This is a genomic window from Acinetobacter sp. FY731, assembly GCF_059515905.1.
The window spans coordinates 1-57,671 of record NZ_JCAKNB010000006.1 but is presented as its reverse complement, the minus strand read 5'-3'; the positions used below and the strand labels follow the sequence as shown (position 1 = coordinate 57,671).

Sequence of the window (57,671 nt, the reverse complement as noted above, 5' to 3'; positions counted from 1 at the left end):
CAGCACCACGGCTATTATCAACACGAGCTTCAATTACAACACCTTGTGCAGCACCTTCTTCAGAAGCTTTAAGCTCAAGAAGTTCAGCTTGAATTGAAATCAAGTCAAGAAGTTCATCGATACCTGCACCTGAGTGTGCTGAAACCATAGCAACTGGAACATCACCGCCCCATTGTTCAGGTACGATTTCTTTCGTTGTTAATTCGTTCAATACGCGATCTGGATCTGCAGATTCTTTGTCCATTTTGTTGATAGCAACAATAATTGGCGTACCTGCAGCACGAGCATGATCAATTGCTTCAGCAGTTTGTGGCATTACACCATCATCAGCCGCTACAACCAATACTACGATATCTGTCGCTTTAGCACCACGTGAACGCATTGCAGTAAATGCTGCGTGTCCCGGAGTATCTAGGAAAGTGATGATACCTTTATCAGTTGTAACATGGTAAGCACCGATATGCTGTGTAATACCGCCCGCTTCGCCTTGAGCAACTTTTGCACGACGAATACGGTCAAGAAGCGATGTTTTACCATGGTCAACGTGACCCATGATTGTAACAACAGGTGCACGCGTTGTTTGCGCACCACGTGCTTCTTCAGCTTTCTCAAGTAAGTTATCTTCAGCTTGAGTATCAGATACACGAACTGGGTTATGACCCATTTCTTCTACGACAAGTGCAGCAATTTCTTGGTCAATTGCTTGGTTTTGAGTAACAAGCTCACCCATTTTCATAAGTGATTTAATTACTTCACGAACCTTAACTGCCATTTTTGCAGCTAAGTCTGCAACAACAATCGTTTCACCAATTTCAACATCGTAAACTTGTTTTTTAACAGGTTTTTCAAAGCCGTGTTTGCCCGCTTGGCTTGTTTTCAAACCACGTTTAGGCTGCTTGCTAAAGCTTTGCTCTTCCTGACCACGACGACCACCTTTTTTCGGTGCACGTGCAGTTGGAGTATTCGTACCACGTTTAATTTCGCGGTCTTCTTTCGCAAATGAATCTTCATATGCTTGACCAACAAGACCAGCAGCAAGTGGAGAGTCGTCTACAACACGAATTGTTGCAGTTGTATCTTCTGAAGAATACTTAGACGCCATTTGACGCATTTGCTCAAGTGTACGTTGTTGTGCTTCTTCAGCCGATTTACGACGTGCTGCTTCTTCAACTGCTTTTAATTTAGCAGCTTCAGCTTCACGTGCGCGTTTTTGCTCAGGTGTTTCTACTTGTTTAACTTGGGCTTTAACCACAGGTTTGTTTGTAGATTTACGCTTAACAACAACAGCAGCTTTAGGTACTTCTTGTTTAGCAGTTTCTTGCTTAGCAGCAGCGCGCATAGCTTCTAAAGCTTGTTTTGCTTTAGATGCGCCTTGAGCTGGTGCTTCAGTTTTAGCTGCTGGTTTTTCAGCAACATTTTGAACTGATTGTTTTGCTTGTTCATCAGCTTGAGCTTTCGCTAAAGCTTCTGCTTTAATTTGCTCAGGATCTGGCTTAACAAATGTATGCTTCTTACGAACTTCTACATTAATTGTTTTTGCTTTACCTGATGTACTTGCCACTTTAGCAGTACTCGTAGTTTTACGTTTCAACGTGATTTGTCCTGCATTGCCTGTGTCTTGACCATGAATTTTCTTCAAATGGTTTACTAGGGCATCTTGTTGTTCAGTGGAAATAATATCGTCAGCTTTACGTTGCGGTAAGCCAGCATCACGAACCTGTTCCAGGAGCTTTTCAACGCTACGATTCACGCTGATAGCCAACTCTTTAATCGACTTGTCCGTCATATATTACCTCCTAGTTAAACCATGATTCGCGCGCTTTCATAATGAGTTGACCTGCTTTTTCAGCACCTAAACCGTCAATATCTTCGATATCATCAGTTGCCTGATCAGCAAGATCATCAATTGTTACCACACCACGAGCAGCAAGCGCATAGGCGATCTCTTGTGTCATCCCTTCCATTGCTAGAAGTTCATCACTAGGATCTTGAATATTCTCTTGTTGTTTCAATGCATCAGCTAAAGTTACTTCCTTAGCACGACTTTGTAGCATTTCTACAACTTCAGAATCTAATTCGATCTCATCAAATGTTTCAGCTGGTACATAAGCAATCTCTTCTAATGAAGTGAAGCCCATTTCAACTAATGCCATTGCAAGATCTTCAGCAATCTCAAGACGACCAACAAACATATCTAAATACTGTTGAGCTTCATTTTGCTGACGAGCACGATATTCTTCTTCAAGCATCATATTTAACTTGTAGCCAGTCAACTCTGAAGCCAAACGAACGTTTTGACCTTGAGAACCGATTGCACGAGCTAGTTGATCGCTTGTTGCAAAAATAATATCTGCTGTACGTTCTTCTTCATCAATCACAATACCCGATACATCAGCAGGCTCTAAAGCACTTGCAATATATTGAGCTGGATCATCAGACCATACAACTACATCAATACGCTCACCATTTAGCTCTGACTGAACTGCTTGAATACGCGTACCACGCATACCAATACAAGCACCCACAGGATCAATACGGTGATCGTTTGTTTTAACAGCAATTTTAGCACGAACACCCGGCTGACGCGCAGCCGCTTTAATTTCAATAATTTCTTCAGAAATTTCAGGAATTTCTTTTGTCATTAATGAAATAAGCATTTCTGGCTTAGAGCGTGATAACAACAATTGTGCACCACGACCTTCACGGTTCACGCTATATAAAATTGCATTTACACGTTGCTTAGGACGAAGAATTTCTTTTGCAATCATTTCTTCACGTGCAAGATATGCTTCAGCATTTTCGCCTAAGTCAATAATGAAACCATCTTTGGTTTGTTTTTTAACTTCACCGTAGATCAGCTCACCAACTTTAGCTTCATAAGCATCAGCAATTAAAGCACGCTCAGCTTCACGAATTTTTTGAACAATAACTTGTTTTGCAATCTGTGCAGCAATACGTCCGAAGTCGATAGACTCAACTTCTAATTCACGAATATCACCAATTGACCATTTTGCAGGATCTACATCAGAAATCGCATCTTGGCATGCAGGCATTTCATGATCTTCATCGGCTACAACTTCCCACTGACGGAAAGTACTATAGTCGCCTGTTTTACGGTCAATCTCTACACGTAAACGTGCTTCTTCAGAGTGAGTACCTTCATAAAATTTCTTTTTAGTTGCTGCAACTAGAGCCTGTTCAAGCGCTTCAAAAATTGCATCACGAGGTACACCCTTTTCATTACTAACTGTTTCTACTACAGTAAGAATTTCGCGTGCCATGAGTCACCTATTTCGTTAGATTCTTATTTATTCAATTAATCTTGGTAGATCAAATTCGCTTTATCAATATTGTGACTATCAATGTCCAATACTTGTTGCTTTTCAACCTCAACCTGAATCATTTCATTTTCAAGATCAACTGCAATGAGTTTTGCTTGAAATTTACGACGGTTTTCGACTGCACTAATCAAACGCAAGGCAACCTGCTGACCAATATACGCTGACATTTGCTCTAGTTGAAAGAACGGTCGATCCCAACCTGGAGATGACACTTCAAGTGCATACTCGCCAGAAATTGGATCATGTACGTCAAGCATTGCGCCTACTTGTTGTGTAACACGCACACAGTCTTGAACGCCAATACCGCGACCTTGCTCTTCATCACCATCTTCATTAGCGATAATTACGCTTTCATCAACTGGTTTGTCAATAAAAATACGTAGTAATGAACGTTTACCTTGAGGTGTAAATTCAATACCCCAAAGGTCTACATTACATGCTTGTACTGCTGGAGCAATAAGATCCTGAAGTACTTGAGTTTTATTTGATAGCTTCATTTACTCTCGTCAAATTTGTGAAATTAAATGGTCAAATGGCTACTACAAGCCAACATAAAACTATTGTAGTAGTGAAACATGACGATTTGACCAAAAAATTGTCGACACTACACGATAGATAATAAAAAAGGGCGTAATCGCCCCATTATGACACAGAAAACTAAAGTCCACTGTGCAAAAAGGCCCACTTTGTTGTGAGCCTCTCTTTAGAAACTTGGTAGCGGGAGCTGGATTTGAACCAACGACCTTCGGGTTATGAGCCCGACGAGCTACCAGACTGCTCCATCCCGCATCAACGTGCAAAAATTATATACAAAACACTGATCATTTTCAATCAAACTTTCAGTTTTTGCCCAATTAAGTCGCACCTTAATTGGAAGTGGTAGCGGGAGCTGGATTTGAACCAACGACCTTCGGGTTATGAGCCCGACGAGCTACCAGACTGCTCCATCCCGCAACAACGTACGTTTTAATTTCAACTAAAAATATTTTTAATTGCTTTTTAAGTTCGCTTCTTAAAAAGATTGGTAGCGGGAGCTGGATTTGAACCAACGACCTTCGGGTTATGAGCCCGACGAGCTACCAGACTGCTCCATCCCGCAACAACATGCATTTTTATTTCAATTAAATTTCTTTAATTGCTTTTCTAAGTTTGCATCTTAAAAAAGATTGGTAGCGGGAGCTGGATTTGAACCAACGACCTTCGGGTTATGAGCCCGACGAGCTACCAGACTGCTCCATCCCGCATCAACAAATTTGCCGCTTACACCAACTTAATTTCTGGATTAAAGTTGGTGCGGAAGGGGGGACTTGAACCCCCACGCCCGAAAGCACTACCACCTCAAGGTAGCGTGTCTACCAATTCCACCACCACCGCAGCAGTGTGGCATTCTAGTCGCATCACACAAAAAAAGAAAGGCTTAAATTAGATTATTCGCCAGTTTTTGTTGTGTTTGATGAAGTTTCAGGCAATGTTGCTGGAGCAGAGGTGGTTGTATTTACTGTTTTCAAACTATAAGAGTCTGTTGTTTGTTTCTTCGCAAAAACTGCAAGCGTAAGACTTGTAACGAAAAATAGTGCTGTCAATATCGCTGTTAAACGAGTTAAGAAATTACCTGAACCAGATGCACCAAAAACAGTTGCAGCTCCACCGCCACCAAAAGAAGCGCCTGCATCTGCACCTTTACCATGTTGAACTAAAATCAAGCCAATCATTAAAACAGCTAAGATAATATGTACTACCAGCACAAAAGTATGCATGCTGAACTCCTAATTATTTTGTATTTGCAAATGCTAGAGCAATTTTATGAAATGACTCTGCATTTAATGATGCACCACCAACAAGCGCACCATTAATATCTGGACAGGTCGCTAACTCTACTGCATTTTCAGCCTTAACACTACCGCCATATAAGATAGCCATGTTTGTCCCGTAAGTGGTAATTTGGCTTAATCCTTGGCGAATTTGTGCATGCATCGTTTGAGCATCGGATGGGGACGCTGTTTTGCCTGTGCCAATTGCCCAAATAGGCTCATAAGCAATAACTATATTTTGCCACTGCTCTGCTTCTACTACTGTAGCAATATCACAAATTTGCTGTAAAACAATTTGTTCAGCTTGCCCACTTTCACGTTGCTCTAAGCTTTCACCCACGCAATAAATTACAGTTAAACCTGCATTTAATGCATTTTTAATTTTTTCATTTAAGATTTGCGCAGTTTCGCCAAAAATTTCACGACGCTCAGAATGCCCAACTAAAACATAACCAATTTGACTATCTTTTAATAATTCAGCACTTACTTCACCTGTATATGCACCCATTCCCGCAATGCGAGAAACATCTTGTGCAACAGTATAAATCTCTCGATTTGAATCACTTAACTCTGACTGTACTGTACTAAGTGCCAACATAACAGGTGAAATACCTATATGACATTTAGAAGATTCTATTGGATTAGTCGTCAATAAATCTTTGAAATTTTGAATAAGTTGCTGGGCATCGGCCTGCATTGGATTCATTTTCCAATTACCAACTACCCACGGCGTAATCGTTGAACCCGACATACAATAACCTGCAAAAAACTATTTTTAAAAACGAGCACATTCTACACGTAAAAATTATTTGTGCTTAAAAATTTATTCAACTTTCAAGCCGTGTATTTATTATTTATTTTGTAATTACCAATGTATCAGCCTACAATTTTAGCATTTTTTCACAATTACTTCACATTTATAGATAGGAGTTATTAAAGGATATTCATTTTAGCTGTGGTATTTTTATATAACGAAAGTATAATTTTAGAATACAAATTATAAACACTATTTTTTAAGGACTTTGGGGATGTCAGTAACACAATCTACACCGAAACTTACCGGTTTTATTCGACGCCTTGTTGAAGATGAGGTTGTTGATGCTGCTGCTATGCAAAATGCAATGGTGTGTGCTAAAAAAGCCAATCAAGATATTGTTCCTTATTTAATTCAAAACCTTAAAATTTCTCCTCTTGTTGTTGCTGAAACCATTGCTCTAGAGTTTGGCGAGCCTATTTTTGACTTATCTGTATACAACACAGATATGCTTGCTAAAGATGGTATTGATGAAAAAATCATTACTAAACATCGTGTATTACCTATCTTTAACCGTGGCAACCTTCTCTATGTTGCAACAGCCAATCCAACCAATATAGATGCGATGGATGCAATTCGCTTTAACAGTAAAATGAATGTTGAAGCGGTTATTGTTGAATTTGATAAGTTAGACAAACTTATTGAAAATCTATTTGCAGATACAGGTAATTTTGAATTTGGTGATGATGACTTTGACTTAGATGTTGAAGAAGTTGATACCAATGATGAGAATCATAAAGATGATGATCCTACAAGCGATGAGTCCCCTATTGTCAAATACATCAATAAACTTTTGGTGGATGCAATTCGTATGGGAGCCTCGGACTTACACTTCGAGCCGTACGAAAAATCATATCGCGTACGTTATCGTGTAGATGGTGTTTTACGTCAAATTGCAACACCACCACTGCAACTAGCAAATCGTTTAGCTTCTCGTTTAAAAGTGATGTCTCAAATGGACATTTCAGAAAAACGTATTCCGCAAGATGGCCGTATCAAGTTAAAAATATCAAAAACCAAAGCCATCGACTTCCGTGTAAACTCTTTACCTACCCTATTTGGTGAAAAACTCGTACTACGTATTTTAGATCCATCAAGTGCAATGTTAGGTATTGATGCTCTTGGTTATGAACCAGACCAAAAAGAATTATTCATGGACGCGCTAGATAAACCTCAAGGAATGTTATTGATTACAGGTCCTACGGGTTCTGGTAAAACGGTATCATTATATACAGGTTTAAATATTTTAAACCGCGAAGACACAAACATTTCTACAGCCGAAGATCCTGTTGAAATTAACTTGGAAGGTATTAACCAAGTTAACGTAAATAATAAAATTGGCTTAACATTTTCTGCGGCCTTAAAGTCTTTCCTTCGTCAAGATCCTGATATTGTAATGGTCGGAGAGATTCGTGACCTTGAAACTGCTGAAATTGCTATCAAAGCAGCTCAAACAGGTCACATGGTAATGTCTACGCTGCATACAAACAGTGCGCCCGAAACACTTACCCGCTTAAGAAATATGGGCGTACAATCTTTTAATATTGCAACATCGGTAAACCTTGTAATTGCACAGCGTCTGGCACGTCGCTTATGCTCACACTGCAAAGTGCCCGCAGATATTCCAGAACAAAGTTTATTAGAAATGGGCTTTACACCAGAAGATTTAGCTAATCCTGAAACTAAAGTTTATCAACCTGTAGGTTGTGCTGAATGTCGTGAGGGATATAAAGGTCGTGTTGGTATTTACGAGGTAATGAAAGTTACACCTGAAATTTCAAAAATTATTATGGAAGATGGTAATGCACTTCAAATTGCAGAAGCTTCCGAAAAAGCTGGCTATAACAATTTACGCCGCTCAGGTTTATTAAAAGTCATGCAAGGGGTAACTTCTTTACAAGAAGTAAATCGTGTGACGAGTGAATAAAGATTTAAAATAAGGATAACGACGCATGGCTGTCAAAAAAGCACAGATGATGCCCACCTTCACATATGAAGGAGTTGACCGCAAAGGGGCTAAACTTAAAGGGGAAATTCCAGCTCGTAACATGGCTTTGGCTAAAGTCACTTTACGAAAACAAGGAATTACCATTAAATCCATTCGAGAGAAGAAAAAGAATATTCTTGAAAGTGTATTTAAAAAGAAAGTTTCCACTTTAGACATCACTATTTTCACTCGTCAGCTTGCTACGATGATGAAAGCTGGTGTTCCTTTAGTTCAAAGCTTTGAAATTGTGGCTGAAGGCTTAGACAATCCAGCTATGCGTGAAGTTGTTATTGGTATTAAAGGTGAAGTAGAAGGTGGTAACACCTTTGCGGGTGCTTTAAAAAAATATCCTCAATATTTCGATAAGCTTTTTTGCTCACTGGTTGAATCGGGTGAACAATCAGGTGCGCTCGAGACCATGCTTGACCGTGTTGCCATATATAAAGAGAAAAGTGAGCTTTTAAAGCAAAAAATTAAAAAAGCCATGAAGTATCCAATTACTGTTGTCGTTGTAGCGATTATTGTGACCATTATCTTGATGGTCAAAGTTGTCCCCGTTTTTGAAGAACTCTTTACCTCTTTTGGTGCAGATCTCCCTGCCTTCACCAAAATGGTTGTTAACATGTCTCAATGGATGCAAGCATATTGGTACATTCTAATTGCCGGCATTATCGGAACCGTCATTGCTTTTATAGAAACGAAAAAGCGTAGCAAGCCATTTCGAGACTTTTTGGATAAAGCAGCGCTTAAAGCCCCTATTTTTGGTGATCTTGTTTATAAAGCAATTATTGCTCGCTACAGTCGTACATTAGCGACAACATTTGCTGCGGGTGTACCTCTTATTGATGCTTTAGAGTCTACAGCAGGCGCCACAAATAATGTGGTTTATGAAGAAGCTGTAATGAAAATCCGTGACGATGTTTCTACAGGTCAACAATTGCAATTTGCTATGCGTGCAACCAATGTTTTTCCATCAATGGCTATTCAAATGGTTGCAATTGGTGAAGAATCGGGTGCACTTGATTCAATGCTAGAAAAAGTAGCAACTCACTATGAAAATGAAGTAGATAATGCGGTTGATGGCTTAACATCTATGATGGAACCTCTCATTATGGCTGTTCTTGGTGTACTTGTAGGTGGTCTTGTTATTGCCATGTATCTTCCAATTTTCCAAATGGGTTCTGTTGTTTAATGCAAGAATTAATCTCTTATTTTATTTCAAACCCAACTGCACTTTATATTGCAGTTGGGCTTTTTAGTTTATGTATTGGCAGTTTTTTAAATGTGGTGATTTACCGCACGCCAAAAATGATGGAGCAAGAATGGCGTACAGATTGCCAAATGCTTTTGCATCCTGATCAAGCCATTATTGATGAAACCAAAATTACATTAAGCAAACCTGATTCAACCTGTCCCAAATGCCAATCTCCTATCCGTTGGTATCAAAATATTCCTGTAATCAGTTGGTTAATTCTGAAAGGAAAATGTGGAAGTTGCCAAAATCCAATTAGCATTCGTTATCCTTTCATTGAACTACTGACAGCAATTGCCTCTCTCACTGTGGTTGCTGTATTTGGAGCTACGCTTCAAATGCTTTTTGGCTTAGTTTTCACATGGGTCTTAATCACGCTTACTTTTATAGACTTTGATACGCAACTTCTACCTGATCGATATACGCTCACCCTAGCTGCATTTGGTTTAGCAATTAATAGCTTTGGCTTTTTTACTACGCCAATTTCTGCCATTTGGGGTTATGTTATCGGCTTTCTCTGCCTTTGGATTGTGTACTACATCTTTAAGTTAGTCACAGGTAAAGAAGGTATGGGGTATGGCGACTTTAAATTACTTGCAGCCTTAGGTGCTTGGATGGGACCTCTTATGCTCCCACTCATTGTTCTACTTTCATCACTAGTAGGTGCTATTATTGGTATTATTTTGATGAAAGTCCGTAAAGAAAATCAGCCTTTTGCTTTTGGTCCTTATATTGCTATTGCAGGTTGGATTGCTTTTCTTTGGGGTGAACAAATCATGCAACTATATTTAGGTCAACTAGGTTAAGTATGTCTTTTATTTTGGGTTTAACAGGTGGTATTGGAAGTGGAAAATCGGCTGCAAGTCAGTGGTTTGAATCTCAAAATATTATCGTTGTAGATGCAGACATTGTAGCTCGTGAAGTTGTTATGCCTGGGCAATCTACGCTAACCCAAATTCAACAAACATTTGGAGATTGGGTTTTACTTGAAAATGGTGAACTCAATCGACGTGCGTTACGTGAACATATTTTTAAAGAACCAACTGCACGAAAAGCTTTAGAAAATATTACCCACCCTGCTATTCGTAACAGAATTATTACCCAATTAAATGCAGCTAAAAGCCCTTATGTTATTTTAGTTTCACCCTTATTATTTGAAACCAATCAACATGAATTAACAGACCATAATTTGCTTATAGATGCTTCTGAAGAATTACAAATTCAACGTGCATCACAACGTGATGGGCAAAATATCGAGCAAATTAAAAATATTATTAAAGTACAAATGCCACGCACAGAAAAACAAAAACATGCCAATGATATTGTGCTCAATAATGGTCATTTAGAGCATTTGTATCAACAACTTATTCCCTTGCATGAAAAATATTTAGCACGATCAAAAAAGCAGTCTTAATTAGACTGCTTTTTTTGTTGTTCAAGCTGAGCTTCCAAACTATCTTTCCGACCAAACCATCGCCAAGGCTGTAGAGCTCCAATTGCCATACCAATTAACCCACAAATAATGGCTAAGCTTAACGGCTCACCCAATACTGGAACAGCAATCACCGCAGCAATAAAAGGCGCTAGTGTCACTATACTTCCTGTTTTAAACGCACCTAAGCGTTTAATTGCTTCAACATACGCAAGTGTTGCAATCATCACCACACATATACCATGAAACAAGGTTTGCAAAATAATATGGATAGGCTCTGGTTCCGATAGATGTTTCGGTAAAAACAAAAGATAGATGGGTAAATAAATAATTGCCGACCAAATTGCCACACCGGACATTGCATGCCATGCAGATAGTTTCCATTGACGCAAAAGAATAGAGAAAACACCCCACCACATTGCACTTAGCACAAAGAGTAAGTCGCCTAAGCCAAAAGCAACGCCCGTTTCTCTATACATGAGCAAACTCATGATACTAATGGAAGCAATCATAATAATGACACTAAGCCATGTATGTTTATCGAAAGCTTGTTTAAAAATGACGAATCCTGCAAGTGCGGTACACAAAGGAATAAAGCCATTTAAAAATATTGCAGCATGCGCCGCTGGCACATAATGAAATGCTGAATACGATGTTAAGCAATACCCCACACCACCAATCATTGCGAGAATAAAAGGCTCTTTTTTCCATAAAAAAGCTAAATCTTTTTTATAAATTAAAATGGGGACCAAAATCACAAAGGCTAAGGCAAAACGTAGTGCAGTAATGTCCCATGCCTCAATCCCCCATTTCACATTTAATCGAGATGTTAAAGTAAATCCACCCCAAATCACCATGCAAATGAGGACATATAAATAGCCTTGTGTTCTTGGTGTCATTTATTTTCAGCTTTTATAAACTAGACGTTACGTTGGCGACAAGCTTCATACAAAGCCATACCTGTTGCAACGCTCACATTCAAACTTTGTAAATTTCCCGCCATAGGAATATAAACTGTTTGATCACATTGAGACTGTGTAATTGGGCGTAAACCTGTATCTTCTGCACCCATTACAATACAAATGCCCGTACCTGTGAAATCAAATTTTTGAACAGGTAACGCTTTTTCATCAAGCATTGTGCCAACAACACGCACATTAAAATCATCTTTCATTTGACCCAAAGTACGCGCCAAATTTGTCACTTGAATGAACTTCACTTTGTCTGCACCACCTGCAGCAACTTTACGTGCTGTTGGTGTTAATGTTGCAGAACGATCACGCGGAGCAATCACCGCTTCCACACCCATTGCAGCAGCAGTACGAATACATGCACCAAGATTATGCGGGTCTGTAATATGATCTAATGCCAATAAAAGTGCCTGAGGCTTTTCATTTAAAAGCGCTTCAAGATCTTTTTCATTTAAAGTTGGATGAGCACGAACAGCGGCAACAATACCTTGATGAAATGGTTGACCTGCAAGCTTTTCCAATTTATCTCGGCTTGCTTGCTGAACACTAATACCAAAAGGTTCTGCCAACTCTAAAACACGTTTTAAACGCTGATCATCACGCCCTTTTAAAGCGAATAACGTTAAAACTCGCTCTGGCTCAAGCTCTAACAATGACTCCACCGAGTGAACGCCATAAAAATATTCAGTTTTTGCCATGAACGACCTCTAACATTTGACTGAGAATACAAAAAGAAAAAATCCCGCAAAGCAGACTTTACAGGATTTATGCTGAAGCAATAGTTTAACCGATTTAGGTTAAAATTTCTTTGCTTGATTTTGGATTTAGTAATTAGCCACCCAAGTGGCAAACATAATCTACAACTTCATCTGCTTCAATTTTAAAACGGCTATTGCCAGGCACATAAAATGATTGTCCTGCGCGGAATAATTCACTTTCTTCGCTATCTGCAATGCGAACGCGGCATTCGCCTGAAACGATTTCCATACGTTCAGGTACATGCGTTTCGAAGGTTAATTCTTGCTTACTTGGCAAAAGCACACCCAACGTTTTTTTTGTGCCATCTTCAAATTGAACGGTATGACTTACGCATAAACCATCAAAATAAACATTCGATTTTTTTACTACAGATACATGATCAAACTGAGCTGACATGCGTATTCTCCAAAAAACGCGTTTTATATTTTGAATTGATTTTATTAATTCAAATCAATCTCTTTTTTAGGTAAACCAATGTACTTCAAACTTAAGCTTAATTTATGCTTTTGTTTGCGCTCGTTCACCCCAATTTCATAAAATTTTAAATCAACTACACCATAAGTACAAATCACTTTTTGCACAATATCCACTAAAGTTTCAAATACCTTCTGTAGTAAAACAAGCAAAGTAATCACTATTCCACGTTTAAATTCTCTATTATGTATTTTGTTCAAATTTTCAAAAATAGATAAGACTGTGAAATTTATAATATCTTTACACAGAGATGTTTAAATCCTGTGAAAAAATATAATTTAAACAAACGATATAGCGTATATTCTAGTAATTCTCTTTTATTTTTAAAGATCTATATTCGTTCTAAGAAGTATTATTTTTAGTAGTATTTTAAGATAGAATTAATATGATCTTGTGACAAAAACAAAACTTGACGACTTTTTACTAAAACTTTCCGCAGCTTGGATGCGTTTATGCTGACACATTTAACTCTGATTAATTTTGCCTTAGCCGAACACTTAGCCATTGATATTGAAGAAGGTTTCAACGTCCTGACAGGTGAAACAGGTGCGGGTAAGTCATTATTGCTCGATGCTCTTTCGGCATGCCTTGGCGAAAGAACAGATACCAATTATGTGCGTTATGGTGCAGAAAAAGCAGATGTAACCGCAACATTCAGCTATAAAGACGGCAGTGCAGAAGCACTTTGGTTAAAAGAACAAGAGCTAGATGATGAATCAGGTGAAATACTTTTACGTCGTGTTATTTTTGCCACAGGTCGAAGTAAAGCATGGATTAATGGTCGACCAAGTAGCTTGTCTGAATTAAAAGAAGTAGGTCGATTATTAGTACAACTTTATAGCCAACATAGCCAGCAACAACTTTTAGAGCCACCGTATCCTAAGCATTGGTTAGACCGTTATAGTAATTTTTACGCCCCTGCTCAAGCTGTGCGAGATGCCTATAGCAAGTGGCAAAAAGATATACGTCAACATCAAGCAGCACTCGATGCTCAAGCAACACGCAAACAACGCATTGAAACTCTTGACCTTCAAATTGAAGAACTCGAAGAACTTGTTCAAGTGGATTACATCGAAATTGAACAAGAATTCGATCGTTTAAGTCACCATGAACACATCATGCAGGATTGTGGTTATGGTTTAACCGCGTTAGATGATGCTGAACAAAATATTAATCAAGAAATTGCATCTATTTTACGACGTTTAGAATCGCATTCAGGGCGCAGTGATAAATTATCAGAAATATATACATCTCTTTTAAATGCACAAAGTGAATTAGAAGATGCGACATCAAACCTACGCCATTTTATCGACAAACAAAGTTTCGATCCTGAGCGTATGGAAGAGCTCAACTCTAAACTTGAAGTTTTCCATCGTTTAGCACGTAAATATAGAACGCAGCCTGAAACACTAAAAGAAGAATATGATGCGTGGCAAACTGAATTAGAACAGCTTCATCAACTCGAAGATCCTGAAACTTTAGCCGAACAAGTTGAAGCATCGCATCAAGACTTTTTAGCTAAAGCACAACATTTAGATGATATTCGTCGTGAAGCATCACTTCCTTTAGCGAAACATTTAACCGAACAAGTTAAACAACTTGCACTTCCTGAAGCACATTTCGAATTTAAATTTGAGCCTTTAGAACAGGTTTCAAGCGAAGGTTTAAGTTTTATTCAATTGCTCTTTACCGCTAATAAAGGCATACCTCCTCAGCCTTTAGCTCGGGTTGCATCAGGTGGTGAATTGTCACGTATTGCTCTTGTTATGCAAGTCATGAATGCTGAAAAAACAGAGTCTGAAGTGTTAGTATTCGATGAAATTGATGTCGGTATTAGTGGTGGTACAGCTGAAATTGTTGGACGTTTACTTGCAGGTTTAGCACAACACGTGCAAATTTTATGTATTACACATCAAGCACAAGTTGCAGCACAATCTGATCAGCATTTACTTGTGAAGAAACGACAAACCGACCCAGCAAGCAGCACCATTCTAGACTTAGAAGAAAATGATCGAATTCTAGAGCTCGCTCGTATGACAGGTGGAATCGAAATTAATGAAACGACTTTGCAACATGCAAAACAGCTTCGTCAATTAAAGTTTCAATCTGCTTAATTCCGTTTCAATATCTTAAAAAAAGATTTGTTGAAACATAAAAGCTCTTGTAACGTGTAAGTTAAATGAGTTTAAACAATAAAATAAGGAGAGCAACCTAGGTGCCGAAACAATATTTGATGCATCGCTGTCTTATTGCTCCACCCGATATGGATGATGAATTCTTTGCAAATACCGTCATCTATTTAGCTCGTCATGATGAAGAAGGTGCTCAAGGCATTATCATCAATCGCCCTTCAGGGCTTCAAATTAAAGAACTTTTAAATGATCTTGATATTGAAGCCGATAATGTAAATCCACACGAAGTTTTACAAGGGGGGCCTTTGCGCCCCGAAGCTGGCTTTGTTTTACATACAGGTCAACCGACTTGGCATTCTTCTATTGCCATTGGTGAAAATGTTTGTATTACCACTTCTAAAGATATTTTAGATGCAATTGCACACAATGAAGGTGTTGGTCGTTACCAAGTTGCGTTAGGCTATGCAAGTTGGGACAAAAACCAGTTAGAGCAAGAAATTGCACGTGGCGATTGGCTCATTTGCGACTCCGATATGGATTTAATTTTTAACTTACCTTATGACGACCGTTGGGATGCTGCCTACAAAAAAATGGGCGTAGACCGTACATGGTTATCTTCCGAGATTGGTCATGCCTGATTTATCTGCGCCACACATGATTATGGCGTTCGACTTTGGTACTCAAAAAATGGGAATGGCCGTTGGTCAATCTCTTATTGAAAGTGCTAACCCCCTTGCTTTATTTCCAATGAAAGATGGTATTCCAAATTGGGATGAGCTTTTAAAAATTGTGAAACAGTATCAACCAACTCTCTTTTTAGTTGGCCTACCTTTGAATATGGATGATACTGAATCTGAACTTTCAACACGCGCACGTAAATTTGCACGTCGTTTACGCCATCAAACCAATATTGAAACATTAATGGTCGATGAGCGTTTAACAACACGTGAAGCACGTGATGAACTCGATCATTATCAAGCACAAGGTCGTGGTAAAAAACTCTCTGCAGATAGTATCGCCGCTGCTTTATTTATTGAAAGTTGGTATCGCAATCCTGAAGGTTTAACACCTTAATATTAAATTTCATTCATAAAAAAAGCATCGTTATCGGATGCTTTTTTTATATCTTACATAGATATTTGAAATGAACGCTTTTTATTTCTTATCTTCTAAAATATGAACCGTCACGGTACGACCAGCAACAAATGCCAATTCATTTTTAGGAGTCTCATCTAAAACAATTTTCACAGGAACACGCTGTGCTAAACGTACCCAACTAAAAGTTGGATTCACATTTGCCAATAAACCTGTTGTTGAAGTTCTTTCTCTATCTTCAATACCTGAAGCTATTCCTTGAACATGTCCTTTTAAGGTATGAGAATCGCCCATTAATTGAATCGATGCTGGTGCACCCACATAAATTTTGTTCAATTTAGTTTCTTCAAAATAACCGACTACATACAATTCTTCACGATCAAGCAAAGCTGCAACCGCTTGCCCTACTTTCACATAATTGCCTGCTTTTAACTCAAAGTTAGATAATGTTCCGTCAGCAGGTGCTATAACTTCTGAGCGCTTCAAGTTTAATTGTGCTAAATGCAAATTACTTGTTGCCACTTCAATTAATGCTTTTTGTTGAACAATATTTGCTTTAGCTTGCTCAATAGATGCCTGCATTTGTTCATGTTCTGCATGAGATTGATCTCTTTGAGCAAACATTTGGTCTTGTTCTTGTTTTGAGATTGCACCATCCATTAAGTTTGCATAACGACTTGCATTTTTATCTGCTAAATTTCTATTGGCTTCAGATTTTACAACATTGGCTTTGGCTTGCAGTAACTCAGCTTCTGCCGATGCTAGACTCGCGTTAGCCTTTGCCAAATCAGATTTTGCTTGCTCAACATCAAGAGATTGGCGTGCAACATCTATTTTAAAAAGAACTTGCCCTTTTTTCACTGTTTGGTTGTCTTGCACTAAGACTTCAGTAATTAAACCCGAAACATCCGAAGATACTTGAATAACATCACCTCGAATACGTCCATCACGTGTCCATGGTTCTGCATTGTAATAATTCCAAATATGTGTAATTGCCAATATTGCAAAAATTGCAACAATCAACAAACCCACTGGTCGTATGATTTTACGCAAATCAAAAGATGCCATTTTCATTGTACCTCGTTCATTTCAAATATTGGTGTGCTTAAACAGAACACAGGATGAAACCCCAATGGATTAGCCATAGCAAAATGACGTAAAGACATAAATAAAAAACACTAGGTAAAGGTATCCAGCCTTTTGCTATTAAGGGGTCTATACCTAACATTGCTAAGCGCAGAATGCCGTAAGCAAACACGCTTTGAATTAAAAGTATGGGTACATAAACGCCATATATATTGAGTTCACCCATATTTATGCTCCAACCAAATGTGCTTGTTCAGTTTCATCAAAAGTGGCATGACATAAACTGCTTTTAATATTGTTGAGTGAAATTTGTAACCGCTGAGAAATGTCCTTATTTTCTATATTTACAGCTTCACATTTTAATTTTTGAATGCTGTTTAATATTTCGTTTCTATAGTCATCTTCTGGTTGATGTAATTCTTTGGTACGGAAGTAATCATCTAAATTAGACTGCAATTCTGCCAAACTTCGGCAAATTTCAGGCTCTGCATTCATCTTATTCATGAGCTCTTGAATACGCGTCAAATCAATCACAGCACTGGATTCAATCAATGCTAAATTAATATTTTTCTTTAATAAGTCTGATTGCACTACTTTGGTATTTAGAATACCAATACGATCTAACATTCCTCGTAAATGAATTCGGAAATCCACACCATAAGGAATATATAAAGCCTGCCTAATATCTTTGTAATGCAATGCCAAAATACGTTGTGCCGTAATATCTGGCGACATAGCCCGAACCAAATGAATCACATAAACAGAAATAATTGGACCAAGTACCGTACCAATGGAAGCATCAAAAAAGAAAATCTGATCTAAAACATAACGATTTTGCAGATTAAGCCCCATAATCGTTCCCATCAAAACAGGTAAAGCCAAGCCTGTTAATGGTGGATGCGGAAACATCATTAAGCAATAAATCACAAATGGAGCAAGAACCAGACCTAATTGCCAAAATTCTGTTACGTGCGGAAAAATACCGTAGGCATAAATAAAAACAAAAACACCTGCATAAATATTGCCACGAATAAACATTTTTAAGGCCGGTACAGGATTATCCATGGATGTCAAAATACATGCGCTAATCGCTGCCATTTCAGCAAGCATAAATGCTGCCTTCCAACCACTAATAATCCAAAAACCTGTAGCAATAAGGACAATTAAAAATGCTGAAATACCACCTCGAACCGCCATACCATGATCTCGATGTAGGCTTGGATAGTTTGTGGTAAGTGGTACAACACTTTCGGGTAAAGATGCATCCCCTTTTTGTATACGTTGCCAAATTAATTTAATTGCACGGACATTTTGAATAAAATGGCGAATATCCATTTTAAAACTTTGAATAACCACTTGTTGGGATAATGTTGCAACAGCCGATATATTTGCAAAATCTTGCTCAAAGCTTGCAGGTAAGGTGTTTAACTCACTCTCTGGAAAATCGACACTCGCTTCCAAAAAATCAACTATATGCTTTCTCGCAAGCTCTAACTGTGGTCTATAACTTGTATCAATTTCATCTAATTGTTTAATTCGTTCTGCCATTGCAACTAAGTTACTCACCAACATACTAAGCTGATGCAATAACTCTTGTAAGGGTTTAGTCATTCCCTTTAATGTCGATTTTTCATACGTCAAATGCACCGCCATAACATGAATATCGGCAATATCACGTGCAATATGGCTCAGCGCTGTACTGTAATTTTCTAATTCTTTTTCATCTATTAATATTTTTTCAAAAAGTTGTTTTGTATCTAAAAGCGCTTTCGACACACGAGTTTTTACAGCAGGTCCAATATGCATTGGAAAAATAGTCGTTGTCACAATCGCACTACATACTACACCAACGGTAATCTCTAAGAACCGCCCCACAGCCATATCAAATACAGAACTGGTATCGATGTTATAAATAATATTGTAGCTAATAATAACAGTCGTATAGCCTGCCAACATACATACATAGCTACGTGGGGTTCGATCTAACAGTGAAATATAGAGACAAAAACCAACCCAAAAGGCTAAAAAGAAAGTAAATAACCACGGAGTATTAATTAGAATAGGCGTAACAACAACTGCAACAACAGCACCTAATAAAGTACCTAAAACACGATAAAGACTTTTAGAGGAAGTCATACCCGAATATGGATTGGCAATAACAAATACCGTACCAATAGCCCAAATGGGATATGCCAAATTCAAAGAAAATGCCACGTAAAGTGAAAGCATGCCTGCTAAAAACGTTTTTATCGCAAAAATCCAGTCCATCTTATTTGGACGAAATGCGATTAACTGTTTTGTAAGCAACATAGATTTTCTCTAAACATAGTGGGAATTGCTTCTTTAGAGATCACTTCAACGCACCATATATAAATACATAGTGTTCAAGCATCTTGGTAAAACCAAAGGCTTTAAAATTATTTGAAGATAAGAAGCAACTAAATCACATTAAAAATTGAATTAGAACTAAATAGAATTTATTAAATCAAAACAATCTGATTATTTATTCATCATTAGATATTTTCGTTTGAATTTTTTCAAATATAAGTATTTTTGTCAAGATAAATATCTTATTGCGATAATATGTACTATTTTCTACTTTATTTTATCTTATAAATTGAAATGATTTCTTATACTTGAATTTATTTCAAATAACTAAATTTGTTCAACTTATAAAAGCAATACTTGTTCACTATATTTTTGTTATATAGTAACCCTTGTTCAGATAACCTCTTATTTCAACCAAGCAGGCAACTATGGCGCTTTCTAGTTTCGGTAAAATTCTTACAGTTTTAGATCTATTTTCATTATCTCGCCCTATCATTAATGTAGATATCATTAGTGAAGAACTGGGCTTATCTAAACCAACAAGTTATCGTTACTTAAAAGAACTCGTATCTACAGAATTATTGCAAAGACTCAGTGGTACATCGGGCGACTACACCTTAGGTTCAAAGATTGCCGTACTTGACTATATTTCTCGTACTACAGATCCCTTAATACAAATTAGCATGCCTTTTATGCGGGAAATTGTAGAAAGAACTGAATTTTCATGCTTATTAACACATCTCAACCATGACTCATGTATCGATTTACATGATGAAATTTTTAAAAATACGATGTTTTTATCTTATGGTCGTGGCTGTCCTCGCCCTGTTTATATGGGTTCCTCTGCAAAAGTGATGATTGCACATTTACCTAAACAAGCAATTTTAGATTACTACCAACGCTTTTCTAAAGAACTAGCTCAGGTTGATTTTGCACATGATCAAGAAAGCTTTTTAAATAAGATGAAAAAAATTAAGAAACAAGGTTACTACTTCTCAAACGGTGAAGTTGACCCCAACATTTCAGGTGTTTCTGTTCCTGTTAAATTTTCAAGTAAAGAGCCGCCTCTTGCTTTGACATTATTAGCTTCAAAAAATCGTTTTGAGTTTGTGAATATTGAAAAACTTATTACAATTTTGCAGGAAAATGCAGCGTTAATTGAAAAAAAATTCGCAAGCTTGACCAATACATCTGAAACTCAAAGACTATAAATAAATGATTTAAACTTTAAAAAAGCCCACATTTAAGTGGGCTTTTTGATGACATCTATTTTTTAGGATAAAAATATCGAAAAGTTAAATTAACTCTAGGTTCTAAAATTCTAGTCGACTTAATTAGAGCATGTTTCCAGTAATGTTGCGTTTGCCCACGCATCACAATAAGTTGCCCACTCTGTAACAACATATCTGCTTTATGCTCTTTAAATTTATGCTTAAAACTAAACTTACGTGTTGCTCCAAAACTCAAAGATGCAATAACTGTTTCTTCTGCTGTTTTAGGTGATAAAGACTCTTCATTATCACTATGCCAACTCATACCTTGCATACCATTTTCATATAAATTTGCCAAACAAGAATTAAAAGAATGCCCGACCAGTGTTTCAATATGTTGTTTCAACCGAAATAATCCAGCATTCCAAATCAATGCTTGTTTTAAAGTCCCCGAATAATGATATTGGAAATCTTCATCTCCATACCAAGCAACTTTACGATCTGTCTTGAAATATTGATCATGCAAATAAACTTCATCATGTTCCCAAGCTAAATGCTGTAAAAAATATTGTAGATATTTTTCACTTTGCTCCGTATTTAAAACCAAACCAAAATCTCTCACCACGCCATCGCAAGGTAAAATATTATCTTGTTGTTCAGGTTCAAATAATTCAAAGTTCATAATTATGTTATTTCAAATTGTTTTTATTGAGCTTAACTTATCCATTCTTCATAAATCAAAATATCATCGTAATTTGTTGAAAATCTCATTTATCAATAAATACAACAATAAAAAAGCTCCCATAATCGGAGCTTTTTTTGTATATAACATAGCAATTAAGGTTGTTTCAAATACGGCCATGCAGCTTTTAAATAAATAAACATTGACCATAAAGTTAATACTACAGCAGTATATAACAAGGCATAAGCTAACATTTCTAAAGGCGGCCAGTTCAGTAGAAATACTGAAATTGCGATCATTTGAAATGCAGTTTTATATTTACCAACAGTAGATACCGCAACATTTGTACGTGCACCTAATTCTGCCATCCATTCACGTAATGCAGATACTGTAATTTCACGTGAAATAATCACAATTGCAGCAAATGCCATAGAAATAGACGGTTGCCATTGCACAAGAACAATTAAAGCAGCTGCCACCATTAATTTATCTGCAACAGGATCTAAAAAACGACCAAATGCAGAAGTCTGATTTAAGGTTCTCGCTAAATAGCCATCAAACCAATCAGTTACCGCAGCAACAACAAAAATAGCAGTAAGAATTAAGTGACGAGTCATACCACCGACATGCTCATTTACACCTATTGCAGGTGGCCAATACGCCACCAATAAAAATACAGGTATTAGAGCAATACGCGCTAAAGTTAATATATTTGGAATATTTAGGATTCGACCTGTGGTCATAGATACCGCCAATTTTTCCTCTTTATATGAATTTTCATTCACATAAATGTTAAGGTTTTATCCATTGTTAATAGCGCTCACTTTATACGAAATCACCAACAGTGTCACGAAGAAAACTTTTGCAAGCCGCCTCCGTTTAATGCTCTACTCATGCAAAATTTTATAAATTGTGCGTGCCATACCCCCCCCTAACCCTGGGACTAAAGTCAGCTCTTTTTCTGATGCTTTCAACACCCCTTGAATTCCGCCAAAATGCGTAAGTAAGTCACGACGGCGCTTTGGTCCAAGCCCTGGAATTACTTCAAGTATAGATGAACCACGTTTTTTATCTCGTTTGGCTCTGTGCTTAGTAATTGCAAAACGATGGGCTTCATCTCGAACTTGTTGAATTAAATGAAGTGCCTTGTGATCTTCAGGCAATTGAATTTTTTCACCATCAATAAAGTGTAAAGTTTCCAACCCAGGTTTACGCCCTTCTCCCTTAGACACACCCACCATAAATGCATCTAAGCCTAAGTCCTGCATCACTTCCATTGCCATATGCAACTGCCCTTTACCACCATCAATCAGTAGTAAATCAGGCAACATCGCCTTTTTATAACGGCGTGTTAAAGCTTGCCGCATTGCTGCATAGTCATCGCCTTCGGTAATATCATTAATTGAAAATTGACGATAATCTCGTTTTCGAGCACCACCACTATCGAATACCACACAAGATGCAATTGTCGCTTCACCCATCGTATGTGAAATATCAAAGCATTCTATGCTGTCGATAGGTCTACCTAGCACTTGTTCAAGCTGATGAAAACGTTCATTTAGTTCAAAATGATTCGCAAGTTTTCCTTTAATTGCGTGCTGCACATTCATTTCCGCAAGCTCAAGCCACTCCGCACGTGTTTCACGTACATTGTGCTTAATATGAACTTTCTTTTCGAAATGTTGATGAAATGCATCTTCAAGTTCTTTTCTATCTGGAACTTCGGTATTTACAATAAGTTCAGCAGGAACTTCATCCGCAACTTGGAAATAAAAGTTCGCTAAAAAGTCAGAGAGCATTTGCCCTAAATCATCACCTTGCATATCTGGGAAATAGCTTTTTCCACCCAGCATTTTACCATTACGTACATGCATGATTTGCACACACGTTACCCCTGCATGATAAGCAATGGCAATAATATCTGCCTCGCCCTTTACTTTATAAATGGCTTGTTGTGCCTGTACATCACGAAGTAGCGCCATACGATCACGGTAAAAAACAGCTTTTTCAAACTCCAATGCTTCTGCTGCGACTTCCATTTTTGTAATGAGTTCTTGGTTTAACTCTTTAGTATCACCTTGTAAAAAGCGAATCGAATTATTGATATCATCTTGATAAGCTTCTGGAGAAACAAGTCCCACACACGGCGCAGAACAACGCTTAATTTGATACTGCAAACATGGTCGTTTACGCTGTGAAAAATAGCTATTTTCACATTGGCGAACATTAAATAGTTTTTGTAAAACAACCAATGTATCTCGTGCATTATAAGCACTCGGATAAGGTCCAAAAAACTTTCCAACTTGATGCTTGCCCTTCCCTCGACCACTTGCAATTCTTGGATATGGCTTATCTGCCGAAACAAAAATATAGACGTATGACTTATCATCTCGCAACATAATATTGTATGGCGGACGATGTAGTTTAATAAGGTTTTGTTCAAGCAATAAGGCTTCAGTTTCAGAGCGAACTATCAGCGTTTCAATATCATAAATACGAGCGACTAAGGCTTGAGTTTTCGGATGCTCTATTGTTTTGACAAAATAACTTGCTACACGATTTTTTAAATTCTTGGCTTTTCCGACATATAGCAACTCGCCATCTTTACCGAGCATACGGTAAACACCAGGCAAACTTGTCATATTCGCTAGAATTTTTTCAATATTTTCTCGTGCGTTTTCGTTCACTCTGCGCCTTAATTTCTATCTAATTTTCGACAATATGATGTGATGATTTTCATCTATTTTTCAAGTAACATCTTTTTAATACAAATATAAGTATCTTAAACAATAAAAAAGAGACCTATAAAATCTCTTTTTTAATATGAAACATCAAATGACATAAATTAACTTTGTAGACTTAAACCTAAAGCTGTTAAAAATGCTGTTTTGGCTTTAGGAGATACCAATACAAATTTTGATTTCCCATCTTTTATATAATCGACTTTCAAGCGATCTAATGATAATGCAGGTGATGCAACCGAATTATTTGTTGCCGAAATACCCTGAATATCTGATTTTTTAATTTTCCATTTTAAAAACATACTATGAATAATTAAATATTCTTCATCTACAACATAGCGTGTATTGAATATTGGCCACCATAAAATAACTACAGTTAGCATATAAGTGACCGCATGAACTGGATAAGCCGAAATATTTCCTTTGGCATACATAGTAACTAATAACTGAACAATTAAACCAGTCATACAAATAACAAAAGCCAATACCCACCATTCTTTTTTTGATCTAAATTTTTGCATATATTTTCCCCTAATTACATTTCATTCTAATGCAAATTCAGGATTTAAACACACCCACCTATATACTTAATCGTAAACAATATTCAGTAATGCTTTTGCTTCTACATTTCCCGCTGTAACTTGATTGGCTGTTCGTGCGTAATTTACTTTTAGCTGATGTGAAATAACTTGGCTCGCTCCAATATTCGAAAATGTCCATTTATTCAATGCTTTTGATTCATTTGGGTCTAAATTAATGATATTGCCCACCGTATTTCTTAAACGTACACCAACACCAGTTGCAAAACCTACACCTTCTTTATTTCTTAAAATACTGGTTGAGTTTATTGAGTATAAACCATCTGTAATATAAGCTTTAATTTCTCGGTTTTTTCCATCTTGTAAATAAGGGCAATCAATTGTTAAATCTAAATTTTTTGGAGTTAGAGTTGAATCTTGACCCACAGCGGGTAAATAACGCATAGAAACATTTTCTAATGCAACAGAATATGTACTAGACCTTAAACTGCACGTGTGTTCAACAAGAGTAATTCTGGCAGAATTCACAGAATAAAATATCGTAAAGTGGCCAACATCTAAATCAACACCTGCTCGATTTGTTAAATACAACTCAGCCACAGGCTGTAAATTTTCTGTTATATAACTAGGTGAGTAGCCTTTTTTAAAAAAGGTAGTCACTTCAATTCTAATACCATTAGTCGCTCCCGAGTAATTTGTCACGATATAAGGTGTTGTGTTAAGAGCATTAAACGCTCCATTTGTATCGGCTACTCGCACAACAACAGCCAAATTAGAATTATTTGGTAATTGATAAGCATTTTGACCAGTAGGAACACTTACTGCTGTAGATAAAAGCATTCTAGCTCTTAAACTTCGCTGATCATTCGCACAACTATAAATAATTGGATAATTATAAGTTGCTTGATCTAATATCTCAAAACTACCAACACCCCCAACATAATCACCACCATCATATTTGTTATAATTGATCGTTTTAGGCAATAGTGAACCTGTACTCAACACCATGTCCACATTTCCTTTTACACATGCACCATAAACACAACTAAACATTAAAGATGCAAATAAACCCAATATTATTCTATACATAGTATTTTTCCTTATTATTTGCATGTAACACTTAGATTTAAAAAAGGCAAAGAAGTGGACAATAAATCCTGTTCTTCTATAGAAAAATTACAGTGTTGCTGCTCCCACTGAACCTTATAATTTGTAGCTTGAACATCCTCTAAATATATTTGTTGTCCCTGACCCACTACCCCTACCAAAAGCTCCTTCTCATTGAAAACTTGTGCTCCCAATGGAATACTCACATTTTCATTAACTAAATCAATCAATGCCTTTTGCGATGAATTTGTATTAAATGTAATGAGTGAACTTGTATAATTTTTAGGAAGTACTTGTTTACTTGTCGAATCAATATCAACATTTAGAGGCAATGTTTGTGAGTCAACTTGAATATTATTATATTGATAAGGAATTAAATGAGGAACTATTGCATTTCCCCAGTAATCAACTTTTGAATTTAAACCATTTTTTAAATGTACACCTTCAAGACCTTTAGCTCGAACAATGCCGTATGTATTTCCTATTTCATTGCTGAGTGTTACCCCATATTTATGTGCGACAATCGCTCCTTGAGCTTGAATAGAATATTGTTGGCTATCTTTAAAATTTGATGAATACGTTGTAGATAGTAAAACAGGGCTAGAACGATAATTTAAAGAGGTGCTAATACTTTCTTGATTTGAATTTTGATTAAGATTTATTCCATATCCAATTTGATCATATTCACCTAATGTACTTGCTATACCTAGCTTATGCGTATTGAAATTCTCTGCATGAGGAGCATAAGAACCACTATATGATAATGTTGCTCTTTTCTTAGCAATATCCAGAGGCATATTCAAACTTACAACAACCTGTGTATCCGAATCATTATTTAAGCGATTAACAGATTGTAAATGTTGAACACCAATTGAATAATTTATAAGTCTATTCAGCTGATTTGAATAAGTTAATTGATATGAAATCTGACTCGGTCGAAACCAATACTGGCTTTCCGAATAGTTTGCACTTAATGTGCCAAAGTTACGCCCAAAATAATGAGAAATTGAAGTATAAAAAGATGCTTTTTCTCTTTGATTACTATCGTATAGATTAAATAAACTATCATCTGTATTTAAATAATGAATATTCATGACATCATTAAATGAATAGTATTGATCATCCAGATAGCGTGTATATCCAAAGGCTAAATTTGTTTTCTGATTAAATAATGTATTGTATTTAAAACCAATATAATCACTATCTTGAAACTCATTATTCAAATTTGCATTCATATAATTATAAAACAGTGAAACACCACCTAAATACGTATTAAAGTTCCCACCAACCGTTGTTCCAAGATAATTATCACTCAATAATAATGAAGTATATAAAGTGATTATATTATTTAAGCCATACTCCCCACTTAAGCTTAAAACTTTTTCATTATAAACATCATTATTTTGCCTATACTGTCCCAAAGCCAAATTATAACGATATTGCCCTGGTCTTAAGACCCGAATAAAAGAGTTATAGGGGATACTAAAAGACTTAATCTTCCCATTTGCCTCAATAATTTCAACAAAAATAGGTCCACTTGAAACAGGACTATACATATCACCAATACTAAAACTTCCACTTGGTACAGCTTTTTCAAACAAAATCTGATTATCTTGCTTAACTCGTACAAGTGCATTCGTATTTGCATAACCCGTAATAACAGGTGCAAATGACCTTACAGAAGAAGGTAGCATTTGCTCGTCAGTTGAAAACTGTAATCCTCTTAATGACACTGTAGAATTTACATCACCACCTTGTCCATAAGAATAAAAATCCCCTAGCACTAACTGAGCTGTATACTCAGGAAATGCTTTTATGAGCTTAGTTTCATTTGTGGTGTATTTCTTTTCTTGCGCTAAAAAACTAGTGTTTCCTGAATGACGTAATTGCCATGACCCTAAATTAATGCCCGCATCTAAATTTAAAAAATCATACTTACTCGTTTTTTGATTATTATAACTAAATTCATAAAAATTATAGTTATAGCGAATAAATCCACTCGATATCCCATCTTCCCATAATATAGGATCTATATAATCTCGGGGTCGTTTATTAATGAATGATTGTGGGCTAGAAATATCTAATCGATGACGATCTAAATCCGTTTTCCAATGTATCTGTGTATCAATATAAGAACTCTCTATACAATCTTTAGAAGTATCAATATGTTTAACAACATCTTCTTTAAAATCAATTGCTTTAAATGATGTAAAAGGGATACAAACATTTTGATTTGTCAGAGCTTCATTATTCTTAAATACATAAACTTTAGAACGCGTGATATATCTATTATTTAGATATACCTCTAAGTAATACTCCCCTTCTTGAGTAAATTTCCCACCTAGAACATCATCAAAAGTTATGTTTTGATGGGGAACACCATGCAACAGATTATAATCAAAATTTAATGCATATACTGTTGAATTTAATACAATAAATGAACAACACAAAGATATTTTTTCTTATTAATTTTTGTGAAATTCTCACTATAAATCCCCCCTAAAACTAGAAAGACTTACTAATTTGATATGCTGTTCCAAAATCATTAATTACGTACATTTCTAGTTTATCGAAAACCCCATTATTTATTGGCTTTATTATTTTTGTTTCAAATGGTTCTAAATATCGAACACCCACCAAATCATCAGAGCGTCCATCTTTCAAAAATAATTTCTTCTTACCAAAATTGATATAATAAGGTGTAGGATTTTCAAATATAACGCTTCCATCTTGGGCTTTAACATTGATTTTATTAAAAGTATCTTCTTTTGGTTCTTTTAATGAACTCGGTCTATAAATCAATTTTAATTTGCTTTTTACTGCAAATTGAATATAACTATCTAAATGCTCTGGTTTAGGTGGTATTTCCAACACATTTAACCAAAATAATGTTTCTCTATCTTCTGAAAGCTTTTGTTTCTTATTAAAAATTATTCTTAATGACTGTCCCATTTTAGCATTTAAAGCTTTTAAGGGTGGGCTTACAACAAATGGGGCTTTTGACTGACTCAAATCAGTCACTTCATTTTCTGTATCAACCCATGCTTGTACTAATAATGTTTGACTTCCAGTATTTTCAATATCGACTGAAACAAAGTTTTCCGAACTCGGATAAATGAACCTAGTCCCTGCAATAACTATACCGGCATGTGCAAATTGAACTTGCAACAATATCATAAATATAAGCACTTTATATTTATTCATCCGACATTTACTCCATGCCAGTTATAATTTTTATAATAATTTTATTTAGTCATAAACAATATTATAAGTAACTGATGTCGACACAGGACCTGCTGTCACTGGATGAACTGCAGCATAATATCTCGCCTTTAATGCAAATGTATGAGTATTCGTTGTATCTGATGATGAACTAAATGTTAATGGCGTATTACTTTGATCTGAAAGCGTTGTACCTTTTAAATTAATATATGTAGCCCCATTCACCAATTCAACTTGAGCATTAGAGCCACCATTTCCAGAGAGAATCGTATTACTTAAACGCCCCGTAGTTGTTACATTTGCATTACTTGATTCAAAAAATGTACTAATACTGGCTGGCCATGGGCAATTTGTTAATGCAATTTGAAAATCTTTCTCACCAGCTGTTGTATTAATTGCTGTGAATGCACTTTTAATCACTGTTGGTAATGCAACTGTATAATTACCTGGACTAGTACCACCAATCGTACAAGTATTGTCTAAAACTTTACCAGTAATCGTAATTGTTCCATCTGCTGCATAAGCTAGTGATGGTGCCACAACCATTCCAATTAAAATTAATTTTATGATTTTCATGATTTTTCTCCGATTTTTATTTTTTGTTTAGTATTTGACCAATGATACCGAAAAAATAGCATTTTTCAACAGTTTTATTGACGTATTTAACAAAAAAATGGGATAGTGCTAAGCACCACCCCATTATTTATAAAAATAAATGATTAAAATCAACGATTAAAAAATATACGGTCTAACAAAAATTAAGAAGAAAATTCCTAACATTAAAAACCATTTTAAAAAGTAATAAAGCGCTCTATTTGTTTGCTTCAATGCTTTCGCTTTAATACGAATTTGATAAATATAACCGAATGCCTTATTTAGCCCACCCGTTTTATCATTCGACTCATTTGGAGAACTAGCAGCAGTCATCACATTTTTTCCAAACCAATGATTAAAACGCTCCATAAGTTTTGATTTTAATGGTCGCTCAACATCAGCAAAGAAAATAATGCGGTTTTGATCTGTTGTATTTTCAGCATAGTGGATATAGGTTTCATCAAAAACAACGCTTTCCCCATCACGCCAAGAATAACGCTCACCATCTACATCAATAAAACAACGATCATCATTCGGTGTTATTAAACCTAAGTGATAACGCAATGAACCTGCGTATGGATCACGATGTCTAACCAAACGACTATCGGGTGCAAGTTCAGTAAACATTGCAGCCTTAATCGTTGGTAGTGTTTTTAATAATGCTGTTGTTTTTGGGCATAATTCAGCAGCAGATGGATGTGCAGAGTCATACCATTTTAAGTAAAAACGCTTCCACCCCGTTTTAAAGAAAGAGTTAAAACCTAAATCATCATACTTTTCAGAAGCTTTAATTCCACCTTGCTCGTACAGTGCTTTTGCTTCATCACGAATCATTTCCCAGTTTTCATCTAACACTTTTAAATCTTTAAAATGCTGTGTATCGATATAAGGCTGATTAGGCACTTTCGAGAACTTGTACATGAGAAAATTAATTGGGGCAAGAATCGTTGAATGGTCAAAAAATTGACGATAAAACGTATGGCGAACTTTCCCTCGGCGCTGAATATACAAAGCAGAGGCAACAAAAATCGCCAAAATAATCCACTTAATCATAAAACCACCTAAAAATATTTTTAATTTGTCTTACATCATTAAAGACATTCATAATTGCAGAAATTATAACAAATTTTGCACACAATACCCGCTATTGCCATCTAAATGCTGTTTTCTATTTTTCATAGTAAATGCAGCTACGCTTAATTAATTGACTTTTTTGACAAAAAATATGCTCAAATGAAACTTGAAATTTCATACTAATTTCCAATATAGAATATTACGAAACTATTAAAAAATTGAATTGAAACAATCATTTCATAATATCTATTCATAGTGAGCTAAAGTTGTAAAAAATCTATGTAAGTAAAGGTCGGATATAAATTCATGACCCTTGCGTCACGGCTTGATACAACTTGTTATGTTCTTTTTAGATATAGTTATCGTAAGATTAGTGAAGTATACCTGCGCGGGAAAGCGCATACACTTCAAAACATCAACTTAAGAAGTCCTCCAAAATAAAGGAGATCAGGCATGATCCACGCTGGCAATGCCATTACCGTCCAAATGCTTTCGGACGGAATTGCAGAATTCCGCTTTGACTTACAAGGTGAGTCGGTCAATAAATTTAACCGTGCAACAATTGAAGATTTTAAAGCTGCAATTGAAGCGGTTAAGGCAAATAACGATGTTAAAGGCTTAATTGTAACTTCGGGCAAATCTACGTTCATCGTAGGTGCAGACATTACTGAATTCGGTGATAACTTTGCACAAGGTGAACAATCGATTGTAGATTGGGCATTGCCTGTTCATAACATTTTTAATTCTTTCGAAGATTTAGACATTCCTAAAGTAGCCGCTATTAACGGTATGGCTTTAGGTGGCGGTTTCGAAATGTGTCTTGTTTGTGACTATCGTGTCATGTCTGAACAAGCACAAGTTGGCTTACCTGAAATCAAATTAGGGATTTTCCCTGGCTTTGGTGGTACGGTTCGTTTAAGCCGTGTCATTGGTATCGACAATGCAGTTGAATGGATGGCTATGGCTAATCCTAAAAAACCTGCTGCTGCACTTAAAGATGGTGCTGTTGATGCTGTTGTTGCTGCTGAAAAACTTAACGATGCTGCTATTGACCTTGTTAAACAAGCGATTTCAGGTCGTTTAGACTGGAAAGCAAAACGTCAAGAAAAATTAGATCCTGTTAAATTAAGCCCTATCGAACAAATGATGGCATTTAACTCATCTAAAGGTGCGGTACTTTCTAAAGCAAATCCTGCACAATATCCTGCACCAAAGCTTCTTTTAGATTCTTTGCAAGCAGGTGCAAGCCTTCCACGTGATGAAGCTTTAAAAATTGAAGCACAAGGTTTTGCTAAAGCTGCGGTAACACCTCAAGCTGGCGCGTTGATTGGTTTATTCATCAACGACCAAATTGTGAAAAAAACATCTAAGCGTTATGAAAAAGGCGCTCATCCTGTAAACCAAGCTGCTGTTTTAGGTGCTGGTATTATGGGTGGTGGTATTGCTTATCAAGCGGCAAGCAAAGGTACACCAATTATCATGAAAGATATTGGTAATCCGCAACTTGCTTTAGGTATGAAAGAAGCAAATGGTTTACTAACCAAACAAGTTGAACGTAAGAAAATGACCCCTGCAAAAATGGGTGAAACACTTGCGCGCATTCGTCCATCATTAAGTTATGACGAATTTAAAGACGTTGATATTGTTATTGAAGCTGTAACTGAAAACCCGAAAGTGAAAGGCATTGTATTGTCTGAAACTGAGAAGAAAGTTCGCGAAAATACAATCATTGCATCGAACACATCTACAATTTCAATCACTCGCTTGGCTGAAAATTTAGAGCGTCCTGAAAACTTTGTAGGTATGCATTTCTTCAACCCAGTTCACATGATGCCTTTGGTTGAAGTAATCCGTGGTGAGAAGACTTCTGCAGAAGCAATTGCAACAACTGTTGTACTTGCTCAAAAAATGGGTAAAACACCAATCGTTGTAAATGACTGCCCGGGCTTCTTAGTAAACCGTGTATTGTTCCCTTACTTTGGTGCGTTCGACCTTCTTCTTAAAGATGGTGCAGACTTCCAGCAAATCGATAAAGTAATGGAAAAATTCGGCTGGCCTATGGGTCCTGCTTACTTAATGGACGTTGTAGGTATTGATACTGGCGTTCACGGTGCCGAAGTAATGGCTGAAGGTTTCCCTGACCGTATGAAGCCAGACTTCAAAGGTTCAATCCAAACTATGTACGAAGCAAACCGTTTGGGTCAAAAGAACGATGTTGGTTTCTACAAGTACGAACTTGACCGTAAAGGTAAAAAAGCCAAAGTGGTTGATCCAATTGCATACGAGCTTGTTGCTTCTGTTGCAACTGCAGAAAAACGTGAATTTGATGCTCAAGAAATCATTGATCGTATGATGCTTGCTTTCTGTAATGAAACTGTTCGTTGCTTAGAAGACAATATTGTTGCGACTGCTTCTGAAGCAGATATGGCGATGATTATGGGTGTAGGTTTCCCTCCATTCCGTGGCGGTCCTGCACGTTACATCGACCAAACAGGTGTTGCTGAATACGTTGCGCTTTGCGACAAATATGCTCACTTAGGTAAAGCTTATGAAGCGCCACAAATGTTGCGTGACATGGCTGCTAACAACAAAAAATTCTACGGTTAAGGAGCAACGTGAATGGCTACTTTAAATCCACGTGACGTTGTCATCGTTGATGGTGTACGTTCAGCAATGGGTAAAACCAAAAATGGTATGTTCCGTAATGTTCGTGCTGACAGCTTATCTGCTGAATTAGTACGTGCATTGGTTGCTCGTAACCAGTTTGATACTAACGAAGTTGAAGATGTAATCTGGGGTTGTGTTAACCAAACTCTAGAACAAGGCATGAACATTGGTCGTAACATTGCGTTATTGGCTGATCTTCCAAAAACTGTTGCAGGTCAAACTGTTAACCGTCTTTGTGGTTCTTCTATGCAAGCAATTCACACGGCGGCAGGTCAAATTGCGACGAACCAAGGTGATATCTTCATTATTGGTGGTGTAGAGCATATGGGTCACGTAGGGATGATGCACGGCATTGACCTTAACCCTGAAGCATCTAAACATTATGCGAAAGCGTCTAACATGATGGGCTTAACAGCTGAAATGTTAGGCCGTATGAATGGTATTTCTCGTGAAGAGCAAGATCGTTTTGGTGTGGAATCACATGTACGTGCTTGGACTGCAACACAAGAAGGTCGTTTCAAAAACGAGATTGTAGGCATTGAAGGTCACGATGCGAATGGCTTTAAACAGCTTTGCGATATCGATGAAGTTATTCGTCCTGATGCAAATCTTGAAGCATTTGCTGCGTTACGTCCTGTCTTTGACCCGAAAGGTGGTTCTGTAACTGCGGCAACATCATCAGCTTTGTCTGATGGTGCTTCTGCGATGTTATTGATGTCTGCTGAACGTGCTCAAGCTTTAGGTTTAAAACCTCGTGCTGTAATTCGCTCTATGGCGGTTGCAGGTTGTGATGCTGCAATTATGGGTTATGGCCCTGTTCCTGCAACTCAAAAAGCGCTTAAACGTGCTGGTTTAAGCATGGCAGATATTCAAACGATTGAGTTGAATGAAGCGTTTGCTGCTCAAGGTTTATCTGTTCTTAAAGGTTTAGGTCTTTATGAGAAGCAAGATATGGTGAACTTGAATGGTGGTGCTATTGCGCTTGGTCATCCATTGGGTTGTTCTGGTGCTCGTATTACCACTACGCTTCTAAACGTAATGGAACAACAAGATACGCAAATTGGTCTTGCGACTATGTGTATTGGTCTTGGTCAAGGTATTGCGACCATTATTGAACGTGTTTAATTTTTAAATACTAAGATAAAAAGAAACCCCGCTTATTGCGGGGTTTCTTTTAGATATAGAAAAAAGATTGTGGTGGCAGTTTTTTATTACAAAAATCTTCAATACTTACAAAGAATACACCTGCATCCTTTTTAAAATTTCCAACCCTACCAACTCACTTCTACCTCTTTTTAAATTTTTACTAAAAACTCTTTTTAGAACAACACTATGAATATTTATAACATTGTTATCACTTTGTAACTTTAGTTCACTAAACACCCAATAAAATCATATACATCAAAATCTTATAACTTAAGTGAGTATTATCAATCTCTCTATTTAAATTTTCCTTTGGGGTTCCGCATGAACATGCTTAAAACTATCCTTACAACTGCAATTATTGCATCTTCAGCAACTGCTATGGCAGCTGAAACAACAGCACCAACAATTACTCCAGTAGTAGATGCAAAAAAAGCAATTAAAGATGTAAAAAAAGAAGCATCTGCTGAAAAGAAAGAACTTCGTGCTGAAAAATATGAAGCGCTAAAATCAATCGATCAACAAAAGAAAGAAAGCAAAACTGCTGTAAAAGAATTAAGCAAAAATATTAATCAAGCTGTAAATGCAGATAGCAAAGCAATTAAAGATGTAAACAAAGCAGTAACAGCTGACCTTACAAACTCAATCGATGCTCAAGCAAAAGAAAATAAAGCAGCTGTAAAAGCAGAAGCTAAAGAAATCAAACAAATGATTGATCAAAAAGCTGAAGCTAAACAAGATAAAATGAAAAAAGACTGCTCTAAAAAAGCAGAATGTGATCAGAAAAAAGCGAAAGCTGCTGAAACAACAGAGAAAAAAGGCATTTTCTCTTGGTTCAAAAAATCTGCTTAATTTATAATTCGTAGATTAAAAAAGGATGCAAATGCATCCTTTTTTTACATCTTAAACCCTACAAACTTGCTTCTATCGCTTTCTGATTTTTCTGACTTACCTTCTTCATTTGCTTATCTAGCTCAAGCATTTCCTTATAAATTTTATTAAACTGTTTCACGTGATCATCCCCCTGAAACAGAAACATATTATTCTTCGCTTGCCACTTACTCTCTTTTAAAATGGCAAATAAAGCCTGCGCCTTTGCAAAACTTTGCTGTTCAAGTTCAAATAACTCTTGCCCGTTATTTTGTTTCACTACTTCTTTCATCGACTCTGTTAAATAACGACGAAAACGCGGATTTACTTTTAAATGTTTCGCCTCGTTTAATGCCAATTCATCACGTCGTTCCATACTTTCTTGATAACGAGTCATGACCTCTTTTACAGCAATAAACATAATTTCCGTTTCTTCATATTTATTTTTTTTATCTTTTTCTAAACGATTTACATCTAAAAACTTATCCCACTTTAACGCTTTTAATTCACGTAAATACGTATTTCGAGCTTCCGCGCTTTGCACCATAAAATTCAGCACAAAGTCCGCCATAATTTTATAATCGCCTTCTAAATCTGTTGTGTTTAAATCTACTGAAATTGGTTTTTGCCACTTTTGCGCTGACTCAAAAATCAATTCACCTTTATCTTGTATAACCGATTGATAAATTTTTAATTGTGCCAATTCATTTTGTTGTACTTTGTATTGATAAATTAAATATCCAAAAATACTCAATGTTGTAGCAGCAATGACTAAAACCACGCGTTTCATTGTTTTCTCCTATACAAAAGTATAGTCAATTTGAACATTATAATTGCATGTTTTTTATACAAAATGCAATCTCCAACCGTAACAACACTTTATTTTTAAAGGTTTTATAAAATTAGAAAAAACGGTATAAACAGGTTAATTTCTTATGACATTTTGTACGTTTAACACCAAATTATGAATTTCATGCTTTAATTTATTCAAACTATCCCCACTTTAAAAACAAGTAATGAAAAAAAGAGAATTCTCATGCGTGTAGATATTTGGTCAGATGTAGTTTGCCCATTTTGTTATATTGGTAAAAAAAGATTAGAAAAAGCGGCAACTGAAGCAGGTGTAGAACTAGAAGTTCATTGGCACAGCTATCAATTAGATTCAGATGCACCTGTACGCCAAGAAATTTCAAACTCTGAGCGTTTGGCACAAAAGTATGGTCGTACGCTCGAAGAAGTTGAAGAAATGCAGCGCAATATTGCGGCTATGGCAAAAGAAGAAGGAATTGAATTTAACTGGGAAGGTGCAAACTCAGGCAATACATTCAATGCGCATCGCTTAATTCACCTTGCTCAAAGTAAAGGTTTAGGTTCAGAAGCCAAAGAAGCATTATTTTTTAGTTATATGACACAAGGCTTACCAATTGGTGAGCGCGAAACGCTTGAAGATGTTGCATCTCGTATTGGTTTAAACCCTGTCGAAGTTGATGATTTACTCGATTCTGAAGAATATGCAGATTTCGTTAAATTTGATGAAGATGTGGCACGTGATCAGTTACAAGTAACAGGTGTTCCATTCTTTGTATTTGACCAGCGTGTTGCTTTAGCGGGTGCCCAACCAACTGAAGTATTTAAACAAGTTATGGAAAAAGCGCTTGAAACTCCTGCTGCAGCTGAAACAAATGCAGAAAATGCACCTACATGTGCAGATGATCAATGTGAAGTTCCGCACAAATAAAATCGTTTATTTGTTGAAAAAGCCATCTAAATAGATGGCTTTTTTCTTTGCATTTTCAATTCGATTGATTATTATTCAAAGAAGTAACGAAGTTGTTGATTCAATATATTGTTTATGTTGCTCAATTCACTGCACATAAACCACAATCACACCTAAATCTTCGAGTTCATTATGCATTTACCTCTCTTGCAAGCACTCATACGAAATGAAGTCTCTCCTCAAGCAATCAATGTTCAACATTTAATTGAAATGGCAGAGAAATATCAAAATCCGCATTCTTCAGAATATAAACTCGTTGAATTAGCACTAAATATTGTTTTAGGTAGCTACTTAAAAAAGGTGAACAAGCTCATTTGAGCCACTAAAAATGAACAATATTGAAAAAGTTAAATACATTGTAGAACTTAAAGCACTAACAGCAAGCTTAGAGCATGGTTCTCTTTCACTTTTCGAAACGGCTCAAACAAAAAAGCGCCTTCAGGATATTTGTGCTTTATTTGATGAACCTATTTTTCAACAATATCTTCCAAAAGGTTTTGTTAAAAACGAGGTCAAAATCGTTGCATCTCATTTGGCTCAACTGGGTGTTATAAACCCTAAAATATCGACACAAAAAGCAGATCCACTTCCACAAACAACGCAAAAGAATACACAAAATGTGATTGTGGAAGAGTCTCAAACTAAACATAACCCCACATTAAAAAATGATTTAGCAGAAAATAAAGTCAATCATTCGGTCAATTTAAACGTAGAAGAACCCGTTTTATTGGAAGCCCCAATACAACAAACCACTCCAAAACTCCAACATGTTCGCCTAAATGACATAGACTTTCCTGTAACACCTATTCGCATTAATGATGCTGAATCTTCGCTATATTGTCTGCCTACTCAAGAAAATTCACGCAGTATTATTCTTATTAATGCATTAAATATTGGAAATTTGATTGATCGTCCAATTTTCATGGCAGAAGAAACAACATCTATCGGGAACTTCACCCAATATATTATATATATGGGAGCTGAAGATGAGATAGAAGCGATACATTCGCTGAAATTATACAGCCAAAATTTATCTCGTGAATTTTCAGCAATTCGGCAACTTAAATGGCAAGACTTAAAAGACGCATTGAATAGTGATGAATCACTTTTTAAAACCTATACTTCTTCCAACATCATTGTGTGGCAAAAAGACTCATACTTTCCCTTTATTCCACAAAGTTTAGTGTCAAACCGAAAATTTATTCTCTTTGAAGAAGATGAAGCACATACTGAAACCCCGTTATTATTTTTAGAAGAACGTGGGAAAATTCGTTTAATTTGTGGCAAAAATCGTTTAATACTTAATAAACAGGAACTTGCTTATCCTTACGTTACATTTACCCGCCAACAAGGCTTAAATTGGCAAAAAATCCAAGAAATCATCGCATCGTTAACACAGCCTATAGCCACGCTAGATTTACTGAATGCCTTAAACTCTCATATTAAAAATGCATAAATTTAAGCCCATCTTTAGATGGGCTTTTTACAACAACAGTTATACAACTGATTTATATTTCATAACACGACCTTCACGAACAAAGCGTTTCTTTTTAGCCATTTTTGAATCAATTTGGGACTTTTCAACTTCAGCTTTTGCTAAACGTTGTTGATCTACAAATGGATTAATTTCTACATGACTTAGTTCTTTACTTACAGAAACTTTTGACTGATGACTACCTGTCTTTTCCGAAATATGTGCAACGGCTACTTGCATAGAACCCAATGAAACACTGATAACAGCAACGAGAGATAGAAACAATTTCATAAATTTAACTCCAAAACTTAAGGTTAAAACCAAACATCGTTATTATAGATCATAATTTATATTTTAATTTGTTTTTTAGATTCAAAGATGGACGTATTTTCTTATTATTTACATTGGTAAATTGAATGATATATAAGCAATTTCATCCTTCAGAAATTATGTATAAAAAAACCTCCCGAAGGAGGCTTTTTTTATATTCAATACAATCTAATCATTACTTCAATAATAAGCTATTAATACGCTTAATATATTCAGCAGGATCATCTGGTAAACCACCTTCTGCAATTAATGCCTGATCAAAAATCACATTGGCTAAGTCATCAAACTGTTCTGTGTTTTCTAACTTTTTAACCAAAGGATGTTCAGGATTAATTTCTAAAATTGGCTTAATTTCAGGTACAGGTTGCCCTGCTTGTTTTAACATGCGTAATAGCTGTGGAGATAAATCACCATCACTTGTTACCAAACATGCAGGAGAATCGACTAGACGAGTCGTTACACGTACTTCTTTGGTCTTTTGATTCAGTGAAGCAGATAGCTTTTCTACAACAGGTTTAAATTGCTCAGCTGCTTCTTCTAATGCCTTTTTCTCTTCTGCATCTTGAAGATCACCCAAATCAACCGCACCTTTTGCTACGTTTTGCATAGATGTGCCATCAAACTCATGAACAAATTCCATTGCCCACTCATCTACACGTTCAGACATTAACAATACTTCAATGCCTTTTTTCTTAAACAATTCTAGTTGAGGAGAATTTTTTGCAGCATTTAGGCTATCGGCAGTGACGTAGTAAATTGCATTTTGCCCTTCTTTCATGCGTGCTTTGTAATCTGCCAAAGACGTTGAAACTTCATCATTAGTTGATGTTGCAAAACGAAGCAGTTTTAAAATGCGTTCATGATTTGTTGTATCTTGCCCCAATCCTTCTTTTAGGACAGAACCAAATTCTGCATAGAACGTTTTAAATTTCTCTTGGTCTTTTTCATCTTCCGATTTAGACAAGCCATCTAGCATGGTAAGAATACGGCGTGTATTACCTTCTCGAATAGTTTTTACATCACGGCTTTCTTGAAGTAGTTCACGGCTTACGTTTAAAGGTAAATCTGCACTATCCACCACGCCCTGAACAAAGCGTAAATAATTTGGAATTAAATTTTCTGCTTCATCCATAATAAATACACGTTTCACGTACAGCTTAATGCCTGGTTTCGATTCACGCGTGAAAATATTACTTTGTGCTTTGCTTGGAATATAAAGCAGTTGCGTATATTCCGTGCTCCCCTCAACACGGTTATGTGACCATGCAAGTGGTGCTTCAAAATCATGACTTAAATTTTTATAAAATTCTACGTATTGCTCTTCCGTAATTTCAGACTTATTACGTGTCCATAAAGCACTTGCAGAGTTAATTGCTTCCCACTCATCACTCTTAACGTATTGACCGCCTTTAGGCTCTTCACCTTCAGCAACTTCTTCTTGTTGCCAAACTTCTTTTTGCATTTCAATTGGCAAGCTAATGTGATCTGAATATTTATTAATAATATTCTTCACTTTGTAGCTTTCTAAGTACTCAAGTGCATCATCACGTAAATGCAGAATGATATCTGTACCACGGCTTTCTTTTTCAATTTGTGTAACTTCAAAATCGCCTGTTCCACCACTTACCCAGCGAACACCCTCATTAGTAGGTGTACCCGCACGACGTGATTCAACCGTAATTTTTTCAGCAACAATAAAACCCGAATAGAAGCCAACACCAAACTGACCAATTAATTGTGCATCTGACTTTTGATCGCCAGAAAGCTTAGACATAAAGTCTTTCGTACCCGATTTTGCAATCGTACCTAAGTTATCAATCGCTTCTTGTTGAGTTAAACCAATTCCATTATCTGAAATTGTAATTGTCTTATTGTCTTTATCTAGGCTTACACGAACATGTAATTCAGGATCATTTTCATAATATTCAGGATGATTAATTCCTTCAAAACGCAATTTATCACATGCATCCGATGCATTCGAAATCAATTCACGTAGAAAAATTTCTGGGTTTGAATATAGAGAATGCGTCACTAAATGTAATAGCTGAGCCACTTCAGCTTGGAAACTATGTTTTTGTGCGCTTTGCTCGCTCATTCATTACTCCTTAAATTCAATACATTGTTTTGGATATAGTATGAATTGGAGCATAGTCGATATTTTTCAATAGCAAATTCAAAAAATTCTATTATCAAATTTCAATCACAAAAAAGCCCCATCATTTGATGAGGCTTCTTATATTCTACATTTCTAAATAATTAGAACTTGTAGCTATAACCTAATGTATAAACTACAGGATCAATATCCAACTTAAATTCTGTATCATTAGCTAAACGAACTTTCGGTGAAAGATCTGCATAGCGTACGTCAGCAAACACACCCCAGTTTTTCGCATCTGCAGGTTTAAAGTTCACACCTAATTGACCTGCTACACCAGCTGTATTTTTAACTTTAGCAACCTCACCTTTTTCGCTAAATGCAAAGAAACCTGTCGCACCTAAACCTACATATGGTGTGAATTGTGAATCATTCACAAAGTTATATTTAAAAGTTAATGTTGGCGGAAGCTGCTTGATACTAGTACCATCTAAATCAGAACCATTAAGTTTAATATTATGTTTAATTGGATTTGCTAATAATAATTCTGCAGAAAAAGCATCATTGAAAAAATATTCTACAGATGGTGTGAATGCATATTGATAGTCTGCTTCAACCTTTCCAAGACCTGCAACATTAGTGCTTCCCGTTGGTGAAACTAATGAACCACCTACTTTCACTTGCCACTGACCAGCCATAGCTGTAGACGCAACTGTACCCATTAATACAATAAGAGCTACTTGTTTTAGCATTTTAACAACACCTTTGTTATGAATAATATTATAATAAACATGAGTATGAAAATTATGCAATACATATTATTTCATTAATATTTTATTTATTTTTAAGTTATTGTTTTTTATTGTTATTTATTTTTAATTGACCAATAAGGTTGGTTTTAAATCCAACCTTATTAATTCAATTAATATTGTTTTAATCCTACTAAAATTATCAGAAATAAATATATTAACTTCCAATATTTTTATAAAATCAAAACTATAAAATCATTGCTGCAATCCAACCAAAAATCATCAACGGAATGTTGTAATGAATAAAAGTTGGAACCACACTATCTCTCATATGGTCATGTTGACCATCCATATTTAAGCCTGATGTTGGACCTAATGTTGAATCTGAAGCAGGTGAACCAGCATCACCTAGAGCTGCTGCTGTACCAATAAGTGCAATTGTTGCAGCAGGACTAAAGCCAAACTGTAAGCACAACGGAACATAAATAATAGCTAGAATTGGAACAGTCGAGAAAGATGAACCAATACCTAATGTAATAAGCAAACCAATAAGTAGCATCCAGAATGCTGCTAAACCTTGACTATCGCCAATCCACTGAACAGATGCTTGAACCAATGCAGGAACTTGATTTGTTGCCTCAATAACAGCTGCAAAACCTTGTGCTGAAATCATAATGAAACCAACCAATGCCATCATGCGCATACCGCTCACAATAACATCATCTGCTTCTTTCCACTTAAAGATGCCAGCACAACTTAAAATAGCAACACCAACAAGTCCTGCCAAAATCATTGAATCTGATATAACCTGAACAAATAGCGTCATCACTACGGCAATAGCAGCCATAATTAATGTAAATTTAGCTACGATTGGTTTACCATTTTCATCACATTTCACACTACTAGAAATAGAATGTTGTGAAGATTTAACATTTAAATCTGCATATTCTCTAGGTTTTCGGTAACTAAAAAATATTGCTATTAATAATCCAATAAACATTCCAAATACAGGGATCGCCATTGCATGTGGAATTTGGTCATATGAAATACTCAATCCATACGGCTTACCAAATGTATTAATGTTTTGTCCTAAAATATCATTTAGGAAAATTGCACCAAACCCGAAAGGCACCAACATATATGTTCCCACAAGACCAAATGTAAGCACACAAGCAATTAAACGACGGTCTAATTTCAAGTGATTAAATACACTAAGTAATGGAGGAATAAGAACTGGAATAAAAGCAATGTGGACAGGAATTACGTTCTGAGAACAAATTGCAGCAAGTCCAATAGTACCAAAGATCATGTATTTAACACGATTTTGTGCCTTTATATCACTATCCCCTTTCAGAGTAGTAATCAGTTTATAAGCAAGTAAATCTGGTAAACCTGAACGAGCCAAAGCCAAAGCAAAAGCACCCAACACACCATAAGCTAGTGCAATTTGCGCACCATTACCTAATCCACTATTAAAAGCTTCGATGGTTCCATGGACACCAAGTCCAGCCAAAAGGCCACCTGTAACAGCACCAATAATGAGTGCGAATACTACAGGAACACGAGCCAATGACAGTCCAAACATAACTGTAATGGCAGCAAGAATTGCAAACATAGGAAGTAGTATTTGTTAAAAACTATATTTTATCAGAGTTTTTTATTAAATTTACTCCAGTTATCAGCTAGATATTTTCTTTCTTATTATTTTATACAATTAAGTCACTTTTCAAATTAAGCCTAAATAATGTTCATTTTCAATATAAAGCCACAATTACAGCTCCCCTAAAAGCTGAGTACAAATAAAAAAGTGCAATATTTTGCACTTTTTTTATTTTAAATGAATGAGATATTATTTCTTTTGCTCGAGTGCAGCACCTGCACCACCACCTAGTGCACCACCAATAGCAGCACCAGTATTTCCACCAATAATCTCTTTACCTAAAATTGCACCCACTGCGCCACCTACACCACTGTAAGCCGCATTACGGTTTGAACCATTTTGAGTTTTACTGCCTACTGCAGAGCCTGCACCAGCACCAACAATAGCACCAGCACTTCCGCCCACTTTACTACCAACACCACCACCAACAGCACCACCAATGGCTGCTGCGCCAATTCGTTGTTGATCTGCATTCATTGTTTCACAGCCAGCTAACATAAATGTAGAAACAGCTAAAGCACCCGTCATCAGTAAAACTTTTTTCATGTTATTTCTCCTATTTGTTTAATTTCATATTAGCCATTTTTTAAACAATTTTTAATGGATTTATGTAAATTAAACTTTGAACTTGTAAACCTAAACTATTCGATTAAACATACTCTTATATACTACTTTTTGCATTACTGATTATCATCAATAATTAAAAGATCGCGTGTTTTTTCACCATCTTTAGTCGTTACAACATGAGATACCTTTTTAGTTGTATCAACACCTTTTGTTTCATTTAATTTTAGCGTACGTTTTATAGGTTCAACTTGACTCTTTTTGAACTCAACACCTTCAGCATCAATTACTTTATTTTGTGAAAGTACTTGCCCATCTTGGGTCACAGTTGTAATGAGTTCAATTTTTGATGTTGGTACTATTACACCACCTTCTTTTAAAACCGGAATAGATAATTTCTTATCTGAAAACTGCTGCTGATCATCATCAAATTCTACTTCTCGAGCAACAACATCCTTTCCTTTATTCGTTACCTCAAAAATTGTTGCTTCTACGTGTCGTGTTGCATCTTGACCATCTGCTTTACGAATAACTTCCTTCTTAAGAACAGGTACAACAGCTTTATCTTCTACCGTAATTGTATAAGGCATAGGTTTAGCCAATGCAAATGTAGACATACCCAAAGCTGCTAATGTTAAAAATGTTTTTGTAAATTTCATATCAGTGTTATTCCTTGTTTTTCATCTTAATATTAATCATTAAATATATGAAATTTACAATATTTTTGAAAGTACTCATTCCTTTTCTTTTAGTAATAAAAAAGGCGCCCTAAGGCGCCTTTTCTGCAATCAAGTAACGATAAATTAGAATTCTTCGTTAAATGCTTGGCTTAATGCTTGGTCTACATCAGAGAAATCATTTACAAGCTCAAATTCTGCAGCTTCTGATTCTTGACGACGACGCTCTAAGTGGTAAGCAAGACCTGTACCCGCTGGGATCAAACGACCCACAACAACGTTTTCTTTCAAGCCACGTAAATCATCTTCTTTACCTGTTACAGCAGCTTCAGTTAACACACGAGTTGTTTCCTGGAACGATGCAGCAGAAATAAATGAGTCAGTAGAAAGCGATGCTTTTGTAATACCCATTAATTGACGTTCAAACTTCGCTGGGAACTTGTTCTGAGCAAGTACAGCTTGGTTTTCGCCAACAACACGGATGTATTCCACTTGTTCGCCTTTGATGAAGCTTGTATCACCACCGTCAGTGATTTCAACTTTACGCAACATTTGACGTACGATGACTTCAATGTGCTTATCGTTGATTTTTACACCTTGGAGACGGTATACGTCTTGAACTTCGTTCACGATGTAGTTTGTAAGCGCAACTTCACCTTTCAAGCGTAAGATGTCATGTGGATTTTGTGGACCGTCAGAAACAGTTTCACCACGGTTTACATGTTCGCCTTCGAACACGTTAATCGTACGCCATTTCGGAATTAACTCTTCATAAATTTCAGAGCCATCATCCGGAGTAATCACAAGACGGTTCTTACCTTTAGTTTCTTTACCAAAGCTCACAACACCAGAAATCTCAGCAAGAATTGCATGCTCTTTCGGTTTACGTGCTTCGAATAAATCGGCTACGCGTGGAAGACCACCGGTAATATCACGAGTACGTGAAGATTCTTGTGGTACACGACCAATTACATCACCCACACCAATTGTTTCGCCATCACGGACAGAAAGAATTGTGTTTTGTGGTAAGAAGTAGAACTGTTCAGCACCATCAGCCTGATCTAATACTACAGCAGGACGCATATCTTTGCCTGACGCAGGACGTGAAGTCACTGGTAAAACTTCAATAGTTGTCATACCTGTTGCATCATCAGTTTTCGATGTAACAGTTACGCCATCAGCGATTTGGCTGAAACGTACTTTACCTGCGAATTCTGTAACAAGTGGATGTGTATGCGGATCCCAAGTTGCAACAATACCGCCTGCTTCAACAGTCTCACCATCTTTAATGATGATTGATGCACCGTAAGGGATTTTATAACGTTCGCGTTCACGACCGATATCATCAGCAATACCAATTTCACCTGAACGTGAAGTTGATACTAAGTGACCTTTCGCATGCTGTACTGTTTTCACATTATGGAAACGTACTGTACCTTTGTTACGAACTTGAATGCTATTAGCAGCAGAAGTTCGGCTCGCAGCACCACCTACGTGGAACGTACGCATTGTTAACTGTGTACCTGGCTCACCAATTGATTGAGCAGCCATTACACCCACAGATTCACCTGGGTTTACCAAGTGACCGCGAGCTAGGTCACGACCATAACATTTCGCACAAACACCAAATGTAGATTCACATGCAATTACTGAACGCACTTTAACTTCATCGACACCTTGCTCTTCTAAGTAGTTAGCAAGTTTTTCATCGATTAATGTATTACGTGGAAGAATTACATCATCAGAACCTGGTTTTTTCGCGTCTTCAGCAAGTACACGACCAAGAACTCGAGTACCTAAGTTCTCGATTACATCGCCACCTTGAATGAACGGAGTCATTACAAGACCGCCTAAAGTACCGCAATCTGGCTCAGTAATCACTAAGTCTTGCGCTACGTCTACTAGACGACGAGTTAAGTAACCCGAGTTTGCTGTTTTAAGTGCTGTATCGGCCAAACCTTTACGTGCACCGTGTGTTGAAATGAAGTACTGAAGTACTGTCAAACCTTCACGGAAGTTCGCTTTAATAGGCGTTTCAATGATCGAGCCATCTGGCTTAGCCATCAAACCACGCATACCTGCAAGCTGACGAATCTGAGCTGCCGAACCACGGGCACCAGAGTCAGACATCATGTAGATTGAGTTGAATGATTTTTGCTTCTCATCTTCACCCTGTTTGTTTTTAACAGTTGTGAAAGATAAGTTATCCATCATCGCTTTCGCTACTTGGTCGTTTGTACGCGCCCAAATATCGACAACTTTGTTATAACGCTCACCAGCAGTTACGAAACCTTGTTCAAACTGTTGTTCGATTTCACGAACTTCAGCTTCAGATTTTGCAATGATCGCTTCTTTGTTTGGTGGAATTAACATGTCTTCCATACCAACAGAAACGCCTGAACGAGTCGCTTGACGGAAGCCCAAGTACATCAATTGGTCAGCAAAGATAACTGTATCTTTAAGACCTAATTTACGGTAGCAAGAGTTAATTAACTTAGAGATGTTCTTTTTAGTCATCTCAAGGTTAATTTGTTGGAAATCCATACCTTCAGGAACAACTTCCCAAAGTAAGCAACGACCAGGAGTTGTATCTACAACAATCGTTTGCTGTTCACGGTTACCATCTTCGTCAATTACAGTTTGATGTACACGTGCTTTAACACGAGCGTGTAAATCTACTTGACCTGTTGCAAGTGCACGGTTTACTTCGTCAGTATCCGCAAACACCATGCCTTCACCTTTGGCATTGATCGCATCACGAGTGATGTAATACAAGCCCAAGACAACGTCTTGAGAAGGTACGATGATTGGTTCACCGTTCGCTGGAGACAAGATGTTGTTTGTCGACATCATTAACGCACGAGCTTCTAATTGAGCTTCAAGTGTTAATGGTACGTGTACCGCCATTTGGTCACCGTCAAAGTCGGCGTTAAATGCCGCACAAACTAACGGGTGAAGACGGATCGCTTTACCTTCAATAAGAATAGGTTCAAATGCTTGAAGACCTAAACGGTGAAGTGTTGGCGCACGGTTCAACATTACAGGGTGTTGACGAATTACAGATGCAAGAACGTCCCAAACTTCTGGAGTTTCGCGCTCAACCATTTTCTTCGCAGCTTTAATGGTTGTTGCTTGGCCAGATGCTTGTAATTTAGCGAAAATGAATGGCTTGAATAATTCAAGTGCCATTTTTTTCGGAAGACCACATTGGTGCAAACGTAAAGTAGGACCTACTGTAATTACCGAACGGCCCGAGTAGTCAACACGCTTACCAAGTAAGTTTTGACGGAAACGACCTTGTTTACCTTTGATCATATCTGCCAAAGATTTAAGAGGACGTTTGTTCGAACCAGTAATTGCACGACCACGACGACCGTTGTCTAACAATGCATCTACAGACTCTTGTAACATACGTTTTTCGTTACGTACGATAATGTCTGGAGCAGCAAGGTCTAGAAGACGTTTTAAACGGTTGTTACGGTTAATCACACGACGGTAAAGATCGTTCAAGTCAGAAGTCGCGAAACGACCACCTTCAAGAGGAACTAACGGACGAAGATCTGGTGGAAGTACAGGAAGTACTGTTAACACCATCCATTCTGGTTTGTTGTTCGACTCTTTAAACGCTTCCATTAACTTCAAACGCTTAGAAGATTTCTTAAGCTTTGTTTCTGAAGTTGTATTTGGAATTTCTTCACGTAAACGAGAAATTTCGTTTTCAAGATCGATATCTTTCAACAAATCTTGAACTGCTTCTGCACCCATTTTCGCAGTGAATTCATCACCGTGTTCTTCTAACGCATTGAAGTACTCTTCATCGTTAAGAAGTTGGTATTTCTCAAATGGAGTCATACCTGGGTCAGTTACAACATAAGATTCGAAATACAATACACGTTCGATATCACGAAGCGTCATATCAAGTAATAAACCGATACGGCTTGGTAATGATTTCAAGAACCAAATATGTGCAACTGGAGAAGCTAATTCGATGTGACCCATACGTTCACGACGAACTTTCGCAGTTGTTACTTCAACGCCACATTTTTCACAAATGACGCCTTTGTATTTCATACGCTTGTATTTACCACACAAGCATTCGTAATCTTTTACTGGACCAAAGATTTTGGCACAGAATAAACCATCACGTTCTGGTTTGAACGTACGATAGTTAATGGTTTCAGGTTTTTTAACTTCACCATGAGACCATGACTTAATCATTTCTGGTGACGCAAGACCAATACGGATGCGATCAAACTCTACTGGAGCATGACCGTCTGAATCCGTCTTTTTGCGCATGATATCGAGCAAGTCTTTCAATTTTTTTCTCCGTGTGTTGTGGAGATTTTCACTCAACAACTGGGTCACAAATATTGTTTTTTAACTGAGTAATCCTCCCTCAATCCCTCCTTTTTTCTAAGGAGGGAAGCTCCAACCCTTTCGAGTAAGAACTCCCCCTTTCTCAAAAGGGGTTAGGGGGATTAAATGGAACTAATTAGTCACCATTTTTCAGTTCAATGTTGATACCTAAAGAACGGATCTCTTTGGTCAATACGTTGAACGATTCTGGCATACCTGGATCCATATAATGGTTTCCATCTACAATGTTCTTGTAGATACGAGTACGACCTTCAACGTCATCCGACTTAACTGTAAGCATTTCTTGTAGCGTGTAAGCTGCACCGTATGCTTCAAGTGCCCAAACTTCCATCTCACCGAAACGCTGACCACCGAATTGTGCTTTACCACCAAGCGGCTGTTGCGTAACTAGAGAATAAGAACCAGTAGAACGCGCATGCATTTTGTCGTCTACCAAGTGGTTCAGTTTCAACATGTACATGTAACCAACAGTTACAGGACGATCAAAACGTTCACCTGTACGACCATCATACAATACTGTTTGACCAGTACGTGAAATGCCCGCAAGTTCTAATAACTCTTTAATTTGACCTTCATCAGCACCGTCAAATACAGGAGTTGCTAAAGGAACACCTTTACGCAAGTTCTTAGAAAGTGCTAGAACTTCTTGGTCAGTTAAGCTATCAAGATCTTCTTGCTCGCCACCAACTTTGTTGTAAATCTTATCTAAGAATTCACGAAGCTCCATGATCGTACGTTGCTCTTGCATCATCTTGTCGATTTTTTCGCCAAGACCGCGAGCAGCCATACCCAAGTGAGTTTCTAGAATCTGCCCCACGTTCATACGTGAAGGTACACCTAGAGGGTTAAGTACGATATCAACTGGAACACCATTTGCATCGTGTGGCATGTCTTCTACTGGTAAGATGTTTGATACAACACCTTTGTTACCATGACGACCCGCCATTTTGTCACCCGGTTGGATGCGACGTTTAACAGCTAAGTAAACTTTAACAACTTTCAATACGCCAGTTGTAAGTTCATCACCTGTAGAAAGTTTGCGTTTCTTCTCTGCAAATTTCTCATCAATTTCTTGGCTCTTCTCTTTCAAGAACACCTGAATTTGAGTTAAACGCTCTGCGATTGCTTCATCAACTGGTTGGATATCCAACAAATCAACAAGCTCTAAACCAGACAACACAGCTTCAGAAAGCTTGTCACCACGTTTAGTTGTACCGCCACCGTTAGATTCTTTGCCATTCAATAAACGAATGATACGTTCACGAGCAGCTTCTTCAAAGATTTTGAATTCTTCTTTCAAATCTTTACGGTATGCATCAAGCTGAGCTTTTTCAATTGCTTGAGCACGTTCATCTTTTTCAAGACCATCACGTGTAAACACTTGAACGTCAATAACTGTACCTTTAACGCTTGAAGATACACGTAAAGATGAGTCTTTAACGTCAGCAGCTTTTTCACCGAAGATTGCACGAAGCAATTTTTCTTCTGGTGTTAACTGTGTTTCACCTTTAGGCGTTACTTTACCTACAAGGATGTCACCAGCAGCAACTTCAGCACCGATATAAACAATACCTGACTCATCAAGTTTCGATAATGCAGCTTCACCTACATTAGGAATATCGGCAGTAATTTCTTCTGCACCTAACTTAGTATCACGAGCAACACATGAAAGTTCTTGAATATGAATCGAAGTTAAACGATCTTCTTGAAGAACACGTTCAGATAATAAGATCGAGTCTTCATAGTTGTAACCGTTCCAAGTCATGAACGCTACACGCATGTTTTGACCAAGAGCCAATTCACCGCCATCAGTAGATGGACCATCAGCAAGCACGTCACCACGACCAACTTGATCGCCTAGGCTAACAAGTACTTTTTGGTTAATACATGTATTTTGGTTAGAACGTGTGTATTTGATAAGGTTGTAGATATCTACACCCGCTTCACCTGCAATCATTTCGTCTTCATTTACACGAATAACTACACGCGATGCATCAACAAATTCGATACGACCACCACGTTTCGCGATCACACATACACCAGAGTCATGTGCTACGTTCGCTTCCATACCAGTACCAACAAGTGGCTTGTCTGCGATTAACGTAGGAACAGCCTGACGTTGCATGTTTGAACCCATCAATGCACGGTTAGCATCATCGTGTTCAAGGAACGGAATAAGTGACGCAGCTACAGATACAACCTGCTGAGCAGATACATCCATATGCGTTACTTTTTCAGGAGGCATACGTACGAAATCACCTTGGTGACGTACAGATACAACTTCTTCTAATAAGTTACCATCAGCATCAACTGCAGAATCGGCCTGTGCAATTACAGTACCTACTTCTTCAATTGCAGATAAGTATTCGATATCTAAAGTAACACGGCCATCAACAACTTTACGGTATGGAGTTTCTAAGAAACCAAAGTTGTTCGCTTTAGCATATACAGAAAGCGAGTTGATCAAACCAATGTTTGGACCCTCAGGTGTTTCAATTGGACATACACGACCGTAGTGAGTTTGATGTACGTCACGTACTTCAAAGCCCGCACGTTCACGAGTCAAACCACCGGGACCAAGAGCTGATACACGACGTTTATGCGTGATTTCAGATAATGGGTTGTTTTGGTCCATGAACTGAGATAACTGGCTTGAACCAAAGAATTCTTTGATTGCAGCAGCAACAGGCTTCGCATTAATTAAATCTTGCGGAGACAAGTTATCAGTTTCTGCTTGGCTTAAGCGCTCTTTAACAGCACGCTCAACACGAACTAAACCAACACGGAATTGGTTTTCTGTCATTTCACCAACAGAACGAACACGACGGTTACCTAAGTGATCGATATCGTCTACTTCACCTTTACCGTTACGAATTTCAATTAATGTTTTTAAAACATCAGTGATATCTTCGTTCGATAAAATACCTTCAACTTCACGTGACTTCTGATCTGTACCAACTTCGTAAGGACGACCTAAACGACGGTTGAACTTCATACGACCTACAGGAGATAAGTCATAACGCTCAGATGAGAAGAATAAGTTGTTGAATAAGTTTTCAGCAGCTTCTTTTGTTGGTGGCTCGCCTGGACGCATTACCTTGTAGATTTCTACAAGTGCTTCTTCACGACTAGTAGTCGTATCTGCACGTAGAGAGTCTGCAATGAATGAACCACGATCAATGTCATTTGTGAACAGAATATTGAACTGCTTCACGCCGCCTTCTGCAATCTTAACCATGATCTCATGGCTCAATACTGTGTTTGCAGCAATTACGTCGCCATCACGTAAAGCGATGTCTTCAGCAGTAATACGTTCATACAAGTATTCATCAGGAACTGAAAGCTTAGTTAAGCCAGCAGCTTCCATTTGACGAACATGACGCGCATTAATACGTTTACCTTGTTCAACAATCGCTTTGCCGTCAGCATCAAGAATGTCGAATTGAGCCATTTCACCACGAAGGCGCTCAGGCACAAGGTCAATTTGGTAGCTACCCATGTCTAGGTAAACAGGAACTTTCTCAAAGAATAAATCTAAGATCTGCTCATCTTTATAACCTAAAGCACGAAGTACAACAGTTGCTAATAATTTACGACGACGGTCGATACGTACGTATACTAAATCTTTCGCATCAAATTCAAAATCTAACCATGAACCACGGTAAGGAATGATACGAGCAGAATAAAGAACTTTACCACTTGAATGTGTTTTGCCTTTATCGTGATCGAAGAATACGCCTGGTGAACGGTGTAATTGAGATACGATTACACGTTCAGTACCGTTAATAACGAATGTACCGTTATCTGTCATGAGTGGCATTTCACCCATGTACACTTCTTGCTCACGCACATCTTTAATAGATTTTGTTTCGCGATCTTTTAGGATCAAACGAATTTTAACGCGCATTGGTGCCGCATAAGTTGAGCCGCGAAGAATACATTCACGCACATCAAACTCAGGCTTACCAAGACTATACTCAACAAATTCTAAAGCAGCATTGCCAGAATAACTTTCTATAGGAAAAACTGAACGAAATGCGGCTTGGAGACCGATATCTTCGCGGTTTTTTGGAGTTTTGCCATCTTGTAAGAATGTTCTGTACGAGTCAACTTGAATCGCTAGCAAGTACGGAGCATCCATTACTTGGGGCAATTTACCAAAATTCTTACGGATCCGTTTCTTTTCGGTATATGAGTATGCCATCTGGAGTCCTCGGAAAGTAAACTAAACTCGCCTGCAGAACGAGTTTAGAAGGAATTACGCAGGCCGATATGGCCACCACTTAGACAAATGCTGCAAATTATAGTGGTATTAAAACGCTTAACAATATTTTCAAACTTAAAAAAATATTGGTAAGCGTTTGATTTTATATATCTTTTATTGACTGGTGGATTTTAAGCCACACAAACAAAAATCGAGCCGATTATTGTAACGCAAAAAGGCTGATGACCCAAGAGCCATCAGCCAATTTTTGGGGTCAAATTAAAATTTGCCCCCTGGCAAAATTACTTAACAGTAATTGTAGCGCCAGTTTCATCAAGCTTTTTCTTAAGTTCTTCAGCTTCTTCTTTAGAAATGCCTTCTTTAAGAAGTGAAGGAGCGCCTTCAACTAAATCTTTAGCTTCTTTAAGACCAAGACCAGTAACTTCACGAACTGCTTTAATTACAGCTACTTTGTTAGCACCGAAAGAAGTCAACTCAACATTGAATTCTGATTGCTCTTCAGCAGCAGCACCAGCAGCAGGACCAGCAGCTACAGCTACAGCAGCAGCAGATACGTTGAATTTTTCTTCGAAAGCAGAAATAAGTTCAACAAGTTCAAGAACAGTTTTTTCAGAAACTGCGTTTAAGATTTCTTCGTTTGTTAAAGCCATGAGATTAACTCCAAATGGGTATTGAATGATGTGTGTTTAAGTTTAAGCTTATGCAGCTTCTGACTCGTTTTTCTCTTTGAGCGCAGTAATAAGGCGACCCAATTTCGAAATAGGAGCTTGAAGAACGTTTGCAAGCATAGTAAGCGCTTTTTCTTGGTTTGGAAGATTCGCAATAACGCTAACTTCAGCACCTTTATAAAGTTTGCCGTCAAATGCAGCAGCTTTAAGTTCAAATGCTTTGTTAGTTTTAGCAAATTCTTCAAACAAGCGAGCAGCTGCGCCCATGTCGTCTTCAGAAGTTGAGAAAGCTAAAATTGTTGGGCCAACAAGGTCTTCGTTCAAGATATTGAATTGAGTATCTTGAAGAGCGCGCTTAGCCAAAGTGTTACGAACTACACGAGTAGCAACACCTAGTTTACGAGCTTCAACACGTAGAGCAGTTAATTGTTCTACTGTTAAACCTTGGTAGTCAGCAACAACAGCAGCAAATGCAGTAGAAGCAACTTCAGTTACTTCAGCTACGATCTGTTTTTTGCCTTCGATAAGAAGAGCCATTGTAAAACCTCCTAACGGTGATTTATGCATTCACAGAATGCACTCCCAATTTCGTTGATTTATCTCTAAATCAACACGCGGAGGATGAACAAATCACACCACCGCGTCTACTCCGGCTGGAATATTAAGAAAAAAGCATAAAAACTTTCTTCGCCTGAGGTCTTTGACGCTGATAAACAAATATTTATCAATTCAAAGTTTGCCTAAGTTTGCAAAATACGACGGAGCGTTTCTTGTGTAAAAATTAAAGCAACACTTTAATTTTTACTCAGGGCTTTAAAATTCTTTAATAAGTCGAAACTTATTTAGAAACGCTTGCTACATCAACAGTAAGACCAGGACCCATAGTTGAGCTTAAAGTGATCTTTTTGATGTAAACACCTTTAGAAGTAGCAGGTTTTGCTTTCTTAAGGTCAGCTACAAGAGCTTCAAGGTTTGAGCGAACAGCTTCTTCAGAGAAACCTACTTGACCGATCGCAGCATGGATAATACCAGCCTTGTCTACACGGTAACGTGCTTGACCAGCTTTAGCGTTTTTAACAGCGCCAGCTACGTCAGGAGTTACAGTACCCACTTTAGGGTTTGGCATTAAGCCACGTGGACCAAGAATAGTACCTAACTTACCAACAACGCGCATTGCATCAGGAGCAGCAATTACCACGTCGAAGTCAAGGTTACCAGCTTGAATGCTTTCAGCTAAGTCATCAAAACCAACGATGTCAGCGCCTTCAGCTTTAGCAGCTTCAGCAGCAGCACCTTGAGCAAACACAGCAACACGTACAGTTTTACCAGTACCTGCAGGAAGTATAGTCGCGCCACGAACAACTTGGTCTGATTTACGAGGATCAACACCTAGGTTTACTGAAACATCCAAAGATTCTTTGAATTTAACAGCAGGAAGGCTTGTTAATACCTGTACAGCTTCTTCCAAAGTATAAACTTTGTTTGCTTCTACAGCAGCTGCAATAGCTTTTTGACGTTTAGTTAATTTAGCCATGTCTTAAAGCTCCACTTCCAAGCCCATAGAACGCGCAGAACCAGCAATGGTACGTACACGTGCGTCTAAATCAGCACCAGTTAAATCTGGTTCTTTAGTAGTCGCAATTTCTTCCAATTGAGCGCGAGTCAACTTACCAACTTTAGTTTTGTTAGGTACAGCCGAACCCTTTTGGATACCAGCAGCTTTCTTAAGAAGAATAGCAGCAGGAGGAGTTTTCATGATGAATGTGAACGACTTATCGTTGTACACAGTAATCACTACAGGAATTGGTAAACCAGCTTCAACTTTTTGTGTAGCAGCATTGAATTCTTTACAGAATGCCATGATGTTAACACCACGTTGACCTAGTGCAGGACCAATCGGTGGAGATGGATTCGCTTTACCAGCTGGAACTTGCAGCTTGATATAGCCGTCAATCTTCTTAGCCATTTCAAATTACCTCTGGGTACAAACGCCGATTAAGGCTCCCCAACGTTTTCAAGTAACGATAACCGTTACAACAACAATGCCCAATCTTAAAAAAATCGGGCGTTTTCAACCAATTCCAATTAAACCGATTTTTCGACTTGACGAAATTCCAGTTCAACTTGAGTTGGTCGGTTAAATACATTAATAGTCAACGTTAAACGCGACTTTTCGTATAGAACTTCTTCCACCACACCTTTAAAGTCAGTGAATGGACCATCTACAACTAATAATTCTTCACCTGGTTCAAACATCGTCTTAGGACGAGGTGCTTCACCAGTGTTACGTACACGAGCTAAAATAGCATCAGCTTCTTTTTGAGTAATAGGTGCAGGTTTTTCTGCAGTACCACCAATAAAGCCAAGTACTTTTGGACACTCTTTTACAATGTGCCAAGTATCATCATTCATTTCCATTTCGACTAACACATAGCCAGGAAAGAATTTACGCTCAGACTTACGCTTTTTACCTTCCTTCATTTCCACTACTTCTTCAGTAGGGACAAGGACTTCACCAAAGCTATCGGCAACAGCGCTACGCTGGATTCGATCATTAAGCGAACGCATCACTTGTTTTTCATAACCTGAATAGGCATGAATAATGTACCAACGTTTCATAGCTCTCTTACCCGATAATAAACTTCATTAACCAGCCTAAAATATAATCAAAACACCACAAAACGATTGCAGCAATGATTACAACCAATAAAACTTGCCAAGATGTGGTCACAGTTTCGTTTTTGGTTGGCCAGGTCACTCGACGCAACTCTATTCGAGAATCTTTCAATAAACGAACAAAGCCTTTGCCTTGATGGGTGGCGTATAATAAACCTAAAGCGGCTACGATACAAGCCAAAATCACCCCAACCCGAACCCAAACATCGCTCGCAGGCGCCCAATATCCCGGCAAATGTTGATTTGTCAGCATTGCAGCGATAAATAAAATTATAGATATTATCCATAAAATATAATCTATCGGCGAACTAGAGCTTACGATTTCAGCAGAATTATTTCTTTGAGGAATTGGCGCTTCGCTTAATGCGTCACGCGATTTATCATTCGACATTTTTGTACTCGTCGTAGAACTCGCGACTTATTATATGACCAATTTAACCAGCATCAAGTTTTTTTTAAAAAAATGGCAGGTCAGGAGGGACTCGAACCCCCAACATTCGGTTTTGGAGACCGACGCTCTACCAATTGAACTACTGACCTACAAAACAAGTTGGAGCCGAAGCCCCAACTTGAAATACCTTTAGCGATTATGCAGTTACTTTAGCAACTACACCAGCACCAACTGTACGACCACCTTCACGGATCGCAAAACGTAGACCTGGGTCCATTGCGATTGGGTGGATTAATTCTACTGACATTTCTACGTTGTCACCAGGCATAACCATTTCTACGCCGTCTTGAAGAGCGATAGCGCCAGTTACGTCAGTTGTACGGAAGTAGAACTGTGGACGGTAACCGTTAAGGAATGGAGTATGACGACCACCTTCTTCTTTAGAAAGTACATATACTTCTGCGTCGAATTTAGTATGCGGCTTGATTGCACCTGGTTTAGCAAGTACTTGACCACGTTGAACGTCTTCACGCTTAGTACCACGTAGAAGAACACCACAGTTCTCGCCCGCACGACCTTCATCAAGAAGTTTACGGAACATTTCTACGCCAGTTACAGTTGTTTTAACTGTATCTTTAATACCAACGATTTCAACTTCTTCACCAACACGTACGAT

General features: G+C 37.4%; 51 protein-coding genes and 6 tRNA genes (1 of these 57 running past the window's edge). 14 read left to right on the top strand and 43 right to left on the bottom strand.

All coding sequences use genetic code 11. The features are described from left to right. The 10 genes from infB to tpiA form a co-directional block, all read right to left on the bottom strand. A protein-coding gene (infB, locus tag AC5YC8_RS09405) for a translation initiation factor IF-2 (RefSeq protein ID WP_496116210.1) crosses the window boundary here: on the bottom strand, window positions 1-1,786 show its 5' portion. It extends 929 nt beyond the left edge of the window; 1,786 of the gene's 2,715 nt are visible here — the first part of the coding sequence; the start codon lies at window positions 1,784-1,786; its stop codon lies off the left edge, out of view. 10 nt (window positions 1,787-1,796) lie between these two features. After that, window positions 1,797-3,281, bottom strand: coding sequence for a transcription termination factor NusA (gene nusA / locus AC5YC8_RS09400; protein ID WP_496116209.1), 1,485 nt, complete (start codon window positions 3,279-3,281; stop codon window positions 1,797-1,799). Between the two features lie 35 nt (window positions 3,282-3,316). Beyond that, window positions 3,317-3,838, bottom strand: a complete 522-nt coding sequence (rimP, locus tag AC5YC8_RS09395; RefSeq protein ID WP_496116207.1) for a ribosome maturation factor RimP — start codon at window positions 3,836-3,838, stop codon at window positions 3,317-3,319. A gap of 215 nt (window positions 3,839-4,053) precedes the next feature. Then, a tRNA-Met gene (locus tag AC5YC8_RS09390) sits at window positions 4,054-4,130 on the bottom strand. A gap of 88 nt (window positions 4,131-4,218) precedes the next feature. Continuing rightward, window positions 4,219-4,295 (bottom strand) — tRNA-Met (locus tag AC5YC8_RS09385). A 68-nt stretch (window positions 4,296-4,363) separates the two neighbouring features. Next, window positions 4,364-4,440 (bottom strand) — tRNA-Met (locus AC5YC8_RS09380). Between the two features lie 68 nt (window positions 4,441-4,508). Further along, window positions 4,509-4,585, bottom strand: a tRNA-Met gene (locus AC5YC8_RS09375). 45 nt (window positions 4,586-4,630) lie between these two features. Continuing rightward, window positions 4,631-4,715 (bottom strand) — tRNA-Leu (locus tag AC5YC8_RS09370). A 53-nt stretch (window positions 4,716-4,768) separates the two neighbouring features. Next, the gene (gene secG, locus AC5YC8_RS09365) at window positions 4,769-5,098 is read right to left on the bottom strand and encodes a preprotein translocase subunit SecG (protein WP_496116206.1); all 330 of its coding nucleotides are present in this window, start codon (window positions 5,096-5,098) and stop codon (window positions 4,769-4,771) included. Window positions 5,099-5,111: 13 nt separating this feature from the next. Further along, complete coding sequence (tpiA, locus tag AC5YC8_RS09360; RefSeq protein ID WP_496164328.1) at window positions 5,112-5,903, bottom strand: triose-phosphate isomerase; 792 nt, start codon at window positions 5,901-5,903, stop codon at window positions 5,112-5,114. Between the two features lie 277 nt (window positions 5,904-6,180). On the opposite strand from tpiA, the gene pilB reads away from it, so the two are divergent. The 4 genes from pilB to coaE are packed head-to-tail and all read left to right on the top strand — an operon-like array spanning window position 6,181 to window position 10,619. Beyond that, a complete protein-coding gene (pilB, locus tag AC5YC8_RS09355) occupies window positions 6,181-7,893 on the top strand; it encodes a type IV-A pilus assembly ATPase PilB (RefSeq protein WP_496164327.1) in 1,713 nt (570 codons plus the stop codon). Between the two features lie 25 nt (window positions 7,894-7,918). Continuing rightward, window positions 7,919-9,145, top strand: coding sequence for a type II secretion system F family protein (locus tag AC5YC8_RS09350; protein WP_496116201.1), 1,227 nt, complete (start codon window positions 7,919-7,921; stop codon window positions 9,143-9,145). Further along, entirely contained in the window at window positions 9,145-10,011 is an 867-nt protein-coding gene (locus AC5YC8_RS09345) for a prepilin peptidase (RefSeq protein ID WP_496164326.1), read from the top strand. Before AC5YC8_RS09350 ends, AC5YC8_RS09345 begins: the two co-directional genes overlap by 1 nt. A gap of 2 nt (window positions 10,012-10,013) precedes the next feature. Then, window positions 10,014-10,619, top strand: a complete 606-nt coding sequence (gene coaE / locus AC5YC8_RS09340; RefSeq protein WP_496164325.1) for a dephospho-CoA kinase — start codon at window positions 10,014-10,016, stop codon at window positions 10,617-10,619. Here coaE and AC5YC8_RS09335 read toward each other — a convergent pair. The 4 genes from AC5YC8_RS09335 to AC5YC8_RS09320 all read right to left on the bottom strand — a co-directional run bounded on the left by AC5YC8_RS09335 (window position 10,616) and on the right by AC5YC8_RS09320 (window position 13,041). Beyond that, window positions 10,616-11,536 carry a DMT family transporter gene (locus AC5YC8_RS09335; protein ID WP_496164324.1) on the bottom strand — a complete coding sequence of 307 codons (921 nt, stop codon included), beginning with the start codon at window positions 11,534-11,536 and terminating at the stop codon, window positions 10,616-10,618. The genes coaE and AC5YC8_RS09335 overlap by 4 nt on opposite strands. Window positions 11,537-11,556: 20 nt before the next feature. Further along, window positions 11,557-12,306 carry a 23S rRNA (guanosine(2251)-2'-O)-methyltransferase RlmB gene (rlmB, locus tag AC5YC8_RS09330; protein ID WP_496164323.1) on the bottom strand — a complete coding sequence of 250 codons (750 nt, stop codon included), beginning with the start codon at window positions 12,304-12,306 and terminating at the stop codon, window positions 11,557-11,559. A 133-nt stretch (window positions 12,307-12,439) separates the two neighbouring features. Next, entirely contained in the window at window positions 12,440-12,763 is a 324-nt protein-coding gene (gene ppnP, locus AC5YC8_RS09325) for a pyrimidine/purine nucleoside phosphorylase (protein ID WP_154772002.1), read from the bottom strand. A gap of 44 nt (window positions 12,764-12,807) precedes the next feature. Then, entirely contained in the window at window positions 12,808-13,041 is a 234-nt protein-coding gene (locus AC5YC8_RS09320; RefSeq protein WP_496164322.1) for a hypothetical protein, read from the bottom strand. Window positions 13,042-13,293: 252 nt separating this feature from the next. Between AC5YC8_RS09320 and recN the strand changes: the two genes are divergently transcribed. From recN to ruvX, 3 genes are all read left to right on the top strand, one after another. After that, on the top strand, window positions 13,294-14,955 hold the full coding sequence (gene recN, locus AC5YC8_RS09315; protein WP_496164321.1) for a DNA repair protein RecN: 1,662 nt from the start codon (window positions 13,294-13,296) through the stop codon (window positions 14,953-14,955). 101 nt (window positions 14,956-15,056) lie between these two features. Continuing rightward, complete coding sequence (locus AC5YC8_RS09310) at window positions 15,057-15,611, top strand: YqgE/AlgH family protein (RefSeq protein ID WP_496116194.1); 555 nt, start codon at window positions 15,057-15,059, stop codon at window positions 15,609-15,611. Continuing rightward, window positions 15,604-16,047: a Holliday junction resolvase RuvX gene (ruvX, locus tag AC5YC8_RS09305; RefSeq protein WP_496116193.1), complete on the top strand. Its 444-nt coding sequence runs from the start codon at window positions 15,604-15,606 to the stop codon at window positions 16,045-16,047. Before AC5YC8_RS09310 ends, ruvX begins: the two co-directional genes overlap by 8 nt. An 81-nt stretch (window positions 16,048-16,128) precedes the next feature. Here the strand turns inward: ruvX and AC5YC8_RS09300 are convergent, their stop codons facing one another. The 3 genes from AC5YC8_RS09300 to AC5YC8_RS09290 are packed head-to-tail and all read right to left on the bottom strand — an operon-like array spanning window position 16,129 to window position 19,464. Further along, a complete protein-coding gene (locus tag AC5YC8_RS09300) occupies window positions 16,129-17,136 on the bottom strand; it encodes an HlyD family secretion protein (protein ID WP_496164320.1) in 1,008 nt (335 codons plus the stop codon). Window positions 17,137-17,173: 37 nt separating this feature from the next. Continuing rightward, window positions 17,174-17,380, bottom strand: coding sequence for a DUF1656 domain-containing protein (locus AC5YC8_RS09295; RefSeq protein ID WP_496164319.1), 207 nt, complete (start codon window positions 17,378-17,380; stop codon window positions 17,174-17,176). A 2-nt stretch (window positions 17,381-17,382) separates the two neighbouring features. Continuing rightward, complete coding sequence (locus AC5YC8_RS09290) at window positions 17,383-19,464, bottom strand: FUSC family protein (protein ID WP_496164318.1); 2,082 nt, start codon at window positions 19,462-19,464, stop codon at window positions 17,383-17,385. 446 nt (window positions 19,465-19,910) lie between these two features. Between AC5YC8_RS09290 and AC5YC8_RS09285 the strand changes: the two genes are divergently transcribed. After that, window positions 19,911-20,693 (top strand): IclR family transcriptional regulator, encoded by a 783-nt coding sequence (locus AC5YC8_RS09285; RefSeq protein ID WP_496116189.1) that lies wholly within the window; start codon window positions 19,911-19,913, stop codon window positions 20,691-20,693. A gap of 55 nt (window positions 20,694-20,748) precedes the next feature. On the opposite strand, the gene AC5YC8_RS09280 is transcribed toward AC5YC8_RS09285, so the two are convergent. From AC5YC8_RS09280 to lpxO, 9 genes are all read right to left on the bottom strand, one after another. Continuing rightward, entirely contained in the window at window positions 20,749-21,375 is a 627-nt protein-coding gene (locus tag AC5YC8_RS09280; RefSeq protein ID WP_496164317.1) for an alpha-ketoglutarate-dependent dioxygenase AlkB family protein, read from the bottom strand. Between the two features lie 155 nt (window positions 21,376-21,530). Further along, window positions 21,531-22,118: a CDP-diacylglycerol--glycerol-3-phosphate 3-phosphatidyltransferase gene (pgsA, locus tag AC5YC8_RS09275; protein ID WP_496116187.1), complete on the bottom strand. Its 588-nt coding sequence runs from the start codon at window positions 22,116-22,118 to the stop codon at window positions 21,531-21,533. Window positions 22,119-22,262: 144 nt separating this feature from the next. After that, a complete protein-coding gene (gene uvrC / locus AC5YC8_RS09270) occupies window positions 22,263-24,062 on the bottom strand; it encodes an excinuclease ABC subunit UvrC (protein ID WP_496164316.1) in 1,800 nt (599 codons plus the stop codon). 158 nt (window positions 24,063-24,220) lie between these two features. After that, entirely contained in the window at window positions 24,221-24,637 is a 417-nt protein-coding gene (locus AC5YC8_RS09265) for a PH domain-containing protein (RefSeq protein ID WP_496164315.1), read from the bottom strand. Window positions 24,638-24,703: 66 nt separating this feature from the next. Then, a complete protein-coding gene (locus AC5YC8_RS09260; protein WP_496164314.1) occupies window positions 24,704-25,744 on the bottom strand; it encodes a fimbrial protein in 1,041 nt (346 codons plus the stop codon). A 14-nt stretch (window positions 25,745-25,758) separates the two neighbouring features. Beyond that, the gene (locus AC5YC8_RS09255; protein ID WP_496164313.1) at window positions 25,759-28,212 is read right to left on the bottom strand and encodes a fimbria/pilus outer membrane usher protein; all 2,454 of its coding nucleotides are present in this window, start codon (window positions 28,210-28,212) and stop codon (window positions 25,759-25,761) included. A gap of 55 nt (window positions 28,213-28,267) precedes the next feature. After that, window positions 28,268-28,966, bottom strand: a complete 699-nt coding sequence (locus AC5YC8_RS09250) for a fimbrial biogenesis chaperone (protein WP_496164312.1) — start codon at window positions 28,964-28,966, stop codon at window positions 28,268-28,270. A gap of 45 nt (window positions 28,967-29,011) precedes the next feature. Beyond that, the gene (locus AC5YC8_RS09245) at window positions 29,012-29,560 is read right to left on the bottom strand and encodes a fimbrial protein (RefSeq protein ID WP_496164311.1); all 549 of its coding nucleotides are present in this window, start codon (window positions 29,558-29,560) and stop codon (window positions 29,012-29,014) included. Window positions 29,561-29,716: 156 nt separating this feature from the next. Continuing rightward, window positions 29,717-30,631: a lipid A hydroxylase LpxO gene (gene lpxO / locus AC5YC8_RS09240; RefSeq protein ID WP_496164310.1), complete on the bottom strand. Its 915-nt coding sequence runs from the start codon at window positions 30,629-30,631 to the stop codon at window positions 29,717-29,719. A gap of 474 nt (window positions 30,632-31,105) precedes the next feature. On the opposite strand from lpxO, the gene fadB reads away from it, so the two are divergent. The 3 genes from fadB (at window position 31,106) to AC5YC8_RS09225 (ending at window position 35,314) form a co-directional block, all read left to right on the top strand. Then, window positions 31,106-33,259, top strand: coding sequence for a fatty acid oxidation complex subunit alpha FadB (gene fadB / locus AC5YC8_RS09235; protein ID WP_496164309.1), 2,154 nt, complete (start codon window positions 31,106-31,108; stop codon window positions 33,257-33,259). Between the two features lie 12 nt (window positions 33,260-33,271). Beyond that, window positions 33,272-34,444 (top strand): acetyl-CoA C-acyltransferase FadA, encoded by a 1,173-nt coding sequence (gene fadA / locus AC5YC8_RS09230; protein WP_496120137.1) that lies wholly within the window; start codon window positions 33,272-33,274, stop codon window positions 34,442-34,444. Between the two features lie 342 nt (window positions 34,445-34,786). Then, window positions 34,787-35,314, top strand: a complete 528-nt coding sequence (locus AC5YC8_RS09225; protein ID WP_496164308.1) for a hypothetical protein — start codon at window positions 34,787-34,789, stop codon at window positions 35,312-35,314. Between the two features lie 58 nt (window positions 35,315-35,372). Here the strand turns inward: AC5YC8_RS09225 and AC5YC8_RS09220 are convergent, their stop codons facing one another. Continuing rightward, window positions 35,373-36,122 carry a hypothetical protein gene (locus AC5YC8_RS09220; protein ID WP_496164306.1) on the bottom strand — a complete coding sequence of 250 codons (750 nt, stop codon included), beginning with the start codon at window positions 36,120-36,122 and terminating at the stop codon, window positions 35,373-35,375. Window positions 36,123-36,368: 246 nt separating this feature from the next. Between AC5YC8_RS09220 and AC5YC8_RS09215 the strand changes: the two genes are divergently transcribed. The 3 genes from AC5YC8_RS09215 to AC5YC8_RS09205 all read left to right on the top strand — a co-directional run bounded on the left by AC5YC8_RS09215 (window position 36,369) and on the right by AC5YC8_RS09205 (window position 38,565). Beyond that, entirely contained in the window at window positions 36,369-37,070 is a 702-nt protein-coding gene (locus tag AC5YC8_RS09215) for a DsbA family oxidoreductase (protein WP_496164305.1), read from the top strand. Window positions 37,071-37,241: 171 nt separating this feature from the next. Next, window positions 37,242-37,427, top strand: a complete 186-nt coding sequence (locus AC5YC8_RS09210; RefSeq protein ID WP_496120145.1) for a hypothetical protein — start codon at window positions 37,242-37,244, stop codon at window positions 37,425-37,427. Window positions 37,428-37,437: 10 nt separating this feature from the next. After that, window positions 37,438-38,565 (top strand): hypothetical protein, encoded by a 1,128-nt coding sequence (locus AC5YC8_RS09205; RefSeq protein WP_496164304.1) that lies wholly within the window; start codon window positions 37,438-37,440, stop codon window positions 38,563-38,565. 39 nt (window positions 38,566-38,604) lie between these two features. Here AC5YC8_RS09205 and AC5YC8_RS09200 read toward each other — a convergent pair whose 3' ends face one another. From AC5YC8_RS09200 to AC5YC8_RS09125, 16 genes are all read right to left on the bottom strand, one after another. Next, window positions 38,605-38,874 carry a hypothetical protein gene (locus AC5YC8_RS09200; RefSeq protein ID WP_496164303.1) on the bottom strand — a complete coding sequence of 90 codons (270 nt, stop codon included), beginning with the start codon at window positions 38,872-38,874 and terminating at the stop codon, window positions 38,605-38,607. 214 nt (window positions 38,875-39,088) lie between these two features. After that, complete coding sequence (gene htpG / locus AC5YC8_RS09195) at window positions 39,089-41,008, bottom strand: molecular chaperone HtpG (RefSeq protein WP_496164302.1); 1,920 nt, start codon at window positions 41,006-41,008, stop codon at window positions 39,089-39,091. 161 nt (window positions 41,009-41,169) lie between these two features. Beyond that, the gene (locus AC5YC8_RS09190; protein WP_496164301.1) at window positions 41,170-41,760 is read right to left on the bottom strand and encodes an OmpW/AlkL family protein; all 591 of its coding nucleotides are present in this window, start codon (window positions 41,758-41,760) and stop codon (window positions 41,170-41,172) included. A 244-nt stretch (window positions 41,761-42,004) separates the two neighbouring features. Beyond that, the gene (locus AC5YC8_RS09185; protein WP_496164299.1) at window positions 42,005-43,372 is read right to left on the bottom strand and encodes a Na+/H+ antiporter family protein; all 1,368 of its coding nucleotides are present in this window, start codon (window positions 43,370-43,372) and stop codon (window positions 42,005-42,007) included. 234 nt (window positions 43,373-43,606) lie between these two features. After that, entirely contained in the window at window positions 43,607-43,963 is a 357-nt protein-coding gene (locus tag AC5YC8_RS09180; protein WP_496164298.1) for a YMGG-like glycine zipper-containing protein, read from the bottom strand. 134 nt (window positions 43,964-44,097) lie between these two features. After that, on the bottom strand, window positions 44,098-44,640 hold the full coding sequence (locus tag AC5YC8_RS09175; protein WP_496120158.1) for a hypothetical protein: 543 nt from the start codon (window positions 44,638-44,640) through the stop codon (window positions 44,098-44,100). Between the two features lie 144 nt (window positions 44,641-44,784). Then, entirely contained in the window at window positions 44,785-48,975 is a 4,191-nt protein-coding gene (gene rpoC / locus AC5YC8_RS09170) for a DNA-directed RNA polymerase subunit beta' (RefSeq protein ID WP_496120390.1), read from the bottom strand. 175 nt (window positions 48,976-49,150) lie between these two features. Next, window positions 49,151-53,239 carry a DNA-directed RNA polymerase subunit beta gene (rpoB, locus tag AC5YC8_RS09165; RefSeq protein WP_496120388.1) on the bottom strand — a complete coding sequence of 1,363 codons (4,089 nt, stop codon included), beginning with the start codon at window positions 53,237-53,239 and terminating at the stop codon, window positions 49,151-49,153. Between the two features lie 302 nt (window positions 53,240-53,541). Further along, the gene (gene rplL, locus AC5YC8_RS09160; RefSeq protein WP_496120387.1) at window positions 53,542-53,910 is read right to left on the bottom strand and encodes a 50S ribosomal protein L7/L12; all 369 of its coding nucleotides are present in this window, start codon (window positions 53,908-53,910) and stop codon (window positions 53,542-53,544) included. Window positions 53,911-53,958: 48 nt separating this feature from the next. Beyond that, entirely contained in the window at window positions 53,959-54,465 is a 507-nt protein-coding gene (gene rplJ / locus AC5YC8_RS09155; RefSeq protein ID WP_496120385.1) for a 50S ribosomal protein L10, read from the bottom strand. A gap of 301 nt (window positions 54,466-54,766) precedes the next feature. After that, complete coding sequence (gene rplA, locus AC5YC8_RS09150; protein ID WP_496164297.1) at window positions 54,767-55,462, bottom strand: 50S ribosomal protein L1; 696 nt, start codon at window positions 55,460-55,462, stop codon at window positions 54,767-54,769. Between the two features lie 3 nt (window positions 55,463-55,465). Next, the gene (gene rplK / locus AC5YC8_RS09145; RefSeq protein WP_004868049.1) at window positions 55,466-55,894 is read right to left on the bottom strand and encodes a 50S ribosomal protein L11; all 429 of its coding nucleotides are present in this window, start codon (window positions 55,892-55,894) and stop codon (window positions 55,466-55,468) included. A gap of 119 nt (window positions 55,895-56,013) precedes the next feature. Then, the gene (gene nusG, locus AC5YC8_RS09140) at window positions 56,014-56,547 is read right to left on the bottom strand and encodes a transcription termination/antitermination protein NusG (RefSeq protein WP_154771966.1); all 534 of its coding nucleotides are present in this window, start codon (window positions 56,545-56,547) and stop codon (window positions 56,014-56,016) included. A 7-nt stretch (window positions 56,548-56,554) separates the two neighbouring features. Then, complete coding sequence (gene secE / locus AC5YC8_RS09135) at window positions 56,555-56,995, bottom strand: preprotein translocase subunit SecE (protein ID WP_496120381.1); 441 nt, start codon at window positions 56,993-56,995, stop codon at window positions 56,555-56,557. Between the two features lie 73 nt (window positions 56,996-57,068). Further along, window positions 57,069-57,144, bottom strand: a tRNA-Trp gene (locus tag AC5YC8_RS09130). A 47-nt stretch (window positions 57,145-57,191) separates the two neighbouring features. Continuing rightward, on the bottom strand, window positions 57,192-57,671 hold a 480-nt coding region (locus AC5YC8_RS09125), incomplete at its 5' end, for an EF-Tu C-terminal domain-related protein (RefSeq protein ID WP_496164296.1).

Excerpts from the sequence above, each read along its gene's own strand:
- rplL (WP_496120387.1), bottom strand. The coding sequence starts at position 53,910 with ATGGCTTTAACAAACGAAGAAATCTTAAACGCAGTTTCTGAAAAAACT.
- fadA (WP_496120137.1), top strand. The coding sequence starts at position 33,272 with ATGGCTACTTTAAATCCACGTGACGTTGTCATCGTTGATGGTGTACGT.
- rplK (WP_004868049.1), bottom strand. The coding sequence starts at position 55,894 with ATGGCTAAGAAGATTGACGGCTATATCAAGCTGCAAGTTCCAGCTGGT.
- AC5YC8_RS09250 (WP_496164312.1), bottom strand. The coding sequence starts at position 28,966 with ATGAATAAATATAAAGTGCTTATATTTATGATATTGTTGCAAGTTCAA.
- AC5YC8_RS09200 (WP_496164303.1), bottom strand. The coding sequence starts at position 38,874 with ATGAAATTGTTTCTATCTCTCGTTGCTGTTATCAGTGTTTCATTGGGT.
- AC5YC8_RS09205 (WP_496164304.1), top strand. The coding sequence starts at position 37,438 with ATGAACAATATTGAAAAAGTTAAATACATTGTAGAACTTAAAGCACTA.
- rplJ (WP_496120385.1), bottom strand. The coding sequence starts at position 54,465 with ATGGCTCTTCTTATCGAAGGCAAAAAACAGATCGTAGCTGAAGTAACT.
- AC5YC8_RS09285 (WP_496116189.1), top strand. The coding sequence starts at position 19,911 with ATGGCGCTTTCTAGTTTCGGTAAAATTCTTACAGTTTTAGATCTATTT.
- AC5YC8_RS09280 (WP_496164317.1), bottom strand. The coding sequence starts at position 21,375 with ATGAACTTTGAATTATTTGAACCTGAACAACAAGATAATATTTTACCT.
- AC5YC8_RS09215 (WP_496164305.1), top strand. The coding sequence starts at position 36,369 with ATGCGTGTAGATATTTGGTCAGATGTAGTTTGCCCATTTTGTTATATT.
- secE (WP_496120381.1), bottom strand. The coding sequence starts at position 56,995 with ATGTCGAATGATAAATCGCGTGACGCATTAAGCGAAGCGCCAATTCCT.
- pgsA (WP_496116187.1), bottom strand. The coding sequence starts at position 22,118 with ATGACCACAGGTCGAATCCTAAATATTCCAAATATATTAACTTTAGCG.
- AC5YC8_RS09210 (WP_496120145.1), top strand. The coding sequence starts at position 37,242 with ATGCATTTACCTCTCTTGCAAGCACTCATACGAAATGAAGTCTCTCCT.
- AC5YC8_RS09350 (WP_496116201.1), top strand. The coding sequence starts at position 7,919 with ATGGCTGTCAAAAAAGCACAGATGATGCCCACCTTCACATATGAAGGA.
- AC5YC8_RS09225 (WP_496164308.1), top strand. The coding sequence starts at position 34,787 with ATGAACATGCTTAAAACTATCCTTACAACTGCAATTATTGCATCTTCA.
- AC5YC8_RS09345 (WP_496164326.1), top strand. The coding sequence starts at position 9,145 with ATGCAAGAATTAATCTCTTATTTTATTTCAAACCCAACTGCACTTTAT.
- coaE (WP_496164325.1), top strand. The coding sequence starts at position 10,014 with ATGTCTTTTATTTTGGGTTTAACAGGTGGTATTGGAAGTGGAAAATCG.
- fadB (WP_496164309.1), top strand. The coding sequence starts at position 31,106 with ATGATCCACGCTGGCAATGCCATTACCGTCCAAATGCTTTCGGACGGA.
- AC5YC8_RS09265 (WP_496164315.1), bottom strand. The coding sequence starts at position 24,637 with ATGCAAAAATTTAGATCAAAAAAAGAATGGTGGGTATTGGCTTTTGTT.
- rimP (WP_496116207.1), bottom strand. The coding sequence starts at position 3,838 with ATGAAGCTATCAAATAAAACTCAAGTACTTCAGGATCTTATTGCTCCA.
- AC5YC8_RS09300 (WP_496164320.1), bottom strand. The coding sequence starts at position 17,136 with ATGGCATCTTTTGATTTGCGTAAAATCATACGACCAGTGGGTTTGTTG.
- lpxO (WP_496164310.1), bottom strand. The coding sequence starts at position 30,631 with ATGATTAAGTGGATTATTTTGGCGATTTTTGTTGCCTCTGCTTTGTAT.
- AC5YC8_RS09245 (WP_496164311.1), bottom strand. The coding sequence starts at position 29,560 with ATGAAAATCATAAAATTAATTTTAATTGGAATGGTTGTGGCACCATCA.
- AC5YC8_RS09190 (WP_496164301.1), bottom strand. The coding sequence starts at position 41,760 with ATGCTAAAACAAGTAGCTCTTATTGTATTAATGGGTACAGTTGCGTCT.
- AC5YC8_RS09220 (WP_496164306.1), bottom strand. The coding sequence starts at position 36,122 with ATGAAACGCGTGGTTTTAGTCATTGCTGCTACAACATTGAGTATTTTT.
- secG (WP_496116206.1), bottom strand. The coding sequence starts at position 5,098 with ATGCATACTTTTGTGCTGGTAGTACATATTATCTTAGCTGTTTTAATG.
- AC5YC8_RS09180 (WP_496164298.1), bottom strand. The coding sequence starts at position 43,963 with ATGAAAAAAGTTTTACTGATGACGGGTGCTTTAGCTGTTTCTACATTT.
- AC5YC8_RS09185 (WP_496164299.1), bottom strand. The coding sequence starts at position 43,372 with ATGTTTGCAATTCTTGCTGCCATTACAGTTATGTTTGGACTGTCATTG.
- AC5YC8_RS09290 (WP_496164318.1), bottom strand. The coding sequence starts at position 19,464 with ATGTTGCTTACAAAACAGTTAATCGCATTTCGTCCAAATAAGATGGAC.
- tpiA (WP_496164328.1), bottom strand. The coding sequence starts at position 5,903 with ATGTCGGGTTCAACGATTACGCCGTGGGTAGTTGGTAATTGGAAAATG.
- AC5YC8_RS09335 (WP_496164324.1), bottom strand. The coding sequence starts at position 11,536 with ATGACACCAAGAACACAAGGCTATTTATATGTCCTCATTTGCATGGTG.
- rplA (WP_496164297.1), bottom strand. The coding sequence starts at position 55,462 with ATGGCTAAATTAACTAAACGTCAAAAAGCTATTGCAGCTGCTGTAGAA.
- recN (WP_496164321.1), top strand. The coding sequence starts at position 13,294 with ATGCTGACACATTTAACTCTGATTAATTTTGCCTTAGCCGAACACTTA.
- nusA (WP_496116209.1), bottom strand. The coding sequence starts at position 3,281 with ATGGCACGCGAAATTCTTACTGTAGTAGAAACAGTTAGTAATGAAAAG.
- AC5YC8_RS09260 (WP_496164314.1), bottom strand. The coding sequence starts at position 25,744 with ATGTATAGAATAATATTGGGTTTATTTGCATCTTTAATGTTTAGTTGT.
- AC5YC8_RS09175 (WP_496120158.1), bottom strand. The coding sequence starts at position 44,640 with ATGAAATTTACAAAAACATTTTTAACATTAGCAGCTTTGGGTATGTCT.
- AC5YC8_RS09295 (WP_496164319.1), bottom strand. The coding sequence starts at position 17,380 with ATGGGTGAACTCAATATATATGGCGTTTATGTACCCATACTTTTAATT.
- pilB (WP_496164327.1), top strand. The coding sequence starts at position 6,181 with ATGTCAGTAACACAATCTACACCGAAACTTACCGGTTTTATTCGACGC.
- ppnP (WP_154772002.1), bottom strand. The coding sequence starts at position 12,763 with ATGTCAGCTCAGTTTGATCATGTATCTGTAGTAAAAAAATCGAATGTT.
- nusG (WP_154771966.1), bottom strand. The coding sequence starts at position 56,547 with ATGAAACGTTGGTACATTATTCATGCCTATTCAGGTTATGAAAAACAA.
- ruvX (WP_496116193.1), top strand. The coding sequence starts at position 15,604 with ATGCCTGATTTATCTGCGCCACACATGATTATGGCGTTCGACTTTGGT.
- rlmB (WP_496164323.1), bottom strand. The coding sequence starts at position 12,306 with ATGGCAAAAACTGAATATTTTTATGGCGTTCACTCGGTGGAGTCATTG.
- rpoB (WP_496120388.1), bottom strand. The coding sequence starts at position 53,239 with ATGGCATACTCATATACCGAAAAGAAACGGATCCGTAAGAATTTTGGT.
- htpG (WP_496164302.1), bottom strand. The coding sequence starts at position 41,008 with ATGAGCGAGCAAAGCGCACAAAAACATAGTTTCCAAGCTGAAGTGGCT.